This is a genomic window from Rhodococcus sp. IEGM 1370 (assembly GCF_033142325.1).
Classification (GTDB): Bacteria; Actinomycetota; Actinomycetes; order Mycobacteriales; family Mycobacteriaceae; genus Rhodococcoides.
The window spans coordinates 1-57,671 of sequence record NZ_JAWLRY010000022.1 but is presented as its reverse complement, the minus strand read 5'-3'; the positions used below and the strand labels follow the sequence as shown (position 1 = coordinate 57,671).

The following is a 57,671-nucleotide window of genomic DNA, read 5'->3' as shown; positions in this document are numbered from 1 at the left end:
CCGCAGAGGCCTCGTTCCCGCCCGATCGGTGAAAGCAGTCATCGGCTCGACCGAAAGAATTGCCGTCAACGACTACCTCGAAGTGGGCGACTTCATCGATGTGGTGGTCGAGGACTCCGAGGATGCGCTCTACTATCACCTCACCTCGCAGCCGCCCCGACGCAAGCCTGCGAAGAAACGCAAGCGCTGACCGGCGGTTCTCAGGAACATCTCACGTCGGTCCGGTAGACATGCCTTCTCGTGACCACTACCGAGAAATCCACGGTCGTCACCGATGCCGACAGTGTCGACACCGCGACCGACAGAACAGCCACCGACAGAACCGCGACCACGGACCGGCGCGCACGACTCGGCTCCGCCGAGACGCTGGTGCCTGCCGTCTCGTTCGCCGTGCTGGCGACCCTGTACGCGGTGATGTCCGTCCTCGGCCATCGCCAGCTCCGCACCTCCGGATTCGACCTGGGGATATTCGTTCAGCAGATCGCGTCGTACTCGCAGTTTCGCGCGCCGACGTCCGATCTGCTCGGCACCGGCTACAACACGCTCGGCGATCACTTCTCGCCCATCACCGCGTTGTTGGGGCCTGTCTATCGGCTGTTCCCACACGCGGAGACGCTGCTGATCGCGCAAGCGGTCTTGTTCGCACTCGCCGTGATTCCGATCAGCCGACTGGCGGTACAGAAGTTCGGCACGATCGTCGGCATCGTGATCGCCGCGGCGTTCGGACTGTCCTGGGGAGTCCAGGCTGCGCTGAACTTCGATTTTCACGAGGTGGCCTTCGCGATGCCGCTGCTGGCCATGTCCATGGTCGCGCTGGTTCGGCAGCGCTGGCTGCCGGCCTTGGCCTGGGCACTGCCGCTTGTCTTCGTGAAAGAGGACATGGGTCTGACAGTGATCGTCATCGGGGCGTTGGTGGCGCTGTGGACGACCGGACGAACCCGCATCCTGGGTGCGCTGACGGCTGTCTGGGGACTGACCTGGATGGTGCTCGCGGTCAAGGTGATCGTCCCGGCCCTGAGCTCCGACAACTCGTACGACCAGGGCTCGAAACTGCCTCCTCTGGGCGAAGGCATCGCCGATACAGCGCACGGTCTGGTTGCCGGCGATTCGCGGGCGGCCACGGCGTTTCTGCTGCTCGCGGTCACCGGCTTCTTCGCTCTGCGCTCTCCGCTACTGCTGATCGCGGTCCCGACGGTGGCATGGCGTTTTCTCAGTGACAACACGAACTTCTGGAAGCCGATCTATCACTACAACGCGATCCTCATGGTCATCGTGTTCGTCGCCCTGCTCGACGCGTTCGCGCGCAGCCACCGGCACGGTCAGCTCAGCGAACGCGGCCGGCACTACATCGTCGCGTTCGTAGCCGCGTTCGCGGTCGTCACATTGCCATTCCTGCCCATGTCACGCGTGGTGCATGCCCAGGAATGGACGATCGATCCGCAAGCCGAGACCGTCCGAGAAATCTCCGAGTGGATTCCTGCCGATGATCGAGTTGCGGCGTCGAACAATCTGGTGGCCCAACTCGTCGCCGACCACGACGTGTCGGTCTTTCCGCAGCGCACGACCGATTCGACCGTCCCGGATTGGATCGTCGTGAACCGCGAACGGCCGCCGGGTTGGCCGACGGACGAGACCGGTGATAGTCAGGCGATCAGCCGGGCGCTGGCGAGCGGATACGACGTCGTCTTCTCCGTCGACGGAATAGAGGTCCTGCACCGCGAGTGACTGCGCACGATTAGTCTTCGAACAGTCGACCTTTCGCTCGACGCATCGTGACGACAATTGCAAGGCAGGTACAGGACATCGACGCTCGAATCGGCGATCTCGGCGCCACCAAGACCGCATCGAAGCGCTCACCGTGGAATCGGAAGAATCCTTACCGCGCGCAGGTTCTGAGCAACAGTCGCCTGTCCGGTCCGACATCCGCAAAAGAAGTTCGACACTTCGAGATAGCGCTGGGCGAGAGCGGCATCGCCTACGAGGCCGGCGACGGTTTCGGCGTCAAACCCGTCAACGACGCAGCACTGGTCTCCGCCGTCGTCGACCGCCTCGGAGTGCCGGCAGACACGGCCGTCCACACGAAATCCGGCGAGATCACCCTCGCACAGGCGCTGACGACGGAGTACGAAATCGGCATCCCGTCCATGGATCTGATCGAGGCCGTCGCCGAACGGGCCGGTGACGCCGAGCTCGATCACGTTCTGCAGAACGGCGACCGCGCATCGTACGACGCCTGGACCTGGGGTCGCGATGTCGTGGACGTTCTCGATCTCGACCCGTCGGGGACGTTCGACCCAGCCGAATTCCTCGGTTTGCTGCGTCCTCTGCAGCACCGGGTCTACTCGATTTCCTCGTCCCCGCTCGCGCACGAGGGCACTGTTCATCTGACCGTGTCCACGGTTCGGTACCGGTCGGCCGAGCGCGATCGAGGCGGAGTCTGCTCGACGTATCTGGCCGATCGCATCGGGGACGGGCATCAGGCGGGAGTGTTCCTGTCCGCCAACAAGTCGTTTCGCCTCCCGTCCGACGACACCCCGATCATCATGATCGGGCCGGGAACCGGAGTGGCCCCGTTCCGCGCGTTCCTGCACGAACGTCGCGCCCGCGGCGCTGCAGGCGAGAACTGGCTGTTCTTCGGCGATCAGCATCGAGCGAGCGACTTCCTCTACGAGGGCGAACTCACCGATTTCGAGCGCAGCGGTCTGCTGACGCGACTCGATCTGGCCTTCTCTCGCGACCAGACTCAGAAGATCTACGTCCAACACCGGATGCGTGAGGCGGGAAAGCAGCTCTACGGGTGGCTCGAAGCCGGCGCGCAGCTCTACGTCTGTGGCGATGCGGCTCGCATGGCCAAGGGCGTCGACGAGGCATTGCACGAGATCGTCGCCGAACACGGTGGCCGCTCCCCCGACGCCGCCGAGGACTATGTCAACGAGCTCAAGCAATCGAAGCGCTACCTGCGCGACGTGTACTGACGCGGTTTCTTGTCGGACCCCCTCGCTACGGTCTCGGGTACAGGCATCAGTTCTCGTCCGAGAAGAGGGTTCGCACCGTGACCGCACTGCAGAACGGCCATTTCGACTCCACCACCGCGCTCGCGTGGGCCACGTTCACCGAAAACCTGCATGCGCGTCTTCGGACCTTGCCGCGGCGCGACTACATCACGGTGTCCGCCGCTCAGGCGAGCCCCGGCGAGCGTGGGTTGCGCCCGTACATCGACGTGGCGGCGACGGACAGCGGCGTGCTGGTGTCGGTGGCAGCGCTGCCGTCACTGCTGTACCCGGATGCCCCGGACGCGACGGCCATGGATGTGCAGCTACTCGACTGCGGTTGGCTGGATCGAGGCAAGCAGGTTGCAGACGGGTCGATCATCGATCTCACGCGAACCGACGCCCGAGCAGATGCGGCACTCGTCGCGGAGATGATCACCCGCACGTTCCGAGAGATCTGGAACGTCCCGCATCCGTCGTTCCTGAGCGTGTGGAGCGTGGCGGCCGACGGTGCATCATCGGGGCCGGTCGACCTCCAACGCGGGATCGTCGGTCGCACGAACGGCGCAGCGACCGAGAACCCCTCGGAGACATCCGACGACGTTCCTGCCGAGCTGAGGTCACTTCAGACGCTGTGCCAGTTGATCGGTCGGCGCGTCGACGCGCACACCGTTCGATCGGTGTGCGCCGACGGCGATCTCGACGCGTTGACAGCGCGAGCAGTCTCGCTGCATCGATCGGCCGCTGTTCGAGCCCGCCCCGACGACGCGAGCGAGGAGAACTCGGTCGCGGTGTGGAAGAACCTTGCCCGCACCTGGCTCCTGGTCGCACACAGCATGGACGCGGTGACGAGGGCAGACCGACACGCGTGCCGGTGACGACGAGGATCCGACGAACTACAGGATCTTTCGGCGCAGGCCGCTCGCCCGCAGCACCTGACGTTCGACGCCCGCTCGGATGGCCTCTTCGGTACCGATCACCCGTACGTGCGATCGAGCGCGGGTGATGGCGGTGTACAACAGTTCTCGGGTCAACAGTGTCGATGCCTCGGCGGGCAGCAGAACCGACACTGTGTCGTACTGACTGCCTTGACTGCGGTGGATCGTCATTGCGTACACGGTGTGTACCGAGGAGAGCACATTCGGGTGGATCAACACGTGGCCACGACCTCGGGCGAACGCTGCCATCGGAGTTCCGTTGTCTCCCAACACCACAACGCCGGTGTCCCCGTTGTAGATCCTTGCCTCGTGGTCGTTGGCCGTCACCAACAAGGGCTGACCGGGATACCAAAGCGAAGGATCGAGAAACGTACCGCTTCCTTCTCCTACCCACTCCATCGCCTGCCGGTCCCACCGCGAGACCCCCCATCGACCCTCGCGGTGCGCGCACAGTAGGCGATGTTTCTCGAGCCCGAGCAGTGCTGCGGTGGCATCTCCGCGTACTGCAGCGGCGGTGACCTCGGCTGCGGTGTCGATCACGTCGGAGCGCAGCGCGTCGACGTCGTCGGGGCCATGAAACGAGATCTCCTCCGCGCCGGATTCGAGCAACGCCATGACATCGTCGCCCCGGCCGTCTCGCACGGCCACGGCCAAGCGAGCGATGGCTCCGCCGAACCGCCGGCCTCGACTGAGCCGAACGACGCCGCCGCGCAGTCGGTCTCGCTCGAACGGGCTCAGGGCCGCTTCCGCGGGGTCCTCGGCGGCGGCGAAGTCCGCGTCGACGAGCTGCGCCAGAACCGGGTTCTCGATTCCGGTCACCGGCCTGGCCACCAGATCTGCAAGCACCGCGCCCGCGTCGACCGACGTCAGCTGATCCGGGTCGCCGACGAGAATCAACCGGGACTCCGGACGCACGGCTTCGAGCAGCCGACACATCATCGTCAGCGACACCATCGAGGTTTCGTCGACGACGATGACGTCGTACGGCAGCCGGTTCTCGGCGTCGTGCCGAAACCTCGTCTTGCTGCCAGGCTTCCATCCCAGAAGTCGGTGCAGCGTCATTGCTTTGAGGTCTGCCGGAAGCCCGAGGAGACCGGCTTGTTCGGACACGGACTCCTGCAACCGGGCTGCGGCCTTGCCGGTGGGTGCGGCGAGCCCGATGCGCAGATCGCTTCCGTGTTCGCGGACGAGGAGCGCCAGAATTCTCGCTACGGTGTGGGTCTTTCCGGTTCCAGGTCCGCCGGCGATGACCGTCGTCCATTGGGTCGCCGCCAGCGCTGCCGCTATTCGCTGTCGATCGGGAGCGGCCGTCGGTGCGCCCGATTCGTCCACGAACAGCGTGGCCAGCGCGTCGCTGATTTCGACGGCATCGGCGGCGGGATGAGATTGTGAACGCACGTCGAGCAGATCTCGAACGGTGCTCTCCTGCAGGTGATATCGGTCCAGGTACAGCAGCTCACCCTGATCGGTGTCGACCAGTTTCAGCGGCCGCAACGGTCCATTCGGGCTGCCGACCACCAGTGGGCTCACCCTCAGTGCTCGGAGCACGTCGTCGAGCTCCGGCCACGGAAGCGCGCTCGGATCGACGTCCGAATCCTCGTCGACGGTGACGTCCCGCAGTCGTCGCAGATCCAGGCACACCGAGCCCGATCGCACCGAACGCACGGTCAGAGCAGTGGCGAGCAGTACGTTCTCCGACGACTCACCGGCCAGGGCACCGAGGCGCAGCGCCACGTGCACATCGGATGCCGACAGCACACCCACATCGTTGAAGGTGCGCAGAATTCCACTGCCGCGCAGCGCAATCGAGACGCCGGTCATCGAGTCACCTTCCCAGCGAGCAGGTCCGACAGCTCGATCACCAGTGCGGCCGGCGGATCCCAGTCGAACACCCCACACCCGGCGGGGGTCTGCGGTCCGACCATGCCCCGCACGAACAGGTATCGGATTCCGCCGAGGTGCAGTTGCGGGTCGTAATTCGATTGACGCCAGCGCAGATATCGATGCAGCGCAACGGCATACAGAATTGCCTGCAGCGGATAGTGCGAGCGGATCATCTCCTCGGCCATCTTCTCGCGCGTGAAATTGCCGGTCGTCAGATCACCTCTGGCGATTCGATTCGTCTTGTAGTCCACCACGACGTACCGCGGTCCTGCCGCGCGCAGAACCGAGTCGATACTTCCGGTGAGGAAGCCGCGAAGTGGTGTCGACTCGAGACCGTCGAGCAGATCCGCGTAGGACGCGAGCACGTCCGCCGGATCGAGGTGATGACGCAACAGGCGCGCCACGGTCTTCAACGTGAACGTGTTCGTCACCGGATCGTCTCCGCCGGCCAAAGGCAGCTCGAAGTCGAGCTCGGCCAGATGGTCGGACGGCGCTACGTCGGCGAGCGTCCCGAATCCCAACGGTGTCTGCATCACCGGTAGAAGGGCTTGGGCCAACGCCGCCGGATCGACCTCCGCCATTCGCGACGCCACCGCCGCAGCGCAGCGACGCTCGAGTTCCGCGAGCAGATCGGGTGCGGACGTGTCGACGTGTTCGAGTGCCTCGTGGACGAGCGTTCCGAACGCCGCGCCGGCAGGCATGCCGTTCATCGGTGACGCGATTCCGTCCAGCTGTTCGTCGATGTGCTCGCTTCCCGGGTATTCGCTGCCCACGGCCGTGTCGGCGGGCTCGTCCGTCTTCTCGGGATGCTCGGTCTCGCTGGTCACTCCTACCTCGGTCTGGGCGGGCGCGGCGTCGTGAGCGTGAGCTGTCAACGCGGAGTACGACGTTCGACGCCACAGCAGGTCGAGGGTTCGATCGAATCGTGCGGCAGCGACGTCGAGTTGCGGTTGCTCGGGACGAATCCAGTGTGCGGTGGACGGCTCGCCGGGCCCCACCGGTTCGACCGAGATGAGGTCGGCTGCCGACCCGACCCAGGATTGGAGCCGGTTCGCCGTCGTCGCGTCGTCGAGAACCTTGTACGACGGCTCCGGCAGAGCAATTCCGGGGATGCGTCCGAACAGCATGCGGTGCAGCGAGGACGTCGCGGTGTTTCGGCCCGGGGCCCACCACAGCACGATCCGACTCTCGGCGCGGGTGAGACCGACGTAGAGCAGTCGCAGTTCCTCGCCTGCTTCCTCCTGGTCGTTGAGGATCTTCCTGGCCGCGTAGCCCGTTCCGGACGGTCCGCCGACGTCTCGGATTCGCGTGCCGTTCTCGTGCAGCAACAGCGTCGACGGCTTGCTGAAGTACAACGTGTCCCACGCGTAGGGCAGGTAGACGACCGGAAATTCGAGCCCTTTGCTGCCGTGTGTCGTCATGATCTGCACTGCGGCGGAATCACTGTCGAGTCGACGACTGCGGTCGGTCGACCCGCCCGCTGCCGGTTCCTTGATTCGGTCGGTCAGCCAGCGAGTGAGGGCGGTGATTCCGTAGGACTCGGATACCGCGGCGCGATTGAGCAATTGGGCGATGTGCCGCAGGTCGGTCATCGTGCGTTCACCGGCGTCGACCGCGAGCAACCGGGCGTCGAGTCCGGACTGGGCCGACACCCGCTCGAAGACTGCCGCGAACCCGGCCTCGTCGAACAGCACCGAATACTCACGCAGCCGGCTGCTGACCTGAGACAGCGCATCCTCGGCCCCGGAGTCGAGCTGCGCAGCGGTCCACCCGAGCAGAGGAGTCAGGGCGGCCAGACGTACGCGATCGGTGCGATGGGGTTGCTCGATCGCCTGCAGCAACCACAGCCAGTGTCGGGCACTCTCGGTACCGAACACACTGGTGCTGCTCGACACGACGGACGGCACCCCGACCGCGTCGAGTGCGTCCCGAATCAACGCCACCTGCTTGGTCGTTCGGGTCAACACCGCAATGTCACGCGGTTCGATCACCCGGCGGCCGTCGGATCGCTCGAGCTCGGCGTGTCCGGACAACAGCTCGACGATGTCCGCCGCAACGTCTGCCGCAACCCTGGATCGGAGCCGGTCGACTGCCGGAAAGCCTTGCCGCAGTGGACCAGCGCCGGTTCGCGGCAGGTAACGCAGCCGCAGGGGAGGATGTCCGACCATGCGCGAGAGAGGGTTTCGCGCTTCGACTGGGTGCACCACGATGTCGTCGTGGCCGAGGGCTGCGCCGCCGTACAGATGGTGCAGGGCGTCGAGCAGCCCCGAATCACTACGCCAGTTGGCGGTGAGCTCGTAGAGGTGGTCCGCGGTCTGCACGGCGTCGAGGTAACTCAGAACCTCGGCTCCGCGAAACGCGTAGATGGCCTGCTTCGGATCGCCGACGAGGATGAGCGTCGTGGAGCCGTGAAACGCCCGCCGCAGAATGTCCCACTGCATGGGGTCGGTGTCCTGGAACTCGTCGATCAACACGACGCGGAATCGATCTCGCACTCGCGCACAGGCAGCCTCACCGTGGACGGGGTCCGACAACACCGAATGCAGAAGTCCCAGAAGATCGTTGTAGTCGCGCACACCGAGCAGGCGTTTGCGACGTTCGATCTCCCGGCGCGCTTCCCGGGCGAACCGCACACGCAGTGCCGGCTCGCGATTGTCGTCGTCCGAGTCCTCGGTGTCGGGATACAGAATCGACTGCTGGTCACCCACGGCCGACAACGCCAACTGCTGGGCATCCCGCCTGCTGAATGCCGGCGCCTCGTCGTCACCGCTGAACATCTGCAGATACAGATCGTCCACGACCTGTTCGAGTAGGTCCGAGACGGATTCGACGAACGTCGATTCCGGTTCGCGCTCGCCTGCGATGCCGAGTCCGTCGAGCATGCGCTGACAGAAACTGTGAGTGGTGACGATGGTTCCGGCGTCGAAGTCCGACAAGGCCCTACGCAACCGTCGACGCCGCCGGTCGACTTCTGCGTCGTCGACTGCGGCCAGAAATGCCACGAGTGGATCCCGAGATGCGCGAGCGGTGTCCGGGTCGGCCAGGTCCCGGGCGATCGACGCAAACCTGCTTCGGGTGCGATCACGGAGTTCCTGGGTCGCGGCTCGACTGAACGTCACCAGAAGCAGGTCCGAGATCTCGGCGATCCCTTCGGCGATGTAGCGCGCGGCCAACCCCACGATCGCGTACGTCTTGCCGGTCCCGGCGCTGGCTTCGAGGACGGTCGTTCCGGTCGGCATCGGACCGAGCAGGTCGAATCCGCGGGCGGCGGTCATGCGTTCCCCATGTTCTCGGCGATCAGCAACGGATCCCACAGCTTTCGAGCGAGAATCCCGAAGCGGCTCTTCTCGTTCGAGGGCTCGGTCTCGTCGGCGAGCGGGGCCGCAACGAGCAATGCCTGGAACGACAAGGCCGAACCGTGGACGTACCGCAACGATCGATCGGTGCCGTCGCCGAAGTCGCCCCGCCAAGCCCACGTGGCCGAGTCGTAGCCGTCCTCGATGGACCCGCCACCGAACCGCTTCTCCGCATATGCCGATGCGGTACCGGTCGATATCGGCAGCGGCGACGTCATTCCACGATCACGCAAGTCCACCAGATCTCTCAGTACGGCAACGGGATCCGGCGGGGCGCTCAGCCGAGAGCGACGAGGCGGGCGCATTCCGCTCGCGCGGCCGATGGTGACGGCGCTCCAGTCCCCTGCCTCCGATGCCGCCACCGCCAGCAACCGCAGCCAGGCGGCCAGCCGGTGCTTGGCGGCCAGTCGCGAATACGACGAACGTGCCAGCGTGCGGCCGTGGATTCCGGTGACGGTGCCGGTCAGGCGTCGGCCGTCGCCGAGATCGACCGCGACGTCGATCGTCTCGGCCGGACCCTCGTGGAAGGGAGCGGCCGCGTCGGCAATGATTCCGACGATCTGCCGGATGTCGGACATCTCGCGGCGACCCTGATGAAACGGCGGGAGGGTGCCGCGCCGCCACTCGGCGTCGGCGAATTCTCCGATGTCCCCACCAGCGAGCACTGCAGCGAGCATCCGATCACCGATGTTCCACCGGGACAACGGATCCAGCTCGATGTCCAAGCTGTCCGCCAGGTCGTCCTCTAGCTCGGGAACGCGGAAGCCGAGCCGTTGCCGCAGAAAGGCCTGCACCGGATTCTCGACGAAGGCGATGAGTTCGGCGAGTTCGACGTCCCCGCGATCGGCAGCAGGGAGCGCGTCCGGCAGAAATGGTGCGACCGGATCGGGCGTCCGCTGCTGGGAGACGGCTCCGGCCAGGGCCACCGTGTCGAAGCTGAACGGGTGTTCGGCTTCGAAATTGTGTGGGTCGAAGGGCTGCAGCGGATGCCGATGTTCGACGCTTCCGCCCGCGGTCACCTCGAGGACGTCCATCAACTCGCGCAGCGGGATCGCGGGCGGCTTGGCCGACCCGTCGACGGGGTCTGCTCCGGTGTAGAACAACAGCAGTTTCTCCTCGGCCGACATCACCGCGTCCAGGAGCAGTTGCCGATCCTCGCTGCGAGTGTCTCGTTCGCCGACGGCCGGATCACGGGCGAGGATGTCGTCTCCGTCGATACTGCCCACTCGGGGGAACACCTCGTCGTCGAGCCCGAGCAGCACCACCACTCGGTGCGGCACCGAGCGCATCGGCACCATGGTGCACACGGTCAGCTCGCCGGTTCGAAAGTTCGCTCGGGTGGGTCGGCCGGCCAGTCTTCCGGCCAGCATGGCACGCACGTCCGCGAGCCGCAGCTCGGCGGTGCCGCCGTGTTCGGTGGCATCGGAGATCTCGCGATGTGCTTGTGCCAGTTGCCATTCGTCGGCTGTGGGCACGTCGGCGAGGAGATCGAGGGCGCGCCCCAGCTGCCGCGTCCACTCGGTCACCGATGCCGGACCGGAAAGTGCTCGGAGCACCGAGGCGAGCCGGTCCACCAGCTCGGCGAAGCGGCCGGCGAGCGTGATGTCGTTGCTGTCGACATCGTCGAGAGGCAGCGCGAGGTCGAGGTACTCGTTGCGAGTCTCGTCCGCTGCCACTCCCAGCAAGATGCGATCGAGCGCCGACTTGAAGGTGTTCTGTCGAAAACCGTTCAGGCCGTATGCTTCTCGTTGTCGAACTGTCAATCCCCAGCGGGCACCTGAGCTCGTCACCCACTCGCGCAGTCGCTCGAGATCGTCGTCGGTGAACGAGAACTTCTCGCGCACCGGACCACTCGCGGCAAAGTCCAAGAGCTCGCTCGCCGTCACCCGGCCCTCCGAGAAATCCAGCACGGTGGCGATGACGTCGAGGACGGGGTTGGTACGGCGCAGGCCCCGATCGGCCAGCCGCACCCGGAGCCGGTGCCCCGGATGCACCAGTGCCGTCTGCCCGAAGTTCGCGCGGATCAGCGGCGCGTAGGTCTCGACATCCGGGCACATCACCAGCACGTCGCGTGGTTCGAGCGTCGGGTCGGAAGTGAACAGATGCAGCAACGATTCGCGCAGAACTTCCACTTGGCGAGCCGGTCCATGACACGCGTGAATCTGCACCGATCCGTCGGCGAACGTAGTGCCGTCCTCGAATTCGGGAGTAGGAGACGAATCCGCGGTGATGTCCGACTGAATTCGACCGAGCAGAGTGTTCGCTGCTTGCGGCCCCTCGTGATGCACGGTGTGCGTCGCCACCGACGCGATGGTGGCCTGAAGTTCTCGCACGTCTCGCGACAGGCCGGCCAGCAGCGGGTGCTCCACGGCCAGAGCTGTCGTGTCGTCTCGTCGGCGCGTCACCGCCGGGATCTCGGCGAGGGTGTGCCACATCGACGGGCTCGGATGCGGAACCCAGATGTGCACGTCGCGAGCCTGCGACAGCGCACTCAGTATCTCGAGCTGATCGGTTGTCAGCCGGGTCGGACCGAACACCGACAACCTGCTCGGTAGGTCCACCGACTCCGGTGCATCCCGGAGTCGTGCGCAGGTCTGCGGCAGGCGCTCGGCTGGGCTCGGGCTGCCGATTCGCTCGCGCAGCGCGGCCCACACTCGCGGTTGCCACAGCAGGTCCTCGTCGAGATCGCCACCGTGGCCGTCGGTGAAGCGCCCGTCGAACCAGTCGCGCAGCATCTGGGGACGCTGAGACCCGTACGTGCGGAACAATTCTGCCACATGCGACGCCGTCGACCAGCGGCGTCCCACCCGATGATCCTCGGAATCTGCACCGAGATGCTTGAACAGCACCGACGCCCAAGCTTCCGTGCGACAGTCGTCGATCACCTCCAGCGCGGTCCAGAGAACCCGGCCCGGAGCCCAGGGATCGTCGTCGGGGTCGATGTCGTCGACCGCAGCAATGGCGCGCGAGACCAACCGCGTCGGGCTCGGGAAGTCGATGTTGGCTGCGATGCCGTCGCCATCCGAACCGCCCAGTGTGCTCGACAATCGCTGTGTGAGCCACCGCTCGACGCCCTTCGCCGGGACCGACACGATCTCGGGCACGAACGGATCGTCCAACGGCACGGACAGGATGTCGGCCAGTGCAGCCGCGAGCGTTCCAGCGCGTTCGGCGCGATGAAGCGTCAACACCGTCGCTGTCCCCTGCCTGCTCGTATCGGTACCCGATTTCGGGCACGTGACGACCCTACTCGAGCCACCGACAGATTCTGTGCGACGAGTCGAGCCGTCGATGCCGCTCGTATCGGTCTCCGATCCCGACGGCAGTTCTATCACTGCGATCGGCGGTTTTCGCGAGCACTACCGATCGAGCGGTTGCCGTTCTCGCACGGGATGTAACGAGGTACCCCGTCGGTACGACATGGTGAACGGAAATGCGACCGACCGGTTCGAATAGAACGAGACGGTTGCTTCCGGTCTCGCGGGTGACATCTCGGCCGCGACATCGACACCTCTCGCGATCCGAACGGACCCCTCGACATGACCAGCGCCTACCCGCCACCCTTTCAGCGACCGGCACCCGAGGCTCGAGCGCCTCGCCGCCCCCTGTTCGGGAAGGTATTCGCTTGGGCCGCGATTGTTTTCGGTGCCTTCTTTCTGATCGGGGCAGTGGTCTCGTTCGAGTTCGGCGCGCTGCTCGTCGGCGCGTTGCTGGTCGGCAGCGGAGTCGTGTACCTGCGCTCGTCACCCGCGCGGGGCCGCAAGGTCTGGGCGGTACCTGCCATCGCCGTCCTCCCCGCCCTGTTCGTGATGGGGCTGACCACCACGACCGAACCCGAGACCACGACCGCCATCGCACCGGTCGCGGCCGTGCCTGCGTTACCGACCGTCACGACGACCACCGCAACGCCGTCGACAACCACACCGGTCCCGACCACCACCACCGCAGCCCCGACGACCGAAGCGGTCGCCGCCGTCGTCGAGATACCGACGACAACGGAATACATCCCGCCGCCCGAGCCCGCGTACATTCCGGAGCCCGTCTACACGCCGGAGCCGGTGTACACACCCGAGCCCGTCTACACCGCTCCCGCGCCGTTCGTCGCAGTGCCTTCTGCCGTCTCGTACGCCAATTGCGATGCGGTCCGTGCAGCGGGTGCAGACCCGATCTACGCCGGGGATCCGGGATACAGCACCAAGCTGGACCGCGACGAAGATGCCGTCGGCTGCGAGAACTGACCGCAGTCAACCCACCAACCGCCGCGTCAGGTTCGCGGCTTCGCGGGAGTAGGCGATCAGCATGACGAGGTCGACCGACGGCCGGGCAGCTTTGACTGCCACGACCTGTTGGGTGACTGCGTCGTGCATCGGCCATCCGTAGGACCCGCCGGAGATCAGGGGAAAAGCGATGGACTTCAGGTTCATCGACGCTGCCAGAGCAAGACTTCGGGCATAGCAGAGTCGCAGCAGCTCAGATCTGTCCTCGTGTGGGGAGAAGCGCGGGCCGACGGTGTGAATGACGCAGCCGGCGCGAAGTCTGCCCGCGGTGGTGGCGACGGCTGCGCCGACGTCGAGGCCGTGCGGCAGGGTGGTGGCCCGCAGCGCCTTGCACTCCGCGAGGATCGTCGGCCCACCGGCTCGATGGATGGCACCGTCCACTCCCCCGCCGCCGAGCAATCGTGCATTGGCGGCATTGACGATCGCATCGGCGGCAACGTCGGTGATGTCGCCCTGGACCACGTCGATGATTGTCATGAAACCTCCCTCGCTGCAATGATGTTCGTGGTGATTCGATCGAGATCGTCGGCGCGCAACCCTGGGTATCCGTGGACGATGTCGCGCCATTCGCGCGGCACCGCCGATGCGCCCCAACGCGCTCCGAGGAGTCCTCCCGCGATGGCTGCCGTGGTGTCGGTGTCGCCGCCGGCGCGGACGCACAGTTCGAGAGCGGCAGGCAGGGGCCGCTCCGCGTCGGCGGACCGATGGATCGCCCACCACGCCGTCTGCAGAGCGTGGACCACCCAGCCGTTGTTCGGGAAATCGGACGGCTGCCCCTCCTGCGCCTGATCGAGCAGGGGCTGCCAGAACTCGCGGACGTCGGTGTCGACCTCGGCCAGAAATTCACGCACCCCACCGTATGTACCGCGAAGAACCGCGTATCGAATTGCGTGAGTCCACAATTGGCATGCCTCACCGGCATGCGGGTCGGAATGGGTGAGGGCACTGATCCGTGCAGCAGCAGCTCGACATCCGGCCGCATCGTCGAGGTAGGCCAAGGCGACGGGTGCGGTACGCATGAGCGATCCGTTGCCGCCGGTTCTACCCGACAGTGACGCTGCCGCCGCGGTCATCTCGGCACCGCTGAGTGTGGTCTGCGCGAGCACGGAGCGCGTTTGATTTCCTACATCCGGAGGGTTCTGGGCAAACCACGCGCGAAAATTCTCGGCGATGTCGTCGATGTCTCCACCCTGCTCGAGGGCACGCGCGATGCAGAGCGCCATCGAGGTGTCGTCGGTCCATTCCCCCGGGGCCCAATCGAATGCGCCGCCGCCGACCATGGCGATCGTCGTCTCGGGTGAGGGGTATCCGAACTCGTAGCCCGCGCCCAAGGCGTCACCCACTGCCGTTCCGAGGAGAACGCCCCGCGCTCGGTCGTGCTGAATGTCCGTCAACTGCATACCTACCCCTTAGATCGATGTTGAGCTAACTATAGATCATTACTGCGCTAAGCTGCAACGCATGACCTGGCGAGACCGAGACGGCAACGCGCTGACCGACTACCCGCGCCCCTCCGTGGCAGTCGATGTGGCGGTACTGACCGTCCGCGAACGGCAATTGCACGTCGTCGTGGTGCCGTCGGAGCGCGGCCCCGCGCTACCGGGCACCTTTCTGCGACCGTCGGAGACTCTCGCCGACGCGGCAGACCGCGCGTTGAGGACAAAGGCAGAGTTGATCGATCTCACTTTTCACCAGCTGAGGATGTTCGACGATCCCGACCGCGACGACCGCGGCTGGGTCCTGTCGATGGCGCACGGCGCAGCAATCTCGGCTCGATCATTTGCTCCCACAACCGAATCGATGCCGATAGACGACTCCGCACCGGTGTCGACACTGGCCTTCGACCACGGCACCATGGTGACCGAGGCAGTTCTCGACCTCCGTGATCGCTACGCGCGTGCGGTCGATCCCGCACTGCTGACGGACGCGGAGTTCACCCTTCTCGAACTCCGCGAGCTGTACGAGATCGTGTTCGATCGCGCTCTGCCGAAAGACACGTTCCGACGTCACGTCATAGGGTCACTCGAAGGGACAGGCACAACCTCGACCGCAGGCGGCGGCCGCCCCGCAGAGCTGTATCGTCGCGCATCGAATCCAGCTCTTCCTGCATCTGCGGGCTCGTTCCTACTTCGCTGAGGGCACGGATCGACGAAACCGGACATGCCTACCGATAAGCTGGCAGTCATGGGATCGAAGCGGCCTGCCAACCGCGGACAGAAACGTGCGGAAAAGACCAAGGCCCGGCAACGGCGTCACCAGCAATCCCGACCGGCCCCCACCGGTGCCGTCACCGAACGCATCGCCGATCTGATCGACGGTTTCGTCGAATGGCTCGACGAGAGCGAGATGTCGGAACAATCGGAGGCGATCTCTCGACTCGTGTCGTCGACACTGACCCAACTGGCCGGAGCCCGTAACGGCTTCTCTCCCAGTGCCTGGCTGCCCGCCGATGCACACCTGCTGGTGGACGCCGCGGAACGCATCCTGCAGGACGAGTCCGACACGGCCGAGGACACCGCGGTCAATCTGGTACTCACGTCACTGCAGTACTTGACCTTCCTCGACGAGACCGATCTCTGGGACGGCACTCCCGAGGACTACTCGCACTGCATGGAAGATCTCTCGGACTTCCTCCAAGGCGACGAGCCCGACATGCTCGACGCCGACGACATCGATCTGCCCGACGTCTCGCTGGCCCAGGAACTCGCCGCGATCTCCGCGTTGCCGCTGCTACCTGCCCTCGACGACATCGTCGCGCGCGTGGCCGACGGGTTGGCGGTGGGCGAGGACGCCGACCTGCAGCGCGCGGTCGGCTCCACCCCGCTCGATCCCGCCCGGCTCGAGGTGGGTGCCGCGGTCGACTACTGGTCGACGGCCATCGCGACCGAATTGATTCGCATCGACGGTGACACCGCCAGGCCGGGCGACAATGCGCATTCGCTGGCCGGCCGAGGCGCGGAGACGATGCACGAGCTGGTCGCCGAACACGTTCGCGTCCAGCTGTCGGGAGATGCCGACGACCCCGATGTGTCACGTTCGCTGGCGAACACTTTCGCGGTACAGACGCTGCTCGCCGCTATGACGGACGAGCTCCCCATCAACAACGAGGGCGAGGACTACGCCGAACTCGAAGGTGAGGATCTGCGCACGGCGCAGTTGATCGACCACCGCGTCCGATCCCTCATCGAGCAGGGCATCCTTGTCAAGATCGAAGAAGTACTCGCCGTTCCGCACGCGTTGCGTCCGGCAGTGCTCGACGGTGTCGCCGAGGCCCTGCCGTTCGGTGTGATCGACGAGGAGTCTCAGCACGACCCGCTCCACAGCTCGGTCGAGGATTCAGCGTCGTCGTGACGGCCCCCGCGAACACCGAGACCGTGTCGGTGGTCGCCGCTAGCGTCACCGACTGTGCGTTACGCCAACGCGATCTGGGTAAGGAGCCGACATGAGCGATTCACTCGAGTTCGACTTCGACGTCGACGCTGCCTGGATGCAGTTCCAGCGCAGACTCGGCGACTACGTCAGCGCGATGCGCGACAACGATGCGCTGGTGATCGAGTCGCGATACGACAGCACCGACGGCGTGCCCGACACCGCAGCCTGCGTGCAGTTCTACGCCTGGGATCTCGATATGGTCCGCTGCGAGATCCCGGCGAACGAGCACCTGCATCACAGCCGTGCCATCACCGAAGAGCAGCGGGAAGCGCTCAGCGCGTTGGGGTTTCGCATGTCGGTCGATTCCGAACCGACCGCACCGCACGTGGACCGGAATCGATCCTGGTCCGACGATCTGGCCAAGACGACCGTTGCGGTGTTCCGTGACATCTGGGGTCTCCCGCATCCGTCGTTCCTGAGCTCGCGCGCCACCGGCCGATACGACGTACCGAGTTTCGACGTCGCCACCCCCGAGCCCGGCATCACTGTCGTTCCGATGTGCGTACAGCCCAAGGGCAAGGAACACCTGCAGCAACTGGTCGATCGAGCGCTCGAGCCGTGGTTCGGTTTCCCGCCGGATCACGACCCCGACGGCGACATCCCCCTGCGGTTCGTCAACGGCACCGCATACGTGTCGGTCAAGCCCACCGAACCCGTGGTCGAGATCAATTCGACGCTGGTGCACGCCGTGTCGGGACGAACCCGCGCTGCGGAGTTGTTGGTCGATCTCAATTTGCAGCTGCCCGATGTGATGCTGCATTTGGTCCAGGACTGCATCGTCGCCCAGGTGCGGGTGAGCGGCTCCCCCTTCGTAGCCGATCACTTGCTGTGGGCAGTGCGGATGCTCAGCCACGTATGGGACCAGGTCGACGAGAAATTCGCCGAGGATTTCGGTGGTGCGCTCGGCGAACCGACGCCGCCCCCGATCGAGGCAGAGGACTTTCCGGACGGTCTGCTCGAATTGGTCGATCTGGTAGCCGAATCCGCGGAACCACTCGATCTCGACACCGTGCTCGAACGTTGTGACTCCGATCGCGATGTCGTCGCCTCCTACCTGCGCATCAGCGCCGAACAGGAGGCGTCGTGGCGTGGCATGGCGGTCGCTGCCGATCTCGGAGACGAGCACTGCGACGTCGACGAGGCAGACCGCGAAGCCGGCAAATGGGGTCGCGCCGTGGCTGCGCTGCGCGAGGTACTGCGCAGCACACCCGAGCAGGTCACGCCGGTGGTCGATCCGTCGGCGATCCAGTTGCAACTGTTCGAGACCGACGAGGTGGCCGAGGTATCCGACGAACGTTCGGACGAACAGTAGACGGAAACCGAACACGGTTTTTCAGCGCGCTTCCCTTTCGTGTCAACTGGGGTTACATTAACTCCATGTTCGCACCTCGTTTGGAGAAGCCATGACACTGACGACAGGCACCACGTCCGTTTCGGTCGATACCGACACCGCGGACGAGCAGCAGTACATCGAGACACTCACCCTGTTGTCCGAGGGTTCTGTTCACAAGCACTTCGACCCGTACGTGGATATCGACTGGGAGTCCGAGAAGTTCGCGGTGCCCGCGAACGATGTTCGCTGGGTACTGCCCGCGAAGACGGACCCGATCGGTGGCCACGCCTGGTACCGAGCACTGCCGCTCGAGAAGCAGATCGAGATCGGCATGTGGCGTCAGGCCAATGTCGCCAAGGTCGGTCTTCAGTTCGAGAACATTCTGATCCGCGGCATGATGCAGTACGTGTTCTCGCTGCCCAACGGCTCGGCCGAGGCACGCTACTGCACCCACGAATCCATCGAAGAGTGCAACCACACCCTGATGTTCCAGGAGATGGTCAACCGCGTCGATTCCGATGCTCCCGGCATGAGTCGCCCGATGAAGATGCTGTCGCCGTTCATCCCCCTGTTCGCCACTTTGTTGCCCGAGTTGTTCTTCGTCGGCGTTCTCGCGGGCGAGGAGCCCATCGACCACATCCAGAAGTCGGTCCTGCGGTCCGGTGAAGAAATCCACCCGATCATGCAGAGCGTCATGGCGATTCACGTCGCCGAGGAAGCGCGGCACATCTCGTTCGCACACCAGTTGCTGCGTCGCCGCGTCCCCAAGATGTCCAAGGCCGGACGGTTCTTGCTCTCGCTGGCCTTCCCGATCACGATGCGCATTTTGTGCGACGTCATCGTCATTCCGCCGAAGAAGTTCTGGACGAAGTTCGCCATCCCGAAGCAGGTGAAGAAGGACCTGTTCTGGGGTACTCCGGAGTCGCAGCACGCACTGCAGGACTACTTCGGAGACGTCCGCATGCTGGCCAACGACACCGGAATGATGAATCGCGCCGCTCGCCTGATGTGGAAGCTGTGCGGAATCGACGGCAAAGCGTCCCGTTTCCGCAGCGAACCCGACCGCAGTTCCAGCCAGTTCGCCGCATAGCGCCAGCCCCAGCCGTCAGGAAACCTCATGCCCCACGTCGTCACCCAGTCATGTTGCAGCGACGCATCGTGCGTCTACGCGTGTCCTGTCAACTGCATCCATCCCACTCCCGACGAGCCGGACTTCCTGACGGCGGAGATGTTGCACATCGACCCGCAGTCGTGTGTCGACTGCGGCGCATGCGTCTCGGCCTGCCCGGTCGATGCCATTGTGCCGCAGGCGAAACTGACAGAGGCACAACTGCCGTTCCTGACGATCAATGCGGATTTCTACAAACAGGAGCGCCCGCCTCGGCCGATCCTGGCCCCGGTCACGCCTGCTGCGTCGGTCTCGCGGGATCGTCAGCCGCTGCGAGTCGCGATCGTCGGATCGGGCCCATCGGCGATGTACGCCGCGGACGAGCTGCTCACGCAGCCGGGCGTGAGCGTCGACGTCTACGACCGACTCCCACAACCACACGGCCTCGCTCGACTCGGCGTCGCACCCGATCATCAGAAGACGCGTCAGGTATCTCGCCTGTTCGAAACCATCTCTGCACAAGAGGGATTCACGTACCACCTCGGCGTGGAGATCGGCAAGGACGTCACGCACGACGAGTTGATGGACACCCACCACGCCGTCATCTACGCGGTCGGGGCGTCATCGGATCGTGAGCTCCGCATTCCCGGTGCCGAATTGCCCGGGCGCAGTTCGGCAACCGACTTCGTCGCCTGGTACAACGGCCACCCCGACCACGCACATCCCACATTCGACCTCTCGCACGAGCGCGCGGTGGTCGTCGGCAACGGCAACGTCGCCCTCGACGTCGCCCGCATTCTGACGATGAATCCGGATGCGCTCGCTCGGACCGACATCGCTCCGCACGCCTTGGACGCATTGCGCCACAGCTCCATTCGCGAGGTGGTCGTCGTCGGTCGCCGCGGCGTGGCGCAGTCCGCCTTCACCGTTCCCGAGTTCGCCGGGCTGCTGACCGTCCCCGATATCGACCTGGCCATCGACCGAAGCGAACTCGCGCTCGATCCGGTCACCGTCCGACTCGCGAGCACCGACGACCTACCCCACGCCGTGGCGCAGAAGCTTCAGTTGCTTCGCCACGTCGACGAATCCCCCGAACACAGCGACGGCCGCAGGCGAATCACCCTGCGCTATCTTCTCTCCCCCACCCGCATTCTCGGCACCGATCGAGTGACGGGCGTCGAGTTCGAGCGGATGGGCCTGTCCGCCGACAGCGAGGACGTGGTTCGCAGCGTCCCGACCGGCGACGTGGACATCGTCGAGGCCGGTCTCGTCCTCACCTCGATCGGCTACCGCGGCGTTGCGCTCCCCGGAGTCCCGTTCGACGATCGTGTCGGCATCATTCCCAACAACGGCGGGCGCGTCCTGGAGGAAGTAGGTGGGTCGACCGCGACCGGCACCTACGTCACCGGCTGGATCAAGCGTGGCCCCTCGGGATTCATCGGCACCAACAAATCCTGCGCGCAGGAAACCGTCGGACACCTGGTCGACGACTTCAATGCCGGTCGCCTGACGGACCCCATCGAGTTGCCCAGCACGTGGCCGGCCGACTCGAGTCGAAGCCCACTGCGACGCTCGAAAGCACTGCTCTCGACGCTGCGCCGCTCCTGACCGATCGCACACCCCGGTTGGGATCAATATGCCTTTCGGTCACTCCGAGTGCAACAACGTCGCATTCATCCGGACGGCCTCGAGGTTGAAGCGTCTACTATCGGGGTAACTACAGTCATCGGTCACCGACTCACGGCGGGCCAACACCTCGAGAAGCACGAGATGCCGGCCCTACGACGCATCTTCACCAGAACTGCTGTCCCAATTGTCGGTATTGCCATGGCGTTGGTATGTGCGGCACCGGCCCAGGCTTTGCCGACACCCGGCGACCTCTCGGATGTCCCGGCCCGAACCTCGTTGTCGTACGAACATCTCCCGACAGGGACCTATGTGGGCAGCGCTGAGGACAACTCGGCGCGCCCGGGACTGTCGACGGTCAAGCTCTACATGGCAGATTACGTCGTCCGCTTCGGCGATGGTTCACCGAGAGACCTCGATCTCGCCGCGCGGATGATCCAGGTCAGCGACGACGGTGCCGCTTCGACGCTCGACAACAAGTACCCCCAGGCAATTTCGGCGACCGCCGCGGAGTACGGACTCACCTCTACCTCGCGGGGAGGTTTCTGGGGCAGCTCGTCCACGAGCACAGCCGACACCGTGCGATTCTTGGCGGCGAAGAAGCGCACCGACCCCGCCAGCCCGGTCCTCGCCTGGATGAACACCGCGGCTCCTGTGGCACGCGACGGAATGGTTCAGGACTGGGGCACCCAGCAGTTGGCCGGCGTGACGGGGAGCAAGTGGGGATGGGCCGACGACCGGTCGAGTGTTGTCGCGTCAGCGTCGATCGGCGATGATTTCGTCGTCGCCTCCAACACGTACGGACCGAGCAGCACCAACACCGACGACGTCTTGGGCGCGCTCGGCGGAATCGAATTGACGGCACCGCCCGCCGCCGTCTCTGTTCCGAACCTTCCCGTGATCCCCGGTCTGCCGTCGGTCGAGGAACTGCTGCAGATGCTTGCCCCTCGCTGACACGTTCGAAAAGTTTGTCGGACCCCTCCCCTACTCTGCGTCTCACCGAACAGTTCGGTGACCACACCGGGGGACGTGGAGGGGACGACGATGAGTCGTATCGATTTGGACAGTTTTTTCAAGTACACGCGGGCGACCAGCGCGTGGCAGGATGCCGATCCGAGCGAATTGCTCGACAGCGGAATCGGATTCGCCCAACTCGGATCAGTGGGGAAAGACAGGGTCCGGCTGATTGCGGAACGTTTGGCCGCTGTGGCCGAGCAACAGGCTGGTTCGATACTCGATCGGGCGGCTCGAACACTCGACGATGCTCTCGACACGGCGTTCGAGAACGGTTGGCAGCCCGCCGAACTCGTCCATGTCACGCTTCAGTGCGCCGGAGGCGACGGCACAGTGGTCATGGTCGAGGCCATCGGAGCACACACGGCGCGAAGCTCGGCCGAGCGCCTCGCTCCGGATTCATGGCGTGATCAGCTATCCGAGCTGCACGTCGACTCCGCCGGGGGCACGACCGCCGAGAGACTTCAGCGGTGGCGTTCGTACAACCGACGATCGTCGGCGCAGTCCTGGTACACCCTTTTGCTCGTACTCGGTTGTTCGACATGGCTGTTGCCTCTCGAGAAGCTCCTTCCCCCTCCGGCCCGGTGGACCTCACAGTCGGCAGCGACCGGCCCCGGGCGTGCCACGGACTCGAAGATGCTCGGCAGAATCCGAGGGCTGCTGGCCAAGGCCGAGTCGACGCAATTTCCCGCTGAGGCCGAGGCGTTATCGGCCAAAGCCCAAGATTTGATGACGCGCTACGCGATCGACAGCGCGCTTCTCGATGTGGGGAACCCTCGCAGCCTGATCGACGATGTCGTCACTCGACGCATCATGGTGAGCAATCCGTACTCCAAAGCCAAACTGCTTCTGCTGCACTGCGTATGCCATGCAAATGGTGCCAGGACACTGTGGAAGAAGAAGTACTTGTTGGCCAGCATCATCGGCATGCCCGTCGATCTCGATCTGTGCGAGCTCCTCTACACCTCGCTACTCGTGCAATCGACGCGCGCACTCGACGAGGTGGCCGATTCGCCGGCAGCGCGGACCCGTAGTTTCCGCAACGCTTTCTTGATCGCCTACGCCCACCGTATCGGGGAACGACTGACCGAAGCACGCGACCGCGCCACCGCGGCCGCCACTCGAGAACACGGCTCTGCGCTGGTGCCCATCATGGCGGAACGAACCGACGCAGTCGACCGAGCGTTCGCGGCCCGGCATCCGACGACGAGAACGATCAGGTTCAGCAGCGACAATGCAGCGGGATCGCATGCCGGCCGTGCCGCCGCCGAACGCGCGGACCTTACCGGTGGGCGCGAACGTATCGACAAATCCGATCTGGCCTCGTAGTGCGCGCTACATTGACTGCCATGACCGGTCTCGATACTCCCCTGACGCCCCTTCGCTTTCTCGAACGCGCAGCGGAGGTCCACCCCCACAAGACCGCCGTGGTGGACGGGCCCAGGACATTCACCTACGAGCAGTTCGCTGCCGACGTCACCCGGCTCGCGCACGCACTGCGCGCGTCGGGTGTCGGCCACGGAGATCGGGTGGCCTACATCGCGTCCAACTCTGCGGAGCTGTTGTTCGCGCACTACGCGGTTCCACTGGCCGGTGCCGTTCTCGTCGCAATCAACACCAGACTGTCGCCCGCCGAGGTTCGCTACATCTGCGATCACTCCGGTTCGGTTCTGCTGGTGGGTGATTCGGAGCTGCTGTCCGGGCTCGGAACAGATCCGATCGCCGATTCGGTCCGTGAGATCATCGAGACACCCGCCCCCGACGGCACGTACGCAACGCTGCCGCACGCCACTCGATACGATGCCTTCCTCGAGCGAGGCTCCGACGACCCACTGGAGTGGGAGGTCGACGACGAGACATCGACCATCACGATCAACTACACCTCGGGCACCACCGGTCGACCCAAGGGCGTGATGTACACCCACCGCGGTGCCTACCTCAATTCGCTCGGAGAACTGCACCACCAGGGATTCGGCATCGACACCCGATACCTGTGGACACTGCCGATGTTCCACTGCAACGGATGGTGCACCACCTGGGCGGTCACGGCCGCGTCGGGCACGCACGTGTGCCTCCGCGGAGTGCGCGGAGACGCTATCTGGTCGGCCATCGACAACGGTGTCGATCATCTTGCCGGTGCGCCGACGGTGCTGACCACTCTTGCCACCGCCGCAGAGGCGCATTCGCTCGACAGACCCCTGACCATCGTCACGGCGGGCGCTCCACCGAGTCCGACGATCATCAGCAAGATCCGAGCGCTGGGAGCGACGCTCGTACACGTGTACGGCCTCACCGAGACCTACGGTCCGTACTCGGTGTGCGAGGCGAAACAGGAATGGCTCGAATTGGACGCCGACGACCAGGCTCAGCGCTTGGCTCGACAGGGAGTCGGCATGCTCACTGCCGACCGTTTGCGCGTGGTACGAGACAAGCCGGATGCAGGCGGAACGTTGATCGACGTCGAACCCGACGGCGTCGAAATGGGTGAGATCGTCATGCGCGGCAACAACGTCATGAAGGGGTACTACGACGACGCAGCCGGTACGACACAGGCCTTCGCGGGCGGCTGGTTCCATTCCGGAGACCTCGGGGTGATGCATCCCGACGGCTACGTTCAGCTGCTCGATCGCGCCAAGGACGTCGTCATTTCCGGCGGCGAGAACATCTCGACGATCGAGGTCGAACAGGCACTTGCCAGCCACCCAGCCGTCGCCGATGTGGCGGTCATCGGAGTGCCGGACGACAAATGGGGAGAGCGACCGAAGGCATTCGTGGTGCTGGTGCCGGGTGCGGACGCCTCCGAGGCAGAGCTCGTGTCGCACGTGAAATCGGCTATCGCGTCGTACAAAGCCCCGCGCGCAGTCGAATTCATCGTCGAGTTGCCGAAGACATCGACCGGCAAGATCAGAAAGAAGGAGCTGCGCGACGCCGAGTGGGGCACGTCCACGTCGAAGATCAACGGGTAGCCCGCAACGTCACGCCATCTGCACACCGGCGATTTCGGTGACGCCGCCCTTGCCATCGAACGACAACTGCCGAAAGGCCACCTTCTCGACGAAGAACCTGTCGTGACTCACCAGAATCACCGCGCCGGGAAACGCCATCAAGGCGCGTTCGAGTACCTGAGTGCTCTGCAGGTCGAGGTGGTTGGTGGGCTCGTCGAGCACAATGACGCCTGCGCCGAACAGTAGGCACTGAGCCAGGGCAACGCGCGCTTTCTGGCCGCCGGACAGAACTCCGATCTTCGACTTGAGATCCAGCTCGGAGAACTGCAGCAGCGTCAGGAAGCGGTGCACTTCCTTCTTCGTTGCCGTGAGTGCGAGACTGCCCGGCATTGCGTTGACCGAATGCGACACGGTGTCGTCGAGATCGAGATCGGCCAGCACCTGGTTGTAGTAGATGAACGACGGAGCCTTGGTCTTCCATTTGATCTTGCCGTTGTCCGGTTGCTCGGCACCGACGAGGATGTCCACCAGAGTGGTCTTTCCACATCCGTTGGGTCCGGTGATGGCGATGCGGTCGCCGCGGTGCACGGTGAACGAGATGTTCTCGAAAAGTCGTTGGTCGCCATAGCTTTTGGAGATCCCCGTGATCTCGGCCAGGTTGTCGTGCACGTGCAGTCCGCCGTAGATCGCAGTGACCACCGTATCGACGGGGCGCGGACTCTTGCTCTTCTTGATGTTCGCCAGCCGCCGCTTGAGCACCCCGCTGGGGTTCTTCACCGCTTCCTTGCGATCGCTGATCGCTTCCTGCTCGTAGGCCAGCAATTGTTGTTCGTTGCTGAACTCACGTTCGAGGTTCTTGAGCCTGAACTGCTTCTGCTGAACGTATTCCGAATAGCTTCCGTCGTACGTCTGCAGGTGATGGTTCTCGATTTCGACGATGCTGGTGACGACCTGCTCGAGAAACGCGCGGTCGTGCGAGACCACGAGGAGCGCACCGCGGAAGTCGCGTAGCCACCGTTCGAGCCAGGCGATTCCCGCAACGTCGAGGAAGTTGGTCGGCTCGTCGAGCAGCAGAACGTCCGGGGCCTCGATCAGAATCTTTGCCAGCGCTGCGCGGTTGCGCCAACCACCGGACAGGCGATCGACGGGGAGCTCACGTCGTTCGGCGTTGAATCCGAGCATCGACAGCACAGTGTCGATCTGCTGGTGGTAGGTCCAACCGCCGCTGTTCTCCATGGCGTCGAGCAGTTCGGCTTGCCGATCGACGAGCTTGTACATCTGCTTCTCGTCGAGGTCACCGCCGAGTGCGGCCTCGACTTCGGCCAACTCGACCTCGATCGCGTGGACAGCGACGAACAGCGATTCGAGCTCCGCTTGGATGCTGCGATCGCCGTCGAGTTCCGAGAACTGTGAGAAATACCCGATTCGTGCACCCTCGGTGACATCGACGGTTCCGGAATCGGGCGTCTCACGCCCGAGAAGAAGCTGCAGCAGGGTGGTCTTGCCCGTGCCGTTGCGGCCGATCAGACCGATGCGATCGCCGTCAGCGAGACGAAAGAACACCTCGCGCAACATCACCTTCTGGTCGTATCCCTTGGCGACGTCGTTCAAGCGGATCCAGCTCAAGCGTTCACTTCTCCTGAAAAAACGGGTCCGCTGAGTCGTCGAACCGGGCCAGCTCACTGTAGCCGGGCTGGAGCCGTCGCCATCCCCGTCGTCCGCCTGATCGGCTCCCCTGCTTCGAATGACCGACGCCGATCGGAGGCACATATCCAGAATCGAGGGGCTGATTCACACCTCGCCGTCGGGCACACTCATCGGGCGGTGATGGTCGCGAGCGAATCGACAGGCGGGGAGACCACCACGGGATCGCGGCCGGACCACAAATCCAGCACCGCCTTGGGACGCGCCAACAACTCTCGCGCGTAATTACGCACCACCGCAAGGGTATTGCAGTCGATGCACTCCGCCGTGACCCCATCGACGTCGAGGTCCATGTCCTCGCATAACGCTACTGCTCGCGATACATGGAGAGGTTGACTGATGATGAGTCCGCGTTCGACCCCGAAGGTCTCTTTCGCCCGGGCGCAGGTGTCGTAGGTGTCGATGCCGTGATCGTCTCCGATGATCACCGCAGGATCGATTCCGTGCTCGATCAGATAGTCGGTCATCGCTTGAATCTCGTTGCCCGAGTTACCGTCTGCGTCACCGGAAACCAGAATTGCCTTGATCTTCCCCGCCGCCATCAACGCAATCGCAGTGTCGAGACGTCCGGAGAGAAATCGCATCGGCTTGCCGTCGCGCACCTGCGCACCGAGGACGATGGCCACCGGTGCGTCCGGCGCATCCTGGACGTCGTAGACCTTCCCCGCCGTCGTGTATGCCACCCAACCGGCCGATGCCAGAACGACGGCCACCAGGGCTGCGACCACCGCGCAGAAGGCACGAACGAGTCGCCCGGCCAATCCTCGGGGCTTCGATACGGTACTCATGATCTCTTTTCGTCGGTGGAAAGAAACCTCAAGCTAACCCACCAATACGAAGTCCGAGCGTCGCCGAGGCGCACCCATACCGATTCCACAGTGATCCCTCAGAGCCCGCCCCTGCTTGATTGCACTGTTCGGACACGGAGTACCGTTCGATCAGTGAATCCGCTGCTGACCTCTCGACGCTATGTCGACTTGCGTCTGCAAGCCAGCGCTACCTGTTGACGGTTCTCTAGACCGCATCCCCTCCGCTCGGCCGATCGGCCGGCGAGTATTTCTGTCGTCCATCCTCGGCGACACCTCTCCTTTTCGAAAGGCATATCCATGTCTGCGCCCAGCGCTACCCGAACGCGCCGTGTCCCTACCTGGGCAACCGCGTTCGGTCCACAGATCGTTGCCGGTCTCGTCCTCGGTGTCGTGTTGGGACTCATCGCCCGGTCGATGCCCGATGCTGCAGACGGCAACGAGAACTGGTTGGTCGGCACGCTGTCGACCATCGGTTCGAGCTACGTCAAGCTGCTCACCGTCGCGGTGATCCCGCTGGTGTTCACTGCAATCGTCAGTTCGATCGCCAACCTGCGCGAAGTCACCAATGCTGCCCGTCTGGCGATTCAGACGCTGTGGTGGTTCGCCATCACGGCATTCATCGCCGTCATCATCGGCATCGTGATCGGGTTGGTCGCGCAGCCCGGTTCGCGTACCAGCGCAGGTGCCGATTCGGCGGGCGACCCGTCGAGTGTCGGATCGTGGTGGTCGTTCCTCACCGGACTGGTACCGAACAACTTTCTCGCACTCGGCGCGAAGACCACTGTCGCCGAGAGCGGCACCGCAACCACATCATTGAGCTTCAACATCTTGCAGTTGCTGGTGATTGCCGCTGCCATCGGTATCGCTGCGCTCAAGGTCGGCAAGAAGGCCGAGCCGTTCCTCGCGTTCAACGCGTCGCTGTTGGCCATCGTGCAGAAGGTTCTGTGGTGGATCATTCGCCTCGCGCCGATCGGCACCGCCGCACTCATCGGCAACGCGGTGGCGACCTACGGCTGGGATGCCATCGGCTCGCTCGGCGTGTTCACCGTGTCGATCTACATCGGTCTGGCCGTGGTGTTCTTCGTGGTGTACCCGGTGATCGTTCGCGCACATGGACTTTCGGTGCGCAACTTCTACTCGGGAGTGTGGCCCGCCACCCAGCTGGGCTTCGTCTCGCGTTCGTCGATCGGAACCCTGCCACTGACCGAACGCGTCACCGAACGTAACCTCGGAGTCCCGCGGGAGTACGCGTCGTTCGCGGTTCCTCTCGGGGCGACGACCAAGATGGACGGTTGCGCGGCAATCTATCCCGCGATCGCGGCACTGTTCGTCGCTCAGTTCTACGGCATCGATCTGACCATCACCGACTACCTGCTGATCATCGTCGTGTCCGTGATCGGTTCTGCCGCAACGGCAGGAACAACCGGTGCGACGGTGATGCTCACCCTCACGCTGTCGACCCTCGGACTGCCACTGGCCGGCGTCGGTCTACTGCTCGCAGTGGAGCCGATCGTAGACATGGGTCGCACCGCAGTCAACGTCACCGGTCAGGCATTGGTGCCGACCATCGTTGCCAAGCGCGAGGGTATTCTCGACCTCGAGCGCTACAACGCTCCGCGGAACGGCGATCCCTTCGTCGACGAGGAAGCGGAAGTGGAACTGGCCCGCTAGCAGCGTGTTTCGAACGATCGATCCCGACGACCGAGCAACTGGGTCGTCGGGATTTTTCGTCTATCTCGGCGGGGACAGCGCCTCTACGGTGGCCGCAGTCGCGGTATCCGTGGCCTCGACACTGGCGAAATAGTGTTGAAAGAACTCCCGCATCGTCTTGATGATCTCGATCTGCCGTGTAATCGCGAAGCGGGCGGAGCCCTCCTCCCCAACTGCCAAACGATGAAACTTTGCCCCGAGCATCTGGGCTGAGGGCAGCTCACCGAATGCTTCGGGCGAAGACAGCCCGACGGTCATCTCGAACATTTTGTCCAGTTCTTCGAGATAGTCAGAGCACGCCTTATCGCAGGCCACCGCCACATCGACTTCGACTTCGACGCGAAGTTCGCCAGCGCTGGCCTGATCGCGCAACGATCGCCAATAAGCGAGGTTGTCGGTCAGACCGAAAGTCGAATCAGTCACTGCGGCACGCCTTTCATTTCGGCAAGTAAGACTGAAGGTCCGAGGCATGCTTGGCGAGTTCGGAACAGGGATCGCCCAGCAAGTCTTTCGAACCAATTTTGTGGAGGATGAAAATGATCAGATTGCCGCCTGCGTCGAGTGCGACACTGCAGCCCTCCGGTGGCATGCCGTCCCCAGGGATGTTGTGCTGCACGGCCGCGCGAGGTCCCACTTGAACTGGAACCTGTCCTACGTTCTGAGGACTGCTCAAGTACTGATCGAGCGAGTTGATCGAGGACTGAACAAGGAAGAAGTACCAAGGGTTATCGGAGGGTCCATCCCACGCACAGTTCTTCCAGCCGGGGTACGTCGTGATGCCCGCGAAGTCCGGTCGCTCGGTGCTGACGTCCAACCCACTTGCTGTCACTGCAGACTTCGGGATGGTGCAGGGGTCGAATGGCTCCGGGGCCCCCGCCGTCGTCGTCGATTCCGTTGAAAAGGCTCCACTGGCGGCGGGTGTTCCCTGCGTCGCGCCCGTACAACCCGCCAACACCAGGGCCGAAGCACACACCGCCGCGAACCGCCGCCCACCCATTACCCGCATTCGTTCAACCTCTCGACACAGACGTCACTGAGAGGTTGGACGCGAGGGGCACCCGATCGGTTCCCTATACGCGCTGCGAGGCCTTGACCTCCTGCGACTCGACCGATTGAACACTCCTACGTTCCGCCGCCCACACCCACAGGGCCAGCGATATCAGCGCGATCACTTCGGCGACGACGAGCACTCGCTCCACGTAACCGAGGGTGACCACCCGGTACCAGGGTCGCGGGCCGGTGGCACCGGCGACCAGTGCGTAAGCGATGGGCAGCAGCGTCACGACCGACAGCATGCTCAGTCCCAGTGTGATCCGCGCCCGAGCCGCCCACACGGCGTCACGAATCCAAGGACGGGAGAAGAGAAAGACGGCTACCGGGATGCTGACGAACGCCACAGCCGCACCGAGTCGGTGAATCGTCCCGCCGACGCTCAGCGACGCGTCGTTGGACCAATCCTGCTTCGGCACCGCGACGACGGCCACGAGTCCCACGGTCCACAGAGTCAGGCAGATCGAGGCGGCCGATGTGGGCCGAGTGAGTCGATGCCGAAGTGCGGCCGCAAGAGTGAGTGCCGAGCCGAAGGCGAGCAGGACGACCCCGATCGAGAACACCCACTGCTGCGCGCCGAGTCCGTATTCGCTGATCGTGCGACGCAAGTGCGAGGGCGTCTGCAAAGCGGTGTACAGATCGAGAACCAGCACCACCAGCGCACCCAACACGATCAACAGAGCGCCGATCCTGGCCGGTCGAATCTGCACGTTGTTTCCACCCTCCGGGACGACGTCGATCGCCGTCCACACTCCATGTTGCCCGAAGAACCGATCTACATCCCTTGACCGAGGCTGTAGCGTCGAATAACGTACAACCACATGGTTGTAGATCAGCTGGATGACGCCGGCATCGATCGCCTCTTCCAGGCATTCGCAGACACGACGCGTCGTGACATCGTCGCGAAGGTCACTGTCGGCGAGCAGTCGGTCTCGGAGTTGGCTTCTCACTACGCCATGAGTTTCGCCGCCGTACAGAAACACGTGGCAGTTCTCGAACGCGCTGCGGTGATCACGAAACAGAGGCGCGGCAGGGAGCAGATCGTGCGAGTTCGATTGGAGACCATCGCCCGAGCCCGCGCCTTGCTCGACGGATACGAAGAAATCTGGCGAGATCGCGTCGGGAGGATCGACGAACTTCTTTCCCAGGACGAGAAAGGCTGAATCATGCCGTTCATCAGCTCATACAAGGATGCAGAAAACTTGACCATGACCGTGACCGCGGAGTTCGACGCGAAAGTAGAACGCGTCTGGCAGATCTGGGAGGACCCACGTCAGCTCGAACGGTGGTGGGGTCCGCCGACATGGCCTGCGACATTCGTCTCCCACGACTTCGTTCCGGGCGGCAAGGCGTCGTATTACATGTCCGGGCCCGACGGCGAAAAGGCCGCCGGCTGGTGGCTTTTCACCGATATTTCAGCTCTGACCACGCTGTCCTTCGACGACGGGTTCGCCGACGACTCCGGCAACCCGTCGTCGACGCTGCCCGTCACGCACGCCGTGGTAACTCTCGAGGACGTCGACGACAGAACGCGCATGACCATCCGGTCTCGATTCGACAGCCTGAGCCAGCTCGAAGAACTCGTCGCGATGGGCATGGAAGAGGGCATGGCGTCGGCAATCCGTCAGATCGACGCCATCGTCGCCGAGTGATCGTCGTGCGTGGAAACTCGACCCCTGCTACGAGTTTCCGCGCACCTGCGGCGCAGCCGCTCTACTCGGGAACGGAGCTGACGGTGAACGGCTCGACGGGCTCTCCCCCACGCTTGTCGAACTGACTGTTGACCACGAGCAGTCGATCGTCAACTGCTGCAACGGTTGTGGGGTAGGCGAACGATGCGTCGGTGATCTCACCGGTGACCGCGCCGGTTCTGCCGTCGTCGTCGAGGTCGAGGTCGACCTTGGCGATGAGCCCGTCACGATTGCGGACGACGTACAAGGTGTCGTCGTCCATTTCGAGGCCGTCGCCGTTGGCCAGTGTCGCGCCGCCGAGGTCCACCTGGGTGACCTCTTTCGAGGTCTTGTCGATGCGATAGAGGTTGCCGGTACTGGACTACACGACGATCAACGCCGATTCGTCGTCGTTCTCGACGATGCCGTTCGCATTGAAGCCCTCCCCGTACGCGAACGGAGTGCCGTCGAAGCTCACGAACGTCTCCAACGGAGCGTCCTGCGTTCCGGTCGTCATCTGCTCGACGGGAATGCGGTACAACGCCGGGCTGCGTGAGTCCGTGATGTAGGCATCACCGTTGTCGGCGATGGCGACGTCGTTGAGGAATGTCGCATCGGTGCCGAGACCGTTGGTGAACGTGCCGATCAGATCACCGGAATCGGCGTCGTACACCCATACCTTGCCGGTGGCCCCACCGGCGATCACCAAGTAGTCGGCGCGATCGTCGTCGTCGGTCACGTCGATTCCGGCGGCGCCGGTGCGTCCGTCCGCACCGCCGGGCAGGAACACCGAGACATCCGGGGAGCCGACGCTTCCGCGGAACACCGCGCCATCGGATGTGGACGTCACATAGAACGTGTCGTCCGCGGCCGTGATGCCCTCGGGGAACACTCCACTGCCGGGCAGGTTGTAGACCGTCGCCGAGCTCGAGCTCGGTGATGTCGACGCAGGCGCGGACGAATTGCTCGTCGTGGCCGGTGCCGGATCGGGCGAGTCCGAGGACCCGCAGGCACTCAGAAACAGTGTGGCGACGGCAACAGCGGGGGCTACTCGGGAGACTCGGTTCACACCGTCGAGTGTTCCATATGTCTCAATCTCCGAGCATTTCGCCTGGTGAGCAGATTTTGGGCCAATCAGTTTCGTACTGTCGTAGTCATGAGTGCCTCCTCCTTCCTTGCCGCAGCCGACAGCGACCTCGGAGGGATCGCCGGATGGGCAGTGAGTCTGATGGAGGCCATCGGTGGCCCCGGCGCAGGAATTGCGGTGGCCGCCGAGAACTTCTTCCCGCCGCTGCCGAGCGAGATCATCCTGCCGCTGGCGGGGTTCACCGCATCCCAGGGCGGGATGACTCTGCTGAGTGCGCTGTTCTGGACGACGGCCGGATCGGTACTCGGCGCACTGGTTCTGTACTGGCTCGGCGTCAAAGTCGGACGCGACCGGATGTACGCCATCGTCGATCGGATGCCCTTCGTCGGAACCGACGATCTGACCAAGGCCGAGGATTGGTTCACCCGCCACGGACGGTCGGCGGTGTTCTTCGGCCGCATGATCCCGATGGTCCGTTCGGGCATATCCATCCCGGCCGGCGTGTCCCGGATGCCGGTTCTGCAATTCCTGCTGTACACCACCCTCGGCAGCCTGATCTGGAACTCGATCTTCGTGCTCGCCGGCTACTTCCTCGGCGAGAACTGGCACTACGTGGAGAACTACGCGTCGGTGTTCCAGTACGTCGTGATCGGCATCGTGGTCGCGCTGATCGGCTGGTTCGTGGCCAAGAAGGTGCGGTCCAGGCGCGTCGAGGTGCAGTGACTGTTCACAGATCGTCGATATCGATGAACCCGTCCTGCAGAGCACGCACCAGCAACGTTGCTTTGGTCGGTGCCGTTCGTCCCACTGCCGTGTACTTCGCTCTGATGCGAGTCAGGTGTGTGTTGACGGTTCCCATCGAGAGATAGAGCGAGCGCGATGCCTCCGCTTTGGAATCCGAGATGAGCCATGCGGTGAGAACCTCGATTTCACGAGCGCTGAGCCGTGGGTCGGGGGCATCGCCGATGCGGACGTCGAGCACTGTCATGAAGATCCTCGTTTTCGGGCGTCACCGCTGTCCCGGTGGCACTGACACGGCCAATGACACAGCACTCGCTCCGCTGCGTCACTCCGAGGAATGACCGAGGTTGCTCTCACCCGAGAGTGAACACTGTCACCTGCGCCGTCACGGTCGGCCCCACCTCGGTAAAGTCCGCCACTATGACCGAGCTCGACGCGACCGCCGCCCACTTCGTCGAGGCGGGTGTCACATTGTTGGTCACCCATCCGCAGAAGATTCTCGAACGCGGATTACGTATCGAAGACGTAGTTCACGAGGCCGACTCGTCGACAGCAACGTTCTTCCGCAAGTTCAGCACCAAATCCGACTTCCTCGCCACGGTCGTCGAACATCTGTCTCGAAATCCTCCACCCACCGACGTTCACGAGACTGTTCGCATCCAGATGACGGACAGCGGTGCATCGATTCGCGCGACGGTGACTGCCCTCGTTGCGCGCTACTTCCCGGCGGTCGTCGACCGGAGGAGCATCACCGAGTCTCTTCTCGATCTTGTTTTCAGCGGGCAGACTTCCGGGGCCCTCGCCGGAAGCTACCGCGTTCGAGACGATGCCGTACTCGAGGCATTCGAGGCACTGTTCGATCCCGACGGTGGAGCCTTTCGCCGTCCCTTCACGGCCCGATCGTTCGCCATGACTGTCAATGCTGTCGTCGACGGCTTTCGCATCCGCAGTCAGGTGGACGCCTCCTCCGTATCTCCCGATGTGATGTCCGACGCGGTGCTGGCCTTCCTCGGGTCCGTCGTCGACACGTCCGGACATCATCAGCACCTCGACGACGTCGTGCGGGATGTCGGAACACCGGTCGAGGAGCGGCCGCTTCCTCGCGATCCGCGTGCCGCGATCGTCACCGCGGCGCGCGACGAGTTCGGTAAGCGTGGGTACTTCATGACACGCATGGACGACGTCGCCGACATCGCCGGAGTGCCGAGGACAGCGTGCAAGACTCTGTTTCCGACCAAGCAGTCCGTCATCGTTGCGGCACTGCAGAGCCGGGTCGATCGTCTTCGTGAGTCGGTGGCCGACGACCAACTGCTCGGCCTCGACGAGCTCACGATTCTGCAGAATCACATGCTGCGGTGCGCGCAACTCGCCTCCGACGAACTCGAATTCATGGACGCCCTCCTCGTCGCCGTCGCACACGACACTTACGGCGAACCGGAGGGACTGATCTCGATCAAGGAAAAGCTCAACCTGCCGGCAATCATCGCACCGGTCATCGCACGAGGACAGGACACCGGCATCTTCCGAAAAAGCTCGAGCCCAGTCGATCTCGCGGCAGGCATCACCAACACTCTCCTGATGCGGTGTTTCACCCGACGACAGAACAGCCCGCAGGACAACGCGACGTTCGTCGGTGAACTCCTCCTCGACGGACTCAGCGCGCGCTGAGCATCGACCGCGTGCCATCAGGTCCCGCCGGATTCCGTCGGCGAACCGGTCGGGTGCAGTGAGGATCTCGTCTGCCTGCCACACCCACCTCGATTAGCAAAACGAATGGTATGAATATTGCGCGACGTTCGTCGCAGTGGTGACGAACGGAGCGAGGGCCATGGACGAGGACACGCAGCCCACCGAACGCAATCATTCTGCGCTGCTGACCGCACTCGTTCTCGTGTCGATAGTGGCACTCGGCGTGGTCGTAGCGGGATTGACCGCTCCAACCGCAGAGCCCGAATTGACCTCACTACCAACGACATCGGCGACTCCCGTTCCGGATCCCCCGCAACCTGAGTACGTGGTGGTCACCCCGGAGGTCGACGCGTCGGCGAGCATCCCGGGGTGCGATACCGTCGAGCCTCCGAGCGAATCCTCGTACTTCGGCATCGCCACGATGGGCGACGAGTCGTACGACAATCCAGCCGCCCCCTGGTACGACGGACCCAGAGCTCACCTCATGTCCGAGGCGTTGATGGCAGCGCTTCCCGCCGAGATCTCATCGACAAAGTCCTTGTACTTCGGCCCGATACCCGCGTCGGACGAATCTCAGGATTTCGCCCTCGACTCGGCGTATGCATCCGCCCCACTGGCCGCGGGTGGCGGGTCCGACCATCTCAGTGTTTCTGTCGGCCCGGCAGACTCGGCCGAACCACCACCGTGTGTGGCAGGACAAGTGGATGAGCGACGGAGTCTTTCGGACGGAACGGTGTTGGACGCCGACGACACGTGGCGCGAAACCAACGGTCAGCGGTCCTACTCCCGGACAGCCACTGCGTACACCCCGGACAACACTGTCGTCTCTGCCTCCGTCTCGGGCGGGAACGACCCGGACACGTTGTCACTGACGCTCGACGACCTGGTCCGAATAGCCACCGATCCTGCGCTCAGGATCACTGCTCCCGTCCCTGCGGGAACACCGGGCAATGTCACCGACTGCTACGGCGGCTGGGACGACTCACCGACGGCGTCGTTCTCTCGCGACGAGACTCGAACGCTCAACGAAGCTCTACGCCGAGCCGACGTGGCAGCACTGGCACCGACTCCACCCCTCGGCGCACTGCACACCAGTGACTTCGGTTCCGGGCTCTGTCAGACGGTGAACAGCACTGCCGGGCAACTCACGATCAGCGTTACTCGGGCCACTCCTGACATCGAATCCGATTCGACGACAATGGCGGAACCCCAGCTTCTGTCACCGAACGAGTACGGGACGGGGTCCTCGGTCTCCGTCGTCACGCCGTCAGGGCTCGAGATCGCGGTGTCGACGGACCGACCGACGGCGGATCTAGCATTGCTCGAGAACCTGGCGAACACACCAGGATTGGACCTTCCATGACGCGATGGAACGAGACGACGAAATTGGTCGTTGCGGCGGTCGTCACGACGCTGTCGGTCGGTGCTGCGGTAGCCGTTGTGGCACAGGACCGATCGACGACCATCAAGAAGATCACCGACTCCTCGGACGACGCGCCAGGGTTGGCGTGGGCCGTCGACGCGGCGGACATGGGTCTCGAGGGAGCTACCTTCGCCTCTCCGCGTACCGGTTCCATGTATGCGTGGGGTCTCGGTTCGATAGTGATCGGCGGTACAGCTCTCACACTGGCAGTCGTGTCCTCGGAATCCGGCAACGACGAGGCAGTCATGGTCGGATCCACACCACGGACGGCACAGTTCTGTGGAAGACCCCTGCCCCGGACCTAGCGGCGTGCGCCGAAGAGCCGCTCGACGGACAGCTGGTCTGCCACCAGCCCAGCTGGGGTGAGACTCCGGGCTACGTCACTTTCGATCCGGCCACCGGCGAATCGCGAAACTACCCTACTGATCTCGATCTTTTCGCCGTCACCGTCGCAAACGATCGCGTGTACACGACATCGGGCGACCTCGAGGGTAACGATGTTCTGCTGCACCGCGGCACGCTGGACAATCCCAGCGCCGATTGGACGGTACCGCTGCACGCGTGGGCCGGTTGGGAAGACGACTACGCCACCGCACTGAAGGTCGGTGACGACATCGGAACCTTCGACGTCGGGGGCGGTTTCTCCACGTTCGACGCCGCGATCGGCCGACAACTCTGGAAGACGGACAGCCTCGAGGATTGCCTCGGAGCCGTGGGACGCACCATGGGCGACCTGGCCATTGCATCGGTGCAAGATTGCGAGGGTACGAGTTCGGAATCGAAAGGGTCGGTCGCCTTCCGACTGGACGGCACGGTCCTCGCACGTTCGGACAGTCCTGTCGTACAACAGCCTTCACTGGACGAGCCCACCGACACGTCGATCCCGATCGTTCTCGGCGATACGGCCTTCGATCGCACCACAGGTGAGCAACTGTGGCGCGACGACGCCTTGTCGTACGACTTTCCCGGAGACGAACTCAACGAGCCCCGCACGTACGCCACTCTGAAGTACGTCATCGGCCACGTCGGGTTGCTACAGGCATCCAACGGCACCACAGCGCTCGATCTGCGAGACGGCGAGCATCTGTGGCAGGCCGGGCTGAACGGCAGCATCATCGGGCGCGACAATGATCTGGTGTTGACCTCGGCCGGCACGGATCTGTCCGCGGTCGACGTGACCACCGGTGAGACCGAGTGGACTGCGTCGACGTCGATGATGTTTCCTGATGACGAATCGATGACCTTCGAGATGCTGGTCGACGCCGCCGATGGCAGCTATCTGGTGCAGTCGGGCTCCAAACTGGCGATGCTGCAACCACTCCCCTGATTCAGTCCTTCGGAACGCGGTACCGGCCACCTTTGACGACGAACACCACGTATCCCAGAATGGCCAGCAGGTACAGCGCCGTCGGTACCGCGAGAACCCAGGCGCTGACCGAGTCGCCTGTGGTCGCGCCCGCAACGCCGGTGATCCAGGCGAAGAGCAATGCCGTTGCCGCGCCGATCCAGTCGAGATCCTCGGCCATCTTCCGGTTCAGCTCCGGTCGATTCTCGGCGGCAGTCCAGTACTCGTGCATCTTTCGACTCGGCAGATTCACCATGGACGCCGGAACCTTGGGCAACCACCAACCGATACTCGCGAACAACCCGATCATCGCAAATCCGATGCCGCCCATCGTGAGCAGGAAGGACAGCTTCGACTCCATGCGATCGACCTGACCGGATCCGTCGAAGTGCGCGGGAACTCGATCCCCCGCGGTGACGGCGACCCAAATCAGAGCAGCGACGAACACCAGAGTTGACAGCAGCAGCGCCGCACGCGAAAGCTTCATCGAAGTCCACATTAGTGCCTCCGGCATCGGTGTGGTGCCGTGGCTCCGGGGCCTCCGCTCCCGTGTCACGGAAGGCACCTGTCCGCACCAATGCCGGAGGCACCGATGCCCAACAACGAGTTCGGGGACTTTCAGACCCCGATCGAGTTGGCACGTGCGTTGGTCAGCACCCTGCCTCGAAGGATGTGGACCCGCGTCCTCGAACCCACATGCGGTGTCGGGAACTTCCTGTCGGCCATCGGGGAGCGCCATCCCGATGCAGAACGTGTCGGAATCGAGGTGCAACCCGAGTACGCCGTGGCCGCATCGACATTCGGCAGAGTGATCACCGCCTCGATTTTCGATTTCGACCTTGCACGCGACATCGCATGGACATCCGCGCCCGGCCCGACTCTCGTCGTCGGCAACCCACCATGGGTGACCAATTCTCAGCTCTCGGTTCTGGGCTCGAGCAACAGACCGGCTCGTGCGAACACCGAGAACGCGCGCGGAATCGATGCGATCACCGGAAGCTCCAATTTCGACATCGCAGAATTCATTTGGATCAAGCTCCTCGCCGAGTTCAGCGATAGACCGGTGACCATCGCGATGATCTGCAAGACCCAGGTTGCTCGAAACGTGCTGTTGCACTGCGCTCGGCAGCAGCTTCCGGTGACCGGTTCGAGTCTACGAATGATCGATGCGAAGAAGTGGTTCGACGCAGGGGTCGACGCTTGCTGGTTCACCGTGGAACTCGGGCCGGGCAAGACCGACTACACCGCACAGACCTATCCGAACATCGTTGTGTCACAACCGGACAACAGAATCGGGGTCATCGACGGCCAACTCGTCGCGAACGTCGATGCGTACCAGCGCAGCAAGCAGTTCGACGGTGTCAGCCCCCACGCCTGGCGGCAGGGCATCAAACACGACGCGTCTGCCGTCATGGAACTGACCGAGAACGACGGTCCACGAACCAAACTCGGAGCCTCGGTCGACGTCGAGAGCGAGTTCCTGTTTCCACTGTTCAAGTGCACCGATGTCTACCGCGGCAAACTCACCGAAGTGTCGCGGTGGATGATAGTGCCGCAGTCGCATACCGGTGACGACACCGCGCAGCTGGCGGCCAGCGCTCCCAAGCTGTGGAAGTACCTGACCGACAACGCCGCTGTGCTCGACGGACGGAAGTCGTCGATCTACCGCAACAGGGCCCGCTTCTGCATCTTCGGTGTGGGGCCGTACACGTTTGCGCCTTACAAGATCGCGATCTCCGGGTTCCACAAGGTTCCGCAGTTCAGAATGGTCGGCCCCTACGACGGCAGACCTGCGGTGTTCGACGATGCCACCTATCTCCTGCCGTTCGAGGACCCAGCGGCCTGCGCGGTCGCCCATGCGCTGTTGACCGGCCAGGAGGCCACGGATCTCATTGCTGCACTGGCATTCTGGGACAGCAAACGACCCGTGACGAAGAAGCTGTTGCAACGCATCGACCTGCACGCGATCGCCTACGCGACCGACCCCGGAGCGCTCCGAGAGCGTGCTTCCGATGTTGCGGCCAGGAACGGTCTACTACTGGGGGCAGCATCGCTCACTCGCGCGGTAGATTTCGCGAGGGAACGGCCACAATGAATGCCGATGCTCCTCAACGACAGCCTGCTCCTGAGCTGGCTCTTCTCCTCATCGGCGGATCCATGTTCTTTGTGGCCACAGTCGTCAAGTCGGATGCGTTGTTCATTGCGTCGATTTTCCTCTGTGTCTTCGCCGGTTTCGCAGCCTTGATCTCGACGTGGTTGTCCCGTCAGAGCCGGCGAACAATCGCGCTCCTCACCATCCTCGGACTTATCCTGACCGGTATCGGTGCTGCGTTCATGGTGAAGGACGCATCGGAACCCGTCATCTTTTCACTCGGTCTTCTCATTTACCCGGGCGGCAGTCTCGCACTGTCCGGAGTCATCAACCTGGTGTCTCGCGGGCTCCGTCGCAACGACAGCTAGTTTCCACCGCGTGGCGGCCCGTGCCACGTTCGCCGAGCTGCGTCGCCAGCGAATCATTCCGTGAGGGAGCCACCCTGCGTACCGCCCGAGTGGGCCGGATAGTTTGAATCGGCACGAACGACGATAGAGACCTACGGGAGAACAATGCATCCGTTCGACACAGCAGTCGCCCTCGAGACCGTCGGCGACGGCACGTATCGCGGCAGGACATCGGCGCCGTACAACAGCATGGTCGGCCCGTTCGGTGGCATCACTGCTGCGACGTTCATCCGAGCCATCGAACGGCATCCGGAATGCCTCGGATCACCGGTCTCGCTGACGGTCAACTTCGCCGGTCCGGTGGCCGAGGGCGAATTGGAGATCTCGGCGCGCGCCGTGCGAACCAACCGAAGCAATCAGCACTGGTACCTCGAACTCGTCCAGGACGGTGCCGTCGCCACCACGGCCACGGCGGTGTTCGGAACCCGGCGCGAGACGTGGGACAACACCGAGGCCGTGGCACCGGCCGTCTCCTCCCCCGCCGAGACGCCCCGCGGTGCCTTTCCCGACGCGATCGCCTGGGCACAGAACTATGAGATGCGTTTCGTTGCAGGCGCTCTGAACGACCAGGAATCACCGGACTCGACCGAGACACTGTGGATCCGCGACACGCCACCACGCCCGGTGGACTTCGCTGCGCTGACCTCGCTCAGCGATGTGTTCTACCCCAGGATCTTTCAGCGCCTCGGTCGCTACGTGCCGGCCGGCACCATCTCGCTGACGACCCACTACTTCGCGACGCCCGAAGATCTCGAGCAGCACTCCGACGGGTACGTCCTCGGCACCGCACGAGCCCGCCGCTTCCATCAGGGTTACTTCGATCAGACGGCCGAACTGTGGACCGAAGGGGGAACGTTGCTGGCCACGAGCCACCAGGTGGTGTACTACAAGGTCTGACCCACTCCGACCGCCGTCTCGGGTTCGGTCGACGCCGTTCTGGGTAGCGTGAACCCATGACGCACCCCTCGACGCACCTCGACATCGTCGCCGCTCCCGGCGTGTTCGCCGATCTCGCGACGGCGCAGGAATTGGTCGCCAGGGCGCTGTCGGCCCGAGGACTGACGGGCGGAATCGTCGACACCGCAGCCGGTTCCGACGAGGTGATCGTCGTTCCCGGTGACGGGATCCCGATCGACACGTCGTCGCACGGCGGTGTCGTTCGGGTCGATCTCGGCCAGTGCACGCCGGACAGATCACCGGGCATCCGCGCTCACATTCGCGGCCGCGGGCTCGACGGTCTGCGGTTCGCGATCGACAGCGTGTACTTCCACCGCTTTCACCCCGGAACGATCCTGCACTACGGGGATCACCCCGAGCAACGCGTCGAGCAGCGGTTACCCGAGGGCGATGGCCCGTTTCCCGTCGCCATGCTGATCCACGGTGGCTACTGGCGTTCGCGATGGGAATTCGACCTGATGGACGCGATGGCCGTCGATCTGACCGGGCGGGGTTACGCGACGTGGAACGTCGAATATCGTCGCCCCGACGAACACGGGTGGGATGCGATGACTGGCGACGTCGCGTCCGCGCTTGCGGCTCTGGAGACGGCACCCGGCGATCTGGATCCGTCCCGGGTAGTTGTGTTCGGCCATTCAGCGGGCGGTCAGCTTGCTCTGCGCCTCGCCGCCGATTCAGCCGGGAATGCCGTAACCCCGGCTCTCGCAGTGAGTCTGGCCGGTGTCCTCGACCTACGGGTCGGCGATGAGCGCTGGCTCGGCGAGGGTGCGGTGTCGAATGCGATCGGTGCGCGATTCGCCGGTGCGCAGGAGACGTACGAGGAATCGTCGCCGATCTCGAGGCTTCCGCTCGGTGTTCCGCATCTGGTGGTGTGCGCGGTATCGGACGATCCCAACCTGCTCGAGATCAGTCGGGCGTACTACGCCGCCGCGTCGGCGGGCTCGGATTCGGTCGTCTCGGTCGAAGGCCCCGGGGGCCACTTCGCGGTCATCGACCCCGCGTCGGAGATCTATCAGGACATGGTTCGCGAGGTCGACGCCCGAATCCGAGGTACCCGAGACCACGCGTCCGGGTAAGTCAGTATCGTGCATGGTGTGACGCGCAGCACAACGACGTGTATGCCGAGACTTCAGGAGCGAGATCGATGAAGAGCACCATGCAGGACACCCCACTGTCCATCGGCCAGCTGGTTCGATTCGGGACGTCCATTCACTCCTCGGCCGAGATCACCACCTGGACGGACACCGGTCCGACCACGGTGACCTTCGGGGAATTGGGCAGGCGGGCAGCGCAACTGGCGCACGGTCTGCGGTCTATCGGCATCGACGACGATCAGCGCGTCGGAACGTTCATGTGGAACAACGCCCCGCACATGGAGGCGTACATGGCGATTCCCGCGATGGGCGCGGTGCTGCACACACTGAACATTCGACTCTTTCCCGAGCAGCTCACCTACATCGTCAACCATGCCGAGGACCAGGTGATCATCGCCGACGCGAGCCTGCTCCCCCTGCTGACACCTCTGTTGCCGACGTTCGAGACCGTGCGGCATCTCGTTGTCGTCGGCGTCGACCCGACGCAGGTCACTGCACCCGACGGTATCGAGGTGCTGGGTTACGAGGACCTACTCGCGGGCAAGCCGGAGGAGTTCGACTGGCCGGAGCTCGACGAACGATCAGCTGCCGCAATGTGTTACACCTCGGGCACCACCGGCGACCCCAAGGGAGTCGTGTATTCGCATCGCTCCATCTACCTGCATTCGATGCAGGCCTGTATGACCGACGCGATGGCGATCGCGCAGTCCGACAAGGTCTTGGCCATCGTGCCGATGTTCCACGCGATGTCGTGGGGGTTGCCCTATGCAGCGCTGATGGTCGGCGCATCGTTGATCATGCCCGACAGGTTTCTGCAGCCGGCACCGCTGGCGGAGATGATGTCGACACTGCGACCGACGGCTGCGGCGGCAGTTCCGACCATCTGGCAGGCCCTGCTCGCTCACCTGGACGAGCACCCGGCCGATCTGTCGAGTCTGCGTGACGTGGTGGTCGGCGGTGCCGCGTGTCCACCGAGTTTGATGCGGGCGTTCCACGAGAAGTACGGGGTGCACATCTCGCAGGCCTGGGGCATGACCGAGACCTCGCCTCTGGGTACCTCCGGCAAGCCCGATGCCGGGCTGTCGGCGGAGGACGAGTTCGACTTGCGTTGCACACAGGGCAGATTCGTCGCCGGAGTGCGAGCACGGCTCGTCGGCGATGCCGGTGAGGTATTGCCGTGGGACGGTAAGACCGTCGGTGAACTCGAAGTCCGTGGCCCCTGGATCACCGGCAGCTACTACCGCGCCGACGCAGACGACAAGTTCGACGACGGCTGGCTGCGGACCGGTGACGTGGGAACTATCTCCGAGGGCGGCTACCTGCGACTGACCGATCGCTCCAAGGACATCATCAAGTCCGGGGGCGAATGGATCTCCTCGGTGGAACTCGAGAATCAGGTGATGGGACACCCGGCCGTTCGCGAGGCCGCGGTGATCGGGGTGCCAGATCCGAAGTGGGATGAGCGGCCCCTGGTGGCCGTGGTCGTCCGCGAGGGTGCATCGGTGACAGCCGAAGAACTGAAGGAGTTCCTCGACAGCCGCGTCGCGCATTGGCAGTTGCCCGAACGCTGGACCTTCATCGACGAGGTCCCGAAAACCAGCGTCGGCAAATACGACAAGAAGCGACTGCGGAGTTCGCATGCCGACGGTGCTTTGGAGGTCATCGAGCTGGTCTGATCCGTTCGGTGAGTTACACGTTCCTCACGCGACCTGCGAATACCAGTAATGGTCTACCCCTAGCGTCGTAACGGACAGCGACGGCAGGAAGTGGCGAACTGTGTTGATCAACCGTTGTGCATCGGCACTCGCGGTGATATCGGCCGTTCTGCATCTGAGAATGGGCGTCGGCGGCGCGTCGGGCATGTTGGTGACCGCCATGGCGGTGGTGTGCGTTGTGTGCGCCGCCGATCTGTGGCGGTCGACGAACAATCGTGCGTGGGTAGTGATGGCGGCATCGAGTGCCGTCATGCTGCTTGCGCATGCCTCCGGTCCGGCAGGCCACCATCAGCCTGTCGTGACCGACGCTGTCAGCGGTGCATCGGCGGCCTCGATTCTCGCGGCGGTCGAACTCACGCTTGCCGCCGTCGTGGTTTTCGTTCGCACGCGCGCCATTCCGCCGGAACTTCTCCATCACCGACTGCAGGAGCCTCGATGACCGATACCTTTGCACCCGTTGTAGTTCACCCCCTCGAACCGCTGACCCCGCAGGAGATTTCGAGGACGTCGGCGATAGTCGTTCGCGAGCGGAATCTGACCTCTACTGCACGCTTCGTCTATATCGAGCTGCTGGAGCCGCCGAAAATTGATCTGCAGCAGTCGGATACGGACCGTCGAGCGTTCGTCGTCCTGCGCGACCGAGATGCGCATGCCACGTTCGAGGCAGTGGTCTCGCTCACCCACGACGCCCTGATCAGTTACACCGAGATCGCCGATGCCCAGCCACCCATCACGTTGGAAGAATTCCTTCGCTGCGAGGACGTCATCAAGGCCGATCCACGGTGGCAGGAAGCGATGGTCAAGCGTGGTGTCACCGACTTCTCGCTCGCGATGGTGGACAAGTGGGCCAGCGGCCACACCATGGAGGGCGACAACCCCGGTGGCCGACGCCTCGCCCGCCCGCTGACGTTCGTACGAAGCGAAGCGCAGGAGAACGGATATGCGCGGCCCGTCGAGAATCTTGTCGTCACAGTCGATATGGACACGATGGAGGTGGTCGACGTCGCCGACACCGGAGTGGTTCCCATCCCTCAGACTCCCGGCAACTACCTACCCGGATTCTACGAACGCCCCGGCAATGTCCCGGAGTTCTCCCACCAGCGCGCACCGATGAAGAAGATCGACATCACCCAGCCCGACGGTCCTTCGTTCACGGTGGACGGCCACTACGTCGAGTGGGCCAACTGGCACCTGCGCGTCGGTTTCACACCCCGTGAGGGGTTAGTGCTGCACGACGTCGGTTACGTCGATCGCGGGACTCTGCGGCCGATCATCCATCGGGCGTCGCTGTCGGAAATGTACGTACCGTACGGCGATCCCGGTGACAGTCAGTGGAACAAGAACGTGTTCGACGAGGGCGAGTACGGTTTGGGTGTTCTCGCCAATTCGCTTCAGCTGGGCTGTGATTGCCTCGGTGAGATTCACTACTTCGACGCGTACGTCAACGATCAGGACGGTCAGCCGATCGAACTTCCGAATGCGATCTGCATGCACGAGGAGGACTACAGCATCGGTTGGAAGCACACCGACTTTCGCGACAACGTCGGCCAGGTCCGACGCAACCGTCGCCTCGTCGTGTCGTTCTTCGCCACCGTGGGCAACTACGACTACGGCTTCTATTGGCATCTGTATCTCGACGGGTCCATCGAGTTCGAGATCAAACTGACCGGCATCATCTCCACCGGTGCCATCGAGCCGGGCCAGGTCCCCGAGTTCGGGACGCTCGTCGCTCCCGGTCTCTACGGGCCTCATCACCAACACTTCTTCAGCGTTCGCCTGGACATGAACGTGGACGGAGCACGCAACAACCTGTACGAGCTCGAAGCCGAGGCAGTGCCCGCTGGCCCCGAGAACCCGCACGGGAACGCGTGGCGTCAGACCAAGCGGCACCTCGCCACCGAGTCGGAGGCACAACGCCTCGCCGATCCACTCAGGGCCCGCTCCTGGTTGATTGCCAACGCGGACAAGAAGAACAAGCTCGGCGGGCACATCGGGTACAAAATCGAGCCGTCCGGTGCGGTCGCTCTGCCTCTGGCACAGCCCGGTTCGCAGCAGGCACGCCGAGGCGGGTTCGCCACCAAGCACCTGTGGGCGACGCCGTACGCAGAACGTGAGCGCTATGCAGCCGGTGAGTACGTGGCCCAGAATCCCGGCTACGACGGCCTGGTGGCATACACCGCGCAGGATCGCTCGCTCGAAGACGCAGACCTGGTCATCTGGCCCACGATTGCCGCTCACCACGTGGTGCGCCCCGAGGATTGGCCGGTCATGCCGGTCAGCCATGTGAGTCTGCACCTCAAGCCCACGGGATTCTTCGACGGCAATCCGATGCTGGATCTGGCACCGGAGACGCCGAAATCCGCGGGGCACTGCTGCACCGAGTAGCCAGCCACGTCCGGGCCCGGGGACTACGGTCTCCGGGCCTGCTCTTTACGTCGACGTCTCCGTGACCGACGCACTCACCAGCGACGAGGTGCGCACACTCAATCGAGTTCGGTCGGCGCGGAACAGGTCCACCGAATATTCGACGGGTCGTTCGGACTGGTCGTATCCGATGCGTTCGAGCTTCAGGATGGGCGTTCCCTCGGGTTGCCGGAGCAGCGAGCCCGCAGGCGCACTGATCGTCGCCAATTCGATGGATTCGTCTGCCATACAGACCGATACGCCGAGCCTGGTGCGCAGCGCCTCGTACACCGAGTTCAACGGGGTCTCCAGAACTCGGCCACAGATGCTGTCGCTGAGGTACATCTGCTCGAGCGACAGTGTGTCGCCGTCCGCGAAGCGCAGCCGCAGCAGCGAAACCACCGGTCCGTCTCCCAGTACCTGCGCCGCCTCCGGGCTCGGCTCGGCGATCCGCGCCGAGATGACCTTGGTCCCGTCGCGAAATCCCTGTTCGTGCAGCATCTGCGGGACGCCCTTGACGGTGTTGAGGCTTCGCAGCAGTCGCCGGCTCTGACAGAGGGACTGCGCACTTTCCGGTGACGACGAACCCGGTGTCACCGAGGTCAGGAACGCACCGCCGGCTCTCCCCTTCGTCCGTCGGATGACGCCGTCGCGTTCGAGAAGATCCAGTGCTTTGCGCAGCGTCGTCCGTGACGTGCCGAGTCGCTCGGCCAGTTCGCGTTCGGGAGGCAACCGGGCGACGGACCGCGATTCGAGCTCGGCAGCCAACCGAAGAAGCGCCGCGTGCGTCTGCTCCATCAACAGCACCGAATCACCTCGATTCACTCGTCACGACTGCAGAAGCCCATTCAATCTTCAATCAGGCCCGAGCAACACCCCTCGACCTGGGCATTAACGCACGATTAACACGGCGGGTGTCCTATGACCCGCAACCAGGTCACGCGTTACACGACGTTCACGTATCGACGAGAAAACCAGAAATGGTCTACGCCCATCGTTGCACTTACCCGAGAACGCAACATCTACCGAAGGGTGCAACACCGTGGAGGATTCCAGGTCGGCACGCGCCGCTCTCGGCGTGGAGCTCGCCCGCTCGGCGGGCGAGATCGCTCGTCGCTGGTTCGACACCTCAGCCCTCACCGTCGAACAGAAACAGGACGGTTCCCCTGTTACACAAGCGGATCGCGATATCGAGACGCACATCAGAGCCGGCGTCGCCGAGCACTTCCCCACCGACGGCTTTCTCGGGGAGGAGTTCGGTGAAACCAGTGGCACGTCCGACTACCGATGGATCGTCGACCCGATCGACGGAACCAAGTCGTTCGTGCACGGAGTTCCGCTGTACGCCAACCTGATTGCGCTCGAAGAAGGCGAGCAGATCGTCTTCGGCGTCATCAACCTACCCAGCGCAGACATCCTGATGCACGCCGAGCGCGGCAAAGGGTGCTGGAAAAACGGTGAGCAGGTACATGTGTCGACCAGGACAGATCTGGACGGTGCCTATGTGATGGCAACTTGGCTCGAGGACTGGCACCCGGATACCATCGTCGACCTCCACGCCACGGGTGCCGTGCTGAGGACCTGGGGCGACGCCTACGGCTACATGATGGTCGCGAGCGGCCAGGCCGACGCAGTGGTCGACTACACGACGCAGATCTACGATCTCGCCCCCATGCCGGTGATCATCGAGGAAGCCGGCGGCACGTTCACCTCGCTCGACGGAGCGCGAGACTTCGACAAAGGCAACGGGATTGCGACCAACGGCGCAATTCACGACTCGGTTCTCAAAATAGTCAACCAAGGATGACGCACATGAAAGAGTACATTCGCGGCCTGAGCCGAAAGAGCATCATGACGTTCTTCGGCGGTATCTACGCTCTCGCTCTGCTCTTCGCACTGTTTCCCCCGCTGTACATGTGGGGCAGTGGCATTCGCTACGAGATTCTCGGCATTCCGTTCGCCATCATGTACTGGCTGATCAACGGAGTCGTTCTCGGTCTCACTCTCTGGGGTCTCTACATCGTCGAGGACATCCGCGGCGAACTCGACGAGGATCTCCTCCCCGCTACCGCACCGCTGACTGGAGAATGACATGTTGATCATGCTGGGAATGCTCGGCGTCTTCTACGCCGTCGTCATCTTCATCCTCTACACCACCCAACAGAAGACCTCCCCCACGTTCGACGAGTACTCGGTGGGCGGTCGCAGCTACGGTCCCTGGTACGTCGCGATGAGCTACGTCAACTCGTGGTGGCCGGGCTCGGTGTTCATCGCGTTCTTCGGACTCGCAAGCGGCGCAGGAGTATTCGGACTGTACGGTCTCGCGTACTCCAGCCTCGGTGTCGCCATGATGTACTTCATGGCCACCCGCGCCTGGCGCTGGGGAGCGAAGTACAACCTCCGTTCACAACCCGACCTGCTGGGCCTGCGCTTCAACTCGCGCGCCACCAAGATCGTCGCCAGCGTCATCGGTATCGTCTCGCTCTTCCCCTGGGTCGTGCTCGGCATGCAGGCACTCGGCGAGGTCTTTCAGATCGCCAGTGCCGGAGCATGGTCGGTCACCACGTGCCTGTTCGTCGGCCTGGCCGTCATCGTCATCCGCCAGTACTGGACCGTCAAGATGGGCATGCGCGGCCTGATCATGACCGACATGTTCCAAGGTCTGGTCGCCTACGTCTTCTCTGCGGCACTGTGCCTGATTCTGCTCTCCGGTGTCGCCGGCGGTCCGATCAGCTTCTCGACCCTCGGAGACGTCGCCGACGAGTACCTGCGTGTTCCCGGAGACGGCGACTCCTACGGCCCGTTCTACCTCTTCGCGCTCATCTTCACCGGTGTCGTCGGATCGCTGTGCTGGCCGACGAGCTTCCAGCGCATCTACACCGCATCCAGTGTCCGCGCAGTCAAGTCCGGCACCATCCGCACCGTGCTGATCTCCGGCGTCTTCTACTCCCTGCTCATGCTCGTCGGCATCGCCGGCACGGTCATTCCCGCCGTCGCCGACTCGCCGCAGACCGGCTGGTTCACCATTGCCGAAAGCTACGGCGGGACGTGGCTTCTGGGGCTCGCCGCCACCATGGTGTTCGCCGCGTCCATGGGCCACATCGACGGCAGCGTGCAGGTCTGCGGACTGCAGATCGCCAACGACATCGTCAACTCCGACAAGCGCAAGCTCACCGACAGCCAGCTCACCAAGGTGGCCAAGACCAGCATGCTCGCGTTCATGGCAGCGGCGGCCATCGTTGCCTACGCCACCTTCAACATGACACGCCTGCAACTCCTCGCGCAGATCTCGTACCAAGGCGTTGTGCAGCTTGCCATTCCACTGTTCCTGGGCATCTTTTGGCGAGGCGGCAACGGTAAGGGCGCAGTCGCCGGAATGATCTCCGGCTTCACCGTCGCACTGGTGCTCACCGCCATCTTCCCGGACGACATCGTCGGGCTCGGCAGCCTCACCGGTGGCGTCGTCGGCATGGCCGTCAACCTGGCCGTGTTCCTCATCGTCTCCAAAGCCACCGGAACCACGGCCGAGGAGAAGGCCCGCGTCGACGAGATGTTCGAGGTCGGCAAGCGTCCTACCCGCACGGCACCGGTCGACCTGTCCTTCGAGGACCAGATCGAGGAACTGGCCACCAACCCCGCACCGGAAAAGATCTGACCGTGACATTTCTCGACGACTTCGCCGCTATGTCGCAGTTCGGTGCCACCGCCGCCGGTGGTGTACACCGCGAGGCAGCAACCGCCGACGACGGTCGAACCAGGCGGTTCCTCGCCGACTGGTTCGACCGGCACGGCTTCACCACCACTGTCGACGCGGTGGGAAACATGTACGGCACCGTGGAATTTGCGCCAGGCGCACCGTACGTCCTCGTCGGTTCGCATCTCGACAGTCAGCCGACCGCCGGGAAGTACGACGGGGCCTACGGGGTCCTCGCCGCGGCCCACGCTGCGTACGAGGTCGCCGAGTGTGTCGAACGTGGCTCGGTCGCACCACAATTCAACCTTGCGGTGGTGAACTGGTTCAACGAGGAAGGCTCCCGCTTCTCGCCCAGTCTGATGGGAAGCGGGGTCTTCATCGGCAAGTTCGAGGCCGACGACATCCTGAAGGTCACCGACCGCAGTGGTGTCAGCGTGCGGGATGCTCTGTCCGATATCGGTTTCCACGGCAATGATTCCGCTCCCGAGGCCGCCTCCTACGCCGAGATCCACATCGAACAGGGTCCCATCCTCGAGAGCACTGGCACGACAATCGGCATCGTCACCGCCAACTGGGCCGCACGGAAGTACTCGATCACCGTGCACGGCGAGCAGTCCCACACCGGCGCAACTCATATGGCCCTGCGCCACGACGCGTTGGTCGGCGCATCCCGCATCGTGCTCGCTGCCCGCGATCTCACGACCCAGTTTCCGGAACAGGCGCTGCTGGCCTCGGTCGGCGAGTTCGACGTCGAACCCAATTCCCCGATCGTCGTGCCGTCGAAGGTCACCATGGCCATCGACATCCGGTCCTCCGATCCCGAGATTCTCGAGCAGGCCCACGAGAAGATGCTTGCAGCAATCGATTCCGTGAACGCCGACGGGGAGGTGCGGGTCAGCATCGACACCTCGGCGCTGCGTCCGTCCACGAGCTACCAGATCGAGGGCGTCGAACTCGCCGAGGAAGCCGCCGAGTCCCTCGGATTGTCGTGTCGACGGATGCTCACCATGGCAGGCCACGACTCGGTGAATCTCAAGGACGTCGTTCCGACGGTGATGCTGTTCGTCCCCAGTGTCGACGGCATCTCGCACAGCGAGAAAGAGCTGACCCACGACACCGACCTACTCGACGGCGTGAAGATGCTCGCCGAGACGGTAGCGCGCATGGTGCGCGGCGATATCGGGGTCGGCCTGCCCGTCGAACTCGCCGGCACGAAAGGCACTCGATGAATCCACTCTTGACGAAGACGATCGCCGAGATCCGCGAGGCGTTCGGCAGCGGTGAGACCACTCCCCTGCAGCTGCTCGATGCCACCCTGGAGCATCTGGCGGCCATCGACCCCGTGATCAACGCGATGGCGTACCTGGATGAGTCCGGTGCACGTGCGGCAGCTCAGGCCGCGACCGATCGACTCGTATCCGGTCGTGCCCGAGGCGATCTGGACGGCATTCCAGTGACGATCAAGGACAGCATCAATGCGATCGGGATGCCGTGGCGGCACGGCGTCGCCGCGAATGCGGACCTGCCGATGTCGACCGTCGACGCACCACCGGCTGCGCGACTGAAGGAAGCCGGTGCAGTCATCGTCGGGAAGACGACCATGCCCGACATGGGGATGATGGCAGCCGGCGTCAGCTCGCTGTACGGAATCACCCGTAATCCCTGGGATCTGTCCCGTAACACCGGCGGGTCCAGTGCCGGCGCAGGTGCGTCGTTGGCGTCGGGCATCGGTTTCGGTTCTGTCGGTTCCGATATCGCCGGGTCGGTGCGGTTGCCTGCGGGACACTGCGGGCTCGTCGCACTGAAGCCGACGCAGGGCCGCATTCCGCATACCGCTCCGTCGACCATGCGATCGGCCGGTCCGATGGCGCGCACCGTCGACGATCTCATCGATCTCTACGGTGTCATCTCGAGGCCCGATCCACGGGACACGTGGAGCCTGCCCTACGAGGACACCACCGACATACGCGCAGGCCTGGCTCCTGCCGGACTCCGCATCGGCGTCATGCTGGACATGGGCTACGGTCCCACCGTTTCCGACGACGTACAGGCCGTGGTGCGTTATGCAGCAATGCAACTGAGTGCAGCGGGTGCCGTGGTCACCGAAATGCCGCCGATCTTCGGCGCAGATCCGTACCCTGCGTTGGATCGTCTGTTCCAGGTTCGTGCGCGCACGGAGTGGGAGGCCATTCCCGAGGATCGTCGATCGCAGGTACTGCCCGCGGTCGCGGACTGGGCCAGGGCGGCGGCAGGGTATTCGGCGGCTCGGTTCTCGCGCGACACCGATGCGGTGATGCGCTCGCAGGAGATGATTCGGGCGCAGACGGCCGAATTCGACTTCGTCATCTCGCCGGTCATACCGACGGTGGGTTTCGGGGCCGAAGTGGTCGGGCTCGACCCGGCACAACCATTGGGCCACTGCAGTTTCACCGCGTGGTTCAACCAGACCGCACAACCTGCGTCGGCGCTCTGCTTCGGCTTCAGCGCGCACATGCCCGTCGGGATCCAGGTCGTCGGACCGCGGTTCGCAGATCAGGCAGTGCTCCGGCTGACGAAATGGCTCGAGGGTGCGCGCGGATTCGAGATGGACTGGCCGACAGCTGTGGCCGCTGACACCATCGGAGCACTGGGATGACTGTGCGACAGACATTGAGCGAGTTGGGTATCTGGGCGACGGGCGACCTGACGCTGGACCCCAGTACCACCATGGCGAGCCCCAGTTGGTGGGGCGCTGACTCCGAGCGCTATTCGGCGCGGGCCGAGGTTGCGGACTCAGGGGCAGGGTCGGCCGCATACGTGAAGGTGATGGAACCTCATGCCCGCGACTACATCGATATCGCAGCAACATTCGCCGCTGCAACCGCGGCCGGTGACGCGGGCATCGGCCCCGCTGTCTTCTTCTCCGACGCAGCGTCCGGTGTGCTGGTGATGGAGGATTTCACCGGACTCTGTTCGACCGCAACGCTCGATCTGTTCGACGAGTATGCGAACGTCGAAAAGCTCGTGGCACTGCGGACCTCCGTTCACCGGCTCAGCGGAATCACCAGACGTGCGTCGGTGTTCGAGGACCTTGCCCATGTGCGGGGCCTGGTCGAACGGGTCGGCGGCGCATTGCCGGCCGACTTCAACTGGATGCTGCGCACTCTCGGGCCCGCCGAAGCGCGGATCGACAGCGCCGGCGTCGACGCGGTGCCATGCCACGGAGACGGCAATGTCTCCAACGTCCTAGTGCTCGACGACGGCAGCATGCGGCTCGTCGACTGGGACGTTGCGGCACTGATGGATCCGTTGCAGGACATCGGTGCGTTGCTCGCGGAGATCCGCCCGTTCGACACCGACGCACGTGAGGTGTTCGAGATGATGTGGGGATCGTTCGACAGTGCGCTGTTCGATCGAGCCCGCATCTACGGCATCGCCGACTCCCTGCGGTGGGCCCTCATCGGCTCGTATGCGGACGCGATGAGGCCGGGTACCCACGAGTACTCGAAGTTCTCCGACTGGCAGTTCCTGAGGGCGCGCGCTGGGCTGCGCGACCCGCATTTCGACGACCGAGTACGGAATATCTGAGGTGGCCATGAACGAGATCGCACTGGGATCCGCCCACACCGAACCCGAACGGCAGGTGGAGAAAGCCCTCGCCGCCGTTGCGGAGTGGGAGGGACTGAACATCACCTATGCCCCGGTACCCGGAGGGTTGATGAACAGCAATTGGCGCATCACCGTCGAAGGGAAGCCCAAGCGCTACTTCATGAAACTCCCCGGTGCCGGAACGGATTCGTTCATCGACCGGTCGATGGCCAACGAAGCGGCCCGTCGCGCAGGCGCTTTGGACATCGGACCCGAGGTAGTGCTGTTCGATCCGGTGACCGGCGTGGAGGTGATCGAGTTCCTCGAAGGCTATCGTGCGTGCACCAACGGTGACCTCAAGCGACCCGAGATTCCCCTCGGCATGATCGATCTGTATCGCGTGCTGCACTCGGGAAGCAAGCTCAGCATCACGAAGACTATTTTCGACATGATCGACGAACACCTCGATCAGGTTGCCGAACTCGGCGTGCGGTTGCCGCGCGACGCCGAGGTGATCCTCGCGGAATACGGCCAGGCGAAGAACGCGATGCTGGCGTCCGGTCTGGATCTGGTTGCGTGTCACAACGACCCGATGCCGGGCAACATCCTGATCGGCGACGGCCTGCCGATGAAGTTGGTGGACTACGAGTTCGCGTCGAACAACGACCGCGCCTACGAGCTGGCCGTGATGATCACCGAGATGTTCTACGGCGAGCAGCAGACGATGGAATTGATCGAGGAGTTCTACGGCAAAGCCGAGTGGTCGATGATCTCCCGGGTGCAGGTATGCAGCGCACTCGCCGACGTCAAATGGGGGCTGTGGGGTTGCATGAACCACAAGCTCAGCACCGCATGGGATTTCGACTACCACAAGTACGGAACCTGGAAGCTCGCCCGCGCGAGGATGAAGATGGCGGATCCGCGTTGGGCGTTCTGGCTGCAGGGGTTGTGAGGTGACCACACTCGATCGCGTCGGAGCCCTGAGCGTCAACGGTTTCGATGCGTCCTCGGCAGTGGGTCTCAGCACTCGCACGCTCGATCTGGTCGAGCGCCGAAGGCGGGTACTCGGGCCCGCCTATCACCTGATGTACGAGACCCCGCTCGAGTTGGTACGGGGCGAGGGTGTGTATGTGTACGACGCCGATGGCACGCGATACCTCGACATGTACAACAACGTTGCCAGCGTGGGCCATTGCCATCCCAGGGTGGTCGAGGCCGTCACTCGGCAGATGTCGTTGATCAACACGCACACGCGGTACCTGCACGATGCGGTGATCGGCTACGCCGAGGATCTGGTCGGCACCTTCCCCGACCGGTTGGACACCGCGATGTTCACGTGCACCGGGTCCGAGGCCAACGACCTCGCTCTCCGGATCGCACGGCACGCGACCGGCGGTCAGGGCATCATCGTCACCGAAAGTGCTTATCACGGAGGGACGGTGGATGTGGCGGCATGTTCGCCGTCGATGGGTCCGGCGTCCGTTCGCGACGCTCCGTGGTTGCGGACGGTTCCGGCACCGGATGCGTACCGGGTCGTGGGCGATCTGGGGACGTGGTTCGCCGAGCAGGTGCAGGCGCAGATCGACGACCTTGCCGCGTCCGGTATCGGTATCGCGGCTCTGCTCATCGACTCGATCTTCGCGTCCGATGGGGTCTTGCCGGAGCCGACACCCTTCCTGAAGCCTGCGGCAGATGTCGTTCACGCAGCGGGTGGGATGTTGATCGCCGACGAGGTGCAGCCAGGCTTCGGCCGGCTGGGCGCATCGATGTGGGGCTTCGAGCGGCACGGATTGCTGCCCGACATCGTCACGATGGGCAAACCGATGGGCAACGGCATGCCCATCGCCGGACTGGTCATGCAGAGTTCACTGGCCGAGCAGTTCGGACGAGACCTGCGCTATTTCAACACTTTCGGCGGCAATCCCGTGACAATCTCTGCGGCGCAGGCGGTACTCGATGTGATACAAGACGAGGACCTGGTGTCAAACTCCGCCGCGATGGGTGAGCGCATGCTGGCAGGCCTGCGCACGGTCGCTGATCGCGTCGATTCCATCGGGGACGTCCGGGGTGCGGGATTGTTCGTCGGAGTCGAATTCATCGGCCCTGCAGGTCAACCGGATCCGGCCGAGGCATTGCGCGTGGTCAACGCCATGAAGAAACGCGGGGTGCTGATCTCGGCCACCGGTCTGTACGGAAATACCCTGAAAATCAGACCGCCGTTGAGCATCGAGGCGGCGGAAGTCGACTACTTCCTCGAACAGTTCGCGACAGTCCTGGCCTGACGGGTGGGGCTACCTTCACCGGGCTGCTCGGTGCGCTGAACGGCGCGTGACGGGGACTCGTCGGACCTCGTTGCTCGCGAGACCCAGTAGAGCGTTGTGGCAGATTGCTACACTGGCGGTACTGCTGCGGCGATAGGACATCACATGGGCACCACCTCGTCTCTACGTATCGACGACGAACTCTACGATGCGGCAAAAGTGGCCGGATCTGCTGCAAGCCGAAGTGCCGCCCAACAGATTGCCCACTGGGCATTGATCGGCCGTGAGATGGAGCTTTCACATCGAGTCTCGGCACGCGATATTGCCGATGTGCTCGCAGGTAAGGCGCTCTATGACGACCTGACGCCGCACAGGCAGGCCGTCGTTCGCGCGGAGTGGACAGAACAGATCGAATCGGTGACGGAGTCGCTCGACTTCGAGAGTGAATTCACTGCAGAAGGTCGCTCGTACGTCGAGTCGGACGAGGACGGCAACGTCGAGTGGAGCAACCATCGATAGAGCGCGCTCCCGAGACAGCCCATCGTGACAACACCGATTTCGGACCCGGTACTTCATCTACTCGCTGGACCCAATGGTGCCGGCAAGAGCACGTTCAACGCGCGCGTACTGTCACCCGTCACGCATCTTCCGTTCGTCAATGCCGACGAGATCGCGCACGATCGATGGCCCGGCGACGAGTCTGCGCACGCCTACGATGCGTCGAAAGTTGCTGCCGAGCTGCGTGCGGAATTCCTCTCGGCACGATCGTCGTTCGTCACCGAGACCGTCTTCTCGCACGAGTCCAAGGTCGAACTGGTCCAGTCTGCCGTCAGTGCAGGCTATTTGGTGACGCTGCACGTCATCACAATTCCCGTCGAAACGGCTGTGGCCCGAGTAAAAAACCGTGTCGATCAAGGCGGTCATTCGGTCCCGGAGGCGAAAATTCGCGAACGTTACGACCGGTTGTGGCCTCTCCTTCGCTCTGCGGTCGAGATGGTGGATCGCGCTCAGGTGTACGACAATTCATCAGCGCGACGCCCATTCCGCACGATTGCGCGGTTCGATCGCGGTCACCTCGTAGGACAGGCCGAATGGCCCAGCTGGTTGCCACCGGCCCTGCGTTCTTAACCTCCCTGTCCCGCTGATCGCATTCTGCACATCTCGCCTGAATAGGAACGATCGAGAGACGGTTGGCATATCAGCCTGCGATCGACTGCACCGGACCCAACGAAGTCAGTGTTCTTTGGGCAACGCGTTCGAGCTGACGCCGCGTTGAAGTGCCCCGGGTTTGATGGAGACATCGATTACCCGGAAGGATCACCAGATCATGGGAGCACCTCGCAAATACCC

At 63.8% G+C, this 57,671-nt stretch carries 52 protein-coding genes and 1 pseudogene (1 of these 53 running past the window's edge); 38 read left to right on the top strand and 15 right to left on the bottom strand.

Features of this window, described 5'->3' with window-relative positions; genetic code table 11:
* The 4 genes and pseudogenes from R4P47_RS21380 to R4P47_RS21365 form a co-directional block, all read left to right on the top strand.
* Positions 1-190, top strand: the 3' portion of a protein-coding gene (locus tag R4P47_RS21380; RefSeq protein ID WP_317785667.1) for a RelA/SpoT domain-containing protein. 791 nt of this gene lie to the left of the window's left edge; only the last 190 of its 981 coding nucleotides appear in the window; its start codon lies beyond the left edge, outside the window; it ends in the stop codon at positions 188-190.
* A gap of 50 nt (positions 191-240) precedes the next feature.
* Positions 241-1,725, top strand: a complete 1,485-nt coding sequence (locus R4P47_RS21375; RefSeq protein WP_317785666.1) for a DUF2079 domain-containing protein — start codon at positions 241-243, stop codon at positions 1,723-1,725.
* Positions 1,726-1,835: 110 nt separating this feature from the next.
* A pseudogene (locus tag R4P47_RS21370) lies at positions 1,836-2,975 on the top strand (sulfite reductase subunit alpha); the annotation flags it as partial.
* 77 nt (positions 2,976-3,052) lie between these two features.
* Complete coding sequence (locus tag R4P47_RS21365) at positions 3,053-3,868, top strand: TY-Chap domain-containing protein (RefSeq protein ID WP_317785665.1); 816 nt, start codon at positions 3,053-3,055, stop codon at positions 3,866-3,868.
* Positions 3,869-3,886: 18 nt separating this feature from the next.
* On the opposite strand, the gene recD is transcribed toward R4P47_RS21365, so the two are convergent.
* From recD to recC, 3 genes are read right to left on the bottom strand one after another with little or no spacing between them, the layout of a single operon-like run.
* A complete protein-coding gene (gene recD / locus R4P47_RS21360; RefSeq protein ID WP_317785664.1) occupies positions 3,887-5,749 on the bottom strand; it encodes an exodeoxyribonuclease V subunit alpha in 1,863 nt (620 codons plus the stop codon).
* Positions 5,746-9,087, bottom strand: a complete 3,342-nt coding sequence (locus tag R4P47_RS21355) for a UvrD-helicase domain-containing protein (RefSeq protein ID WP_317785663.1) — start codon at positions 9,085-9,087, stop codon at positions 5,746-5,748. Before R4P47_RS21355 ends, recD begins: the two co-directional genes overlap by 4 nt.
* Positions 9,084-12,359 carry an exodeoxyribonuclease V subunit gamma gene (gene recC, locus R4P47_RS21350; protein WP_317785662.1) on the bottom strand — a complete coding sequence of 1,092 codons (3,276 nt, stop codon included), beginning with the start codon at positions 12,357-12,359 and terminating at the stop codon, positions 9,084-9,086. The genes R4P47_RS21355 and recC overlap by 4 nt, the downstream gene beginning before the upstream one ends.
* A 348-nt stretch (positions 12,360-12,707) precedes the next feature.
* Here recC and R4P47_RS21345 point away from each other — a divergent pair, with 348 nt between their 5' ends.
* A complete protein-coding gene (locus tag R4P47_RS21345) occupies positions 12,708-13,406 on the top strand; it encodes an excalibur calcium-binding domain-containing protein (RefSeq protein ID WP_317785661.1) in 699 nt (232 codons plus the stop codon).
* Between the two features lie 6 nt (positions 13,407-13,412).
* Here the strand turns inward: R4P47_RS21345 and R4P47_RS21340 are convergent, their stop codons facing one another.
* Both R4P47_RS21340 and R4P47_RS21335 read right to left on the bottom strand, forming a co-directional pair.
* Positions 13,413-13,922 carry an O-acetyl-ADP-ribose deacetylase gene (locus R4P47_RS21340; RefSeq protein ID WP_300521584.1) on the bottom strand — a complete coding sequence of 170 codons (510 nt, stop codon included), beginning with the start codon at positions 13,920-13,922 and terminating at the stop codon, positions 13,413-13,415.
* The gene (locus tag R4P47_RS21335; RefSeq protein ID WP_317785660.1) at positions 13,919-14,845 is read right to left on the bottom strand and encodes an ADP-ribosylglycohydrolase family protein; all 927 of its coding nucleotides are present in this window, start codon (positions 14,843-14,845) and stop codon (positions 13,919-13,921) included. The genes R4P47_RS21340 and R4P47_RS21335 overlap by 4 nt, the downstream gene beginning before the upstream one ends.
* Positions 14,846-14,906: 61 nt before the next feature.
* Between R4P47_RS21335 and R4P47_RS21330 the strand changes: the two genes are divergently transcribed.
* The 8 genes from R4P47_RS21330 to R4P47_RS21295 all read left to right on the top strand — a co-directional run bounded on the left by R4P47_RS21330 (position 14,907) and on the right by R4P47_RS21295 (position 24,924).
* Positions 14,907-15,581 carry an NrtR DNA-binding winged helix domain-containing protein gene (locus R4P47_RS21330; protein ID WP_317785659.1) on the top strand — a complete coding sequence of 225 codons (675 nt, stop codon included), beginning with the start codon at positions 14,907-14,909 and terminating at the stop codon, positions 15,579-15,581.
* A 48-nt stretch (positions 15,582-15,629) separates the two neighbouring features.
* Complete coding sequence (locus tag R4P47_RS21325) at positions 15,630-16,796, top strand: hypothetical protein (RefSeq protein WP_317785658.1); 1,167 nt, start codon at positions 15,630-15,632, stop codon at positions 16,794-16,796.
* A gap of 91 nt (positions 16,797-16,887) precedes the next feature.
* The gene (locus tag R4P47_RS21320) at positions 16,888-18,189 is read left to right on the top strand and encodes a T3SS (YopN, CesT) and YbjN peptide-binding chaperone 1 (RefSeq protein ID WP_317785657.1); all 1,302 of its coding nucleotides are present in this window, start codon (positions 16,888-16,890) and stop codon (positions 18,187-18,189) included.
* Positions 18,190-18,280: 91 nt separating this feature from the next.
* On the top strand, positions 18,281-19,300 hold the full coding sequence (locus R4P47_RS21315; protein WP_317785656.1) for a diiron oxygenase: 1,020 nt from the start codon (positions 18,281-18,283) through the stop codon (positions 19,298-19,300).
* A 27-nt stretch (positions 19,301-19,327) separates the two neighbouring features.
* Positions 19,328-20,926 carry an FAD-dependent oxidoreductase gene (locus tag R4P47_RS21310; RefSeq protein ID WP_317785655.1) on the top strand — a complete coding sequence of 533 codons (1,599 nt, stop codon included), beginning with the start codon at positions 19,328-19,330 and terminating at the stop codon, positions 20,924-20,926.
* Positions 20,927-21,088: 162 nt separating this feature from the next.
* Entirely contained in the window at positions 21,089-21,898 is an 810-nt protein-coding gene (locus R4P47_RS21305; RefSeq protein WP_094640003.1) for a hypothetical protein, read from the top strand.
* Between the two features lie 90 nt (positions 21,899-21,988).
* Entirely contained in the window at positions 21,989-23,287 is a 1,299-nt protein-coding gene (locus R4P47_RS21300) for a DUF2786 domain-containing protein (protein ID WP_317785654.1), read from the top strand.
* Positions 23,288-23,307: 20 nt separating this feature from the next.
* Positions 23,308-24,924, top strand: coding sequence for an AMP-binding protein (locus R4P47_RS21295; RefSeq protein ID WP_317785653.1), 1,617 nt, complete (start codon positions 23,308-23,310; stop codon positions 24,922-24,924).
* Positions 24,925-24,933: 9 nt separating this feature from the next.
* Here R4P47_RS21295 and R4P47_RS21290 read toward each other — a convergent pair whose 3' ends face one another.
* Positions 24,934-26,529: an ABC-F family ATP-binding cassette domain-containing protein gene (locus R4P47_RS21290; protein WP_317785652.1), complete on the bottom strand. Its 1,596-nt coding sequence runs from the start codon at positions 26,527-26,529 to the stop codon at positions 24,934-24,936.
* A gap of 188 nt (positions 26,530-26,717) precedes the next feature.
* On the bottom strand, positions 26,718-27,395 hold the full coding sequence (locus R4P47_RS21285; protein WP_317785651.1) for a vancomycin high temperature exclusion protein: 678 nt from the start codon (positions 27,393-27,395) through the stop codon (positions 26,718-26,720).
* Positions 27,396-27,713: 318 nt separating this feature from the next.
* On the opposite strand from R4P47_RS21285, the gene R4P47_RS21280 reads away from it, so the two are divergent.
* Complete coding sequence (locus tag R4P47_RS21280; protein ID WP_317785650.1) at positions 27,714-29,087, top strand: dicarboxylate/amino acid:cation symporter; 1,374 nt, start codon at positions 27,714-27,716, stop codon at positions 29,085-29,087.
* Positions 29,088-29,147: 60 nt separating this feature from the next.
* On the opposite strand, the gene R4P47_RS21275 is transcribed toward R4P47_RS21280, so the two are convergent.
* The 3 genes from R4P47_RS21275 to R4P47_RS21270 all read right to left on the bottom strand — a co-directional run bounded on the left by R4P47_RS21275 (position 29,148) and on the right by R4P47_RS21270 (position 30,886).
* Positions 29,148-29,549: a hypothetical protein gene (locus R4P47_RS21275; RefSeq protein ID WP_317785649.1), complete on the bottom strand. Its 402-nt coding sequence runs from the start codon at positions 29,547-29,549 to the stop codon at positions 29,148-29,150.
* A gap of 13 nt (positions 29,550-29,562) precedes the next feature.
* On the bottom strand, positions 29,563-30,123 hold the full coding sequence (locus R4P47_RS25155; protein ID WP_411567367.1) for a DUF3558 domain-containing protein: 561 nt from the start codon (positions 30,121-30,123) through the stop codon (positions 29,563-29,565).
* A 73-nt stretch (positions 30,124-30,196) separates the two neighbouring features.
* Entirely contained in the window at positions 30,197-30,886 is a 690-nt protein-coding gene (locus R4P47_RS21270) for a DUF998 domain-containing protein (RefSeq protein ID WP_317785648.1), read from the bottom strand.
* A gap of 111 nt (positions 30,887-30,997) precedes the next feature.
* On the opposite strand from R4P47_RS21270, the gene R4P47_RS21265 reads away from it, so the two are divergent.
* Both R4P47_RS21265 and R4P47_RS21260 read left to right on the top strand, forming a co-directional pair.
* The gene (locus R4P47_RS21265; RefSeq protein ID WP_149407791.1) at positions 30,998-31,339 is read left to right on the top strand and encodes an ArsR/SmtB family transcription factor; all 342 of its coding nucleotides are present in this window, start codon (positions 30,998-31,000) and stop codon (positions 31,337-31,339) included.
* A gap of 45 nt (positions 31,340-31,384) precedes the next feature.
* Complete coding sequence (locus R4P47_RS21260; RefSeq protein WP_317785674.1) at positions 31,385-31,828, top strand: SRPBCC domain-containing protein; 444 nt, start codon at positions 31,385-31,387, stop codon at positions 31,826-31,828.
* 61 nt (positions 31,829-31,889) lie between these two features.
* Here the strand turns inward: R4P47_RS21260 and R4P47_RS21255 are convergent, their stop codons facing one another.
* Entirely contained in the window at positions 31,890-32,174 is a 285-nt protein-coding gene (locus R4P47_RS21255; protein ID WP_317785647.1) for a hypothetical protein, read from the bottom strand.
* Positions 32,175-32,228: 54 nt separating this feature from the next.
* Positions 32,229-32,915, bottom strand: coding sequence for a hypothetical protein (locus R4P47_RS21250; RefSeq protein WP_317785646.1), 687 nt, complete (start codon positions 32,913-32,915; stop codon positions 32,229-32,231).
* An 87-nt stretch (positions 32,916-33,002) separates the two neighbouring features.
* Between R4P47_RS21250 and R4P47_RS21245 the strand changes: the two genes are divergently transcribed.
* Complete coding sequence (locus tag R4P47_RS21245; protein WP_317785645.1) at positions 33,003-33,656, top strand: DedA family protein; 654 nt, start codon at positions 33,003-33,005, stop codon at positions 33,654-33,656.
* A gap of 4 nt (positions 33,657-33,660) precedes the next feature.
* Here R4P47_RS21245 and R4P47_RS21240 read toward each other — a convergent pair whose 3' ends face one another.
* Positions 33,661-33,921 carry a LuxR C-terminal-related transcriptional regulator gene (locus R4P47_RS21240; protein ID WP_317549424.1) on the bottom strand — a complete coding sequence of 87 codons (261 nt, stop codon included), beginning with the start codon at positions 33,919-33,921 and terminating at the stop codon, positions 33,661-33,663.
* 173 nt (positions 33,922-34,094) lie between these two features.
* On the opposite strand from R4P47_RS21240, the gene R4P47_RS21235 reads away from it, so the two are divergent.
* The 4 genes from R4P47_RS21235 to R4P47_RS21220 all read left to right on the top strand — a co-directional run bounded on the left by R4P47_RS21235 (position 34,095) and on the right by R4P47_RS21220 (position 38,113).
* Complete coding sequence (locus R4P47_RS21235) at positions 34,095-35,342, top strand: TetR family transcriptional regulator C-terminal domain-containing protein (protein WP_317785644.1); 1,248 nt, start codon at positions 34,095-34,097, stop codon at positions 35,340-35,342.
* Between the two features lie 160 nt (positions 35,343-35,502).
* Complete coding sequence (locus tag R4P47_RS21230; protein WP_317785643.1) at positions 35,503-36,726, top strand: hypothetical protein; 1,224 nt, start codon at positions 35,503-35,505, stop codon at positions 36,724-36,726.
* Positions 36,723-37,091, top strand: coding sequence for a hypothetical protein (locus tag R4P47_RS21225; protein WP_317785642.1), 369 nt, complete (start codon positions 36,723-36,725; stop codon positions 37,089-37,091). The genes R4P47_RS21230 and R4P47_RS21225 overlap by 4 nt, the downstream gene beginning before the upstream one ends.
* Positions 37,092-37,249: 158 nt before the next feature.
* A complete protein-coding gene (locus tag R4P47_RS21220) occupies positions 37,250-38,113 on the top strand; it encodes a PQQ-binding-like beta-propeller repeat protein (RefSeq protein ID WP_317785641.1) in 864 nt (287 codons plus the stop codon).
* A gap of 1 nt (position 38,114) precedes the next feature.
* Here R4P47_RS21220 and R4P47_RS21215 read toward each other — a convergent pair whose 3' ends face one another.
* Positions 38,115-38,618 (bottom strand): DUF1648 domain-containing protein, encoded by a 504-nt coding sequence (locus R4P47_RS21215; protein ID WP_317785640.1) that lies wholly within the window; start codon positions 38,616-38,618, stop codon positions 38,115-38,117.
* Positions 38,619-38,723: 105 nt separating this feature from the next.
* Here R4P47_RS21215 and R4P47_RS21210 point away from each other — a divergent pair, with 105 nt between their 5' ends.
* From R4P47_RS21210 to R4P47_RS21180, 7 genes are all read left to right on the top strand, one after another.
* Complete coding sequence (locus R4P47_RS21210) at positions 38,724-40,226, top strand: SAM-dependent methyltransferase (RefSeq protein WP_317785639.1); 1,503 nt, start codon at positions 38,724-38,726, stop codon at positions 40,224-40,226.
* On the top strand, positions 40,223-40,591 hold the full coding sequence (locus R4P47_RS21205; RefSeq protein WP_317785638.1) for a hypothetical protein: 369 nt from the start codon (positions 40,223-40,225) through the stop codon (positions 40,589-40,591). Before R4P47_RS21210 ends, R4P47_RS21205 begins: the two co-directional genes overlap by 4 nt.
* Before the next feature lie 144 nt (positions 40,592-40,735).
* Positions 40,736-41,527 carry a thioesterase family protein gene (locus R4P47_RS21200; RefSeq protein ID WP_317785637.1) on the top strand — a complete coding sequence of 264 codons (792 nt, stop codon included), beginning with the start codon at positions 40,736-40,738 and terminating at the stop codon, positions 41,525-41,527.
* Positions 41,528-41,583: 56 nt separating this feature from the next.
* On the top strand, positions 41,584-42,663 hold the full coding sequence (locus R4P47_RS21195; RefSeq protein WP_317785636.1) for an alpha/beta hydrolase: 1,080 nt from the start codon (positions 41,584-41,586) through the stop codon (positions 42,661-42,663).
* Between the two features lie 68 nt (positions 42,664-42,731).
* The gene (locus R4P47_RS21190; protein WP_317785635.1) at positions 42,732-44,357 is read left to right on the top strand and encodes a long-chain fatty acid--CoA ligase; all 1,626 of its coding nucleotides are present in this window, start codon (positions 42,732-42,734) and stop codon (positions 44,355-44,357) included.
* Positions 44,358-44,457: 100 nt separating this feature from the next.
* Positions 44,458-44,835, top strand: coding sequence for a hypothetical protein (locus R4P47_RS21185; RefSeq protein WP_094613416.1), 378 nt, complete (start codon positions 44,458-44,460; stop codon positions 44,833-44,835).
* Positions 44,832-46,781, top strand: coding sequence for a primary-amine oxidase (locus tag R4P47_RS21180; protein WP_317785634.1), 1,950 nt, complete (start codon positions 44,832-44,834; stop codon positions 46,779-46,781). The genes R4P47_RS21185 and R4P47_RS21180 overlap by 4 nt, the downstream gene beginning before the upstream one ends.
* A 45-nt stretch (positions 46,782-46,826) precedes the next feature.
* Here the strand turns inward: R4P47_RS21180 and R4P47_RS21175 are convergent, their stop codons facing one another.
* Positions 46,827-47,597, bottom strand: coding sequence for a GntR family transcriptional regulator (locus R4P47_RS21175; RefSeq protein WP_094668940.1), 771 nt, complete (start codon positions 47,595-47,597; stop codon positions 46,827-46,829).
* Between the two features lie 244 nt (positions 47,598-47,841).
* On the opposite strand from R4P47_RS21175, the gene R4P47_RS21170 reads away from it, so the two are divergent.
* From R4P47_RS21170 to R4P47_RS21125, 10 genes are all read left to right on the top strand, one after another.
* Positions 47,842-48,606 carry an inositol monophosphatase family protein gene (locus tag R4P47_RS21170; protein ID WP_269595406.1) on the top strand — a complete coding sequence of 255 codons (765 nt, stop codon included), beginning with the start codon at positions 47,842-47,844 and terminating at the stop codon, positions 48,604-48,606.
* A gap of 5 nt (positions 48,607-48,611) precedes the next feature.
* The gene (locus tag R4P47_RS21165; protein ID WP_094640059.1) at positions 48,612-48,890 is read left to right on the top strand and encodes a hypothetical protein; all 279 of its coding nucleotides are present in this window, start codon (positions 48,612-48,614) and stop codon (positions 48,888-48,890) included.
* Position 48,891: 1 nt separating this feature from the next.
* Positions 48,892-50,454: a sodium:solute symporter family protein gene (locus tag R4P47_RS21160; protein ID WP_317785633.1), complete on the top strand. Its 1,563-nt coding sequence runs from the start codon at positions 48,892-48,894 to the stop codon at positions 50,452-50,454.
* Between the two features lie 29 nt (positions 50,455-50,483).
* A complete protein-coding gene (locus tag R4P47_RS21155) occupies positions 50,484-51,722 on the top strand; it encodes a M20 family metallo-hydrolase (protein WP_317785673.1) in 1,239 nt (412 codons plus the stop codon).
* Complete coding sequence (locus R4P47_RS21150) at positions 51,719-53,128, top strand: amidase (RefSeq protein WP_317785632.1); 1,410 nt, start codon at positions 51,719-51,721, stop codon at positions 53,126-53,128. Before R4P47_RS21155 ends, R4P47_RS21150 begins: the two co-directional genes overlap by 4 nt.
* Positions 53,125-54,060: a phosphotransferase family protein gene (locus tag R4P47_RS21145; RefSeq protein WP_317785631.1), complete on the top strand. Its 936-nt coding sequence runs from the start codon at positions 53,125-53,127 to the stop codon at positions 54,058-54,060. Before R4P47_RS21150 ends, R4P47_RS21145 begins: the two co-directional genes overlap by 4 nt.
* A 7-nt stretch (positions 54,061-54,067) precedes the next feature.
* Positions 54,068-55,012 (top strand): phosphotransferase, encoded by a 945-nt coding sequence (locus R4P47_RS21140; RefSeq protein WP_317785630.1) that lies wholly within the window; start codon positions 54,068-54,070, stop codon positions 55,010-55,012.
* A 1-nt stretch (position 55,013) separates the two neighbouring features.
* Positions 55,014-56,342 (top strand): aspartate aminotransferase family protein, encoded by a 1,329-nt coding sequence (locus tag R4P47_RS21135; protein ID WP_317785629.1) that lies wholly within the window; start codon positions 55,014-55,016, stop codon positions 56,340-56,342.
* Positions 56,343-56,486: 144 nt separating this feature from the next.
* Entirely contained in the window at positions 56,487-56,840 is a 354-nt protein-coding gene (locus R4P47_RS21130) for a TA system antitoxin ParD family protein (protein ID WP_149407812.1), read from the top strand.
* A gap of 24 nt (positions 56,841-56,864) precedes the next feature.
* On the top strand, positions 56,865-57,449 hold the full coding sequence (locus R4P47_RS21125) for a zeta toxin family protein (protein ID WP_317785628.1): 585 nt from the start codon (positions 56,865-56,867) through the stop codon (positions 57,447-57,449).
* The last annotated feature ends 222 nt before the right edge of the window (positions 57,450-57,671 follow it).

What these genes read in the sequence shown, in the direction of transcription:
- recD (WP_317785664.1), bottom strand. Translation starts at nt 5,749, where the DNA reads ATGACCGGCGTCTCGATTGCGCTGCGCGGCAGTGGAATTCTGCGCACC.
- R4P47_RS21355 (WP_317785663.1), bottom strand. Translation starts at nt 9,087, where the DNA reads ATGACCGCCGCCCGCGGATTCGACCTGCTCGGTCCGATGCCGACCGGA.
- R4P47_RS21345 (WP_317785661.1), top strand. Translation starts at nt 12,708, where the DNA reads ATGACCAGCGCCTACCCGCCACCCTTTCAGCGACCGGCACCCGAGGCT.
- R4P47_RS21340 (WP_300521584.1), bottom strand. Translation starts at nt 13,922, where the DNA reads ATGACAATCATCGACGTGGTCCAGGGCGACATCACCGACGTTGCCGCC.
- R4P47_RS21335 (WP_317785660.1), bottom strand. Translation starts at nt 14,845, where the DNA reads ATGCAGTTGACGGACATTCAGCACGACCGAGCGCGGGGCGTTCTCCTC.
- R4P47_RS21330 (WP_317785659.1), top strand. Translation starts at nt 14,907, where the DNA reads ATGACCTGGCGAGACCGAGACGGCAACGCGCTGACCGACTACCCGCGC.
- R4P47_RS21325 (WP_317785658.1), top strand. Translation starts at nt 15,630, where the DNA reads ATGGGATCGAAGCGGCCTGCCAACCGCGGACAGAAACGTGCGGAAAAG.
- R4P47_RS21320 (WP_317785657.1), top strand. Translation starts at nt 16,888, where the DNA reads ATGAGCGATTCACTCGAGTTCGACTTCGACGTCGACGCTGCCTGGATG.
- R4P47_RS21315 (WP_317785656.1), top strand. Translation starts at nt 18,281, where the DNA reads ATGACACTGACGACAGGCACCACGTCCGTTTCGGTCGATACCGACACC.
- R4P47_RS21310 (WP_317785655.1), top strand. Translation starts at nt 19,328, where the DNA reads ATGCCCCACGTCGTCACCCAGTCATGTTGCAGCGACGCATCGTGCGTC.
- R4P47_RS21305 (WP_094640003.1), top strand. Translation starts at nt 21,089, where the DNA reads ATGCCGGCCCTACGACGCATCTTCACCAGAACTGCTGTCCCAATTGTC.
- R4P47_RS21300 (WP_317785654.1), top strand. Translation starts at nt 21,989, where the DNA reads ATGAGTCGTATCGATTTGGACAGTTTTTTCAAGTACACGCGGGCGACC.
- R4P47_RS21295 (WP_317785653.1), top strand. Translation starts at nt 23,308, where the DNA reads ATGACCGGTCTCGATACTCCCCTGACGCCCCTTCGCTTTCTCGAACGC.
- R4P47_RS21285 (WP_317785651.1), bottom strand. Translation starts at nt 27,395, where the DNA reads ATGAGTACCGTATCGAAGCCCCGAGGATTGGCCGGGCGACTCGTTCGT.
- R4P47_RS21280 (WP_317785650.1), top strand. Translation starts at nt 27,714, where the DNA reads ATGTCTGCGCCCAGCGCTACCCGAACGCGCCGTGTCCCTACCTGGGCA.
- R4P47_RS25155 (WP_411567367.1), bottom strand. Translation starts at nt 30,123, where the DNA reads ATGGGTGGGCGGCGGTTCGCGGCGGTGTGTGCTTCGGCCCTGGTGTTG.
- R4P47_RS21265 (WP_149407791.1), top strand. Translation starts at nt 30,998, where the DNA reads ATGGTTGTAGATCAGCTGGATGACGCCGGCATCGATCGCCTCTTCCAG.
- R4P47_RS21260 (WP_317785674.1), top strand. Translation starts at nt 31,385, where the DNA reads ATGACCGTGACCGCGGAGTTCGACGCGAAAGTAGAACGCGTCTGGCAG.
- R4P47_RS21245 (WP_317785645.1), top strand. Translation starts at nt 33,003, where the DNA reads ATGAGTGCCTCCTCCTTCCTTGCCGCAGCCGACAGCGACCTCGGAGGG.
- R4P47_RS21240 (WP_317549424.1), bottom strand. Translation starts at nt 33,921, where the DNA reads ATGACAGTGCTCGACGTCCGCATCGGCGATGCCCCCGACCCACGGCTC.
- R4P47_RS21235 (WP_317785644.1), top strand. Translation starts at nt 34,095, where the DNA reads ATGACCGAGCTCGACGCGACCGCCGCCCACTTCGTCGAGGCGGGTGTC.
- R4P47_RS21230 (WP_317785643.1), top strand. Translation starts at nt 35,503, where the DNA reads ATGGACGAGGACACGCAGCCCACCGAACGCAATCATTCTGCGCTGCTG.
- R4P47_RS21225 (WP_317785642.1), top strand. Translation starts at nt 36,723, where the DNA reads ATGACGCGATGGAACGAGACGACGAAATTGGTCGTTGCGGCGGTCGTC.
- R4P47_RS21215 (WP_317785640.1), bottom strand. Translation starts at nt 38,618, where the DNA reads ATGAAGCTTTCGCGTGCGGCGCTGCTGCTGTCAACTCTGGTGTTCGTC.
- R4P47_RS21210 (WP_317785639.1), top strand. Translation starts at nt 38,724, where the DNA reads ATGCCCAACAACGAGTTCGGGGACTTTCAGACCCCGATCGAGTTGGCA.
- R4P47_RS21205 (WP_317785638.1), top strand. Translation starts at nt 40,223, where the DNA reads ATGAATGCCGATGCTCCTCAACGACAGCCTGCTCCTGAGCTGGCTCTT.
- R4P47_RS21200 (WP_317785637.1), top strand. Translation starts at nt 40,736, where the DNA reads ATGCATCCGTTCGACACAGCAGTCGCCCTCGAGACCGTCGGCGACGGC.
- R4P47_RS21195 (WP_317785636.1), top strand. Translation starts at nt 41,584, where the DNA reads ATGACGCACCCCTCGACGCACCTCGACATCGTCGCCGCTCCCGGCGTG.
- R4P47_RS21190 (WP_317785635.1), top strand. Translation starts at nt 42,732, where the DNA reads ATGAAGAGCACCATGCAGGACACCCCACTGTCCATCGGCCAGCTGGTT.
- R4P47_RS21180 (WP_317785634.1), top strand. Translation starts at nt 44,832, where the DNA reads ATGACCGATACCTTTGCACCCGTTGTAGTTCACCCCCTCGAACCGCTG.
- R4P47_RS21175 (WP_094668940.1), bottom strand. Translation starts at nt 47,597, where the DNA reads ATGGAGCAGACGCACGCGGCGCTTCTTCGGTTGGCTGCCGAGCTCGAA.
- R4P47_RS21165 (WP_094640059.1), top strand. Translation starts at nt 48,612, where the DNA reads ATGAAAGAGTACATTCGCGGCCTGAGCCGAAAGAGCATCATGACGTTC.
- R4P47_RS21160 (WP_317785633.1), top strand. Translation starts at nt 48,892, where the DNA reads ATGTTGATCATGCTGGGAATGCTCGGCGTCTTCTACGCCGTCGTCATC.
- R4P47_RS21155 (WP_317785673.1), top strand. Translation starts at nt 50,484, where the DNA reads ATGTCGCAGTTCGGTGCCACCGCCGCCGGTGGTGTACACCGCGAGGCA.
- R4P47_RS21150 (WP_317785632.1), top strand. Translation starts at nt 51,719, where the DNA reads ATGAATCCACTCTTGACGAAGACGATCGCCGAGATCCGCGAGGCGTTC.
- R4P47_RS21145 (WP_317785631.1), top strand. Translation starts at nt 53,125, where the DNA reads ATGACTGTGCGACAGACATTGAGCGAGTTGGGTATCTGGGCGACGGGC.
- R4P47_RS21140 (WP_317785630.1), top strand. Translation starts at nt 54,068, where the DNA reads ATGAACGAGATCGCACTGGGATCCGCCCACACCGAACCCGAACGGCAG.
- R4P47_RS21130 (WP_149407812.1), top strand. Translation starts at nt 56,487, where the DNA reads ATGGGCACCACCTCGTCTCTACGTATCGACGACGAACTCTACGATGCG.